The organism is Lipingzhangella rawalii (assembly GCF_031628175.1).
In the GTDB taxonomy this organism is placed as follows: Bacteria; Actinomycetota; Actinomycetes; order Streptosporangiales; family Streptosporangiaceae; genus Lipingzhangella_A; species Lipingzhangella_A rawalii.
Map to the genome: position 1 here is coordinate 352908 of NZ_JAVLVT010000003.1, position 56471 is coordinate 409378.

Below are 56471 nucleotides of genomic sequence, written 5' to 3' on the forward strand. Positions count from 1 at the left end.
TCAGCGCTAGCAGCGATGGGACGATCGGTTGTCGCGCTCGTGGCGCAGCAGCCACTCCTTGATCGAAATCCCCCCGCTGTACCCGGTCAGTGCGCCGTCGGCGCCGACAATCCGATGGCATGGCAGGACGATGGGTAGGGGATTCCTACCGTTGGCGAGCCCGACCGCCCGCGCCCCCGTGGGTGGGTCGACACGGCCCGCGAGAACTCCGTAACTCGTGGTCTGCCCGTACGGAACTGTGCTGAGCGCACGCCACACCCGACGCTGGAACGGGGTTCCTTCCGGGGCCAGGGGGAGGTCGAACCGAGTGAGTTTCCCCTCGAAGTAGGCCACCAGTTGCTCCGTGGTGCTCGAGAATCCGCATGGTGCGGGCAGCCACTCCGGAGCGACGTCCTGGGCTGTGGCGCCAAGCTGGATGCGGGTGAGTGCGGTTGCGTCCCCGACGAGCAGCAGCGCCCCAACCGGGGAATCTAGAAAGCGATAGTGCAGCGGGGTGCTCGGGGCCGGCGGAGTACGAAACTCTACCGGGACGCGTGTGCCCCCCGGCCCGGCGGATTGGGCCTCGGCACACAGGCCGGGAATCGAATCCTGCTGGTACACGATGGCTGGTCCTCGGGATGCGACGTGGATGTGGGGAACAATGGCGATACAGCGTACCGGCTCGGGTCCCCGCCGCGCGTGAGCATCCCGACCGCTCGGCGGTGCCGGCACCGGTCGCCGAGCCAGCGCCACCGAGGGTGTGCCGCCACCCACCTCCCGGATTATGCCGGTGGGGACGTCGCCGTACTACCGGGGGCGTTAGGGGTGACCGTACCCCCACCCCCGCGACGCCTCAGATAGTCGATATAGAAGGGGCGGAGTGCTTCCAGAAGTTCATCGTCCCCCTCTCGGGTGGCAAGGACCTCCGAGATCAGACCGGACAGGTAGGTCACCCCGGCCTTACTCGCGTCCATGTGACCGGCGGCGGCTTCCGCCGCTGGGAGTGTGCGCAGAAGTTGCCACAGGAAACCCAGATCCCACCGGCGACGCGCGAGTGCGACCGCACGGTCGTGCAGCTCACGAGTGGGGAGCTGGTCCAGGGCGTCGGCAGCGTCGCGTTCGTGCGTCATACTCGGTGTCCTACCCGGTCAACCCGCTGCCCTAGCACAATGGTGACGTGGGTTACGCTGCGATCGTCGCGATACCGATCGGGCACAACCTCCTGGGAGCGAAAGGGGACACAGCCATGGGGACCTCGTCGACGATCCGTGTGGTCATCGCCAAACCGGGCCTGGACGGCCACGACCGCGGGGTCAAGGTCGTGGCCCGGGCACTGCGGGACGCGGGGGTTGAGGTGATCTACACCGGCCTGCGCCAGACCCCGGAAATGGTTGTGGACGCCGCGCTTCAGGAAGATGCCGACGCGATCGGTTTGTCCGTGCTGTCCGGCGCCCACATGACCCTGTTCACCCGGGTGATGGAGCTGCTCCGGGAGAACGACGCGACCGACATCACGGTGTTCGGTGGCGGCATCATCCCGGAGGAAGACATTCCCGAGCTGGAGCGCCTGGGGGTGGCCAAGGTCTTCACTCCGGGGGCGTCCACCTCGGACATTGTGGACTGGGTGCAGGGGCACCTGGGTGGCGTCGCTGCGTAGCTCGGCCGGGTAGTCTGTCGGAATTGTGGGCAGATATCCGGATCCGTGGCGCGGGGTATGACCCGTGGTGGATCCCGAACTGCTTACCCTGTTGGTTCTGGCCGCGGTTGCGGCAGGCTGGATCGACGCCATCGTCGGCGGCGGTGGACTGCTGCTGTTGCCGGCATTGTTGGTCGCGTTTCCGAACACCCCGGTCGCGACGCTTCTGGGTACCAATAAGCTCGCGGCGATGTTCGGCACCTGCTCCGCGGCCGTGAACTACAGCCGGGGGCTGCGCCTCGACGCCGGGATTGTCTGGCCAACGGCCGGCCTCGCCCTCGCGGGCTCCGGTGCCGGGGCGGCTTTCGCTAGCATGGCGTCCTCGTCCTCGGACGCGCTACGCCCCATCATCATGGCTGTGCTGCTGCTCGTCGCTGTCATGGTTGTGGCGCGGCCGGCGCTGGGGGCCCACACGGACCCGCGGCTGCGCACCCCGGGACGTGTCATCGTGGCCGTGCTGGTCGCGGGACTCCTCGTGAGTTTCTATGACGGCATCATCGGCCCGGGAACCGGAACGTTCCTCATGATCGCCCTGACCACCATCGTCGGCATGGACTTCGTTCAGGCCTCGGCGTCCGCGAAGATCGTGAACACGGCCACGAACCTGGGTGCGCTGTGCGTGTTCACGCTCGCCGGGCACGTGATGTGGCTGCTCGGCCTGGTACTGGCCGGTGGAACGATCGGGGGCGCGCTGATCGGCAGTCGGATGGCGCTACGGCGGGGGACCGGTTTCGTGCGGGTGGTGCTGCTCGTCGTGGTTGTGGTGCTGCTGCTGCGGCTTGGTTACGAGCACTTCACCTGACGGTTACCGGTTCGGCGCGGATGTGAGTCCACGCACGTTCGATCCGTCCCGTAGGGGCGCGTATGCCCGAACGCCCCACTGATCTCCGGCGAGCGGCGGTGTGATCCGTGCGTCGATGTCGCGACATGGTGCCCCCGCTGTGCATCTCACATCGCGAACGGAGCTAAGCTGCGCGGTGACGCGGAAGGATTCCAGACAAGCACTTATTTCGCGGGCTAGCCGTCCAGGGCGCCGCTGAAGTAACCAACCTCCGCAGTAGACCGCAGCCAGCGAGTTACAAGGACGAATCCTCGTGGACCTGTTCGAATACCAGGCGAAGGAACTCTTCGCGCAGTACGGGGTACCGGTACCCCAGGGGAAGGTGGCGAGCACGGCCGAGGAGGCCCGTGCCATCGCTGAGGAGTTCGCGGCCGCCGGAAAGCCGCGTGTCGTCGTCAAGGCCCAGGTCAAGACGGGCGGCCGGGGAAAGGCCGGTGGTGTCAAGGTCGCGGATGACGCCGCAGACGCGGAGGAGAAGGCGGCACAAATCCTCGGTATGGACATCAAGGGGCACACCGTGCACCGTGTCCTGATCGAGGAGGCCAGTGACATCGCCGAGGAGTACTACTTCTCCTTCCTCCTCGACCGTGCCAACCGCACCTTCCTGTCCATCTGCTCCGCCGAGGGGGGCGTGGAGATCGAGGAGGTCGCCGCGACCAACCCGGACGCGGTGGCCAAGGTGGCGATCGACCCACTGACCGGAACCCCCGACAGCGTTGCCACCGACATCGTGGCCCAGGGCAAGCTGCCGGAGTCCGCCGCCGCCGGCGCCGCCACGGCCATCACCAAGTTGTGGGATGTCTTCGTGCAGCGGGACGCCACACTGGTCGAGGTCAACCCCATGATTCTGACCGGCGACGGCCGTGTGGTGGCCTTGGACGGAAAGGTCACCCTCGACGAGAACGCCGACTTCCGGCATGACCTGGAAAGCCTCGCCTCGGCCGCCGAGGGGGACCCGCTGGAGGTTCGGGCCAAGGAGAAGGGCCTGAACTACGTCAAGCTCGACGGGCAGGTCGGCATCATCGGGAACGGTGCCGGGCTGGTCATGTCCACCCTGGACGTGGTTGCCTACGCCGGCGAGGAGCGGGGCGGAGTGAAACCCGCGAACTTCCTCGACATCGGGGGCGGCGCCTCCGCTGAGGTCATGGCCAACGGGCTGGAGATCGTCCTGGGCGATCCCGACGTGCACAGCGTGTTCGTCAACGTCTTCGGCGGGATCACCGCCTGCGACGAGGTCGCCAACGGGATCGTGCAGGCCCTGGAGATGCTGGAGGGGCGCGGCGAGGACGTATCCAAGCCGCTCGTCGTCCGGCTGGACGGCAACAACGCCGAGCTGGGCCGCAGCATCCTCACCGACCGCAGTCACCCGGCCGTGCGCCAGGTGGACACGATGGACGGCGCCGCCGCGCGGGCCGCCGAGCTGGCCGCGCAGAAGTAGGGAAAGTACCAATGGCGATCTTTCTTACCAAGGACAGCAGGGTTCTCGTCCAGGGCATGACCGGGGCCGAGGGCACCAAGCACACCCGCCGGATGCTCGCGTCCGGCACCACGATCGTGGGCGGTGTGAACCCCCGCAAGGCCGGGCAGAACGTCGACTTCGACGGCACCCAGGTGCCCGTGTTCGGCTCGGTCGCCGACGGGATGGCCCAGGCGGGAGCGGACGTCACGGTGATCTTCGTGCCGCCGAAGTTCGCCAAGGACGCGATCATCGAGGCGGTTGATGCCGGAATTGGCTTGGCTGTGGTCATCACCGAAGGCATTCCGGTGCATGACACCGCCTACGCCTGGGCCTACGCCTCCCGCAAGGGCAACGCGACACGCATCGTTGGCCCGAACTGCCCGGGCGTCATCTCTCCGGGACAGTCCAATGCGGGGATCATCCCCTCCGACATCACCAAGCCGGGACGTATCGGACTGGTGTCCAAGTCGGGCACGTTGACCTACCAGATGATGTACGAGCTGCGGGACATCGGCTTCTCCACCTGTGTCGGTATCGGTGGGGACCCCGTGATCGGAACCACGCACATCGACGCCCTGGCCGCGTTCGAAGCGGATCCCGAGACCGATGCGATCGTGATGATCGGGGAGATCGGTGGGGACGCCGAGGAGCGCGCAGCCGAGTACATCCAGGCCAAGGTGTCCAAGCCGGTCGTCGGCTACGTGGCCGGATTCACCGCCCCCGAGGGCAAGACCATGGGCCATGCGGGTGCCATCGTTTCCGGATCCTCCGGAACAGCGTCCGCGAAGAAGGAAGCCCTGGAGGCAGCCGGGGTCCGCGTCGGCAAGACGCCGAGCGAGACCGCGGAACTGGCCCGCGCCCAGTTCTGACCCCGGTCCGAGCTGGACTCCTCCGGCCCGGGACGGCTGCCTGCCGTCCCGGGCCGGACGTGGTTATGGCCGGGACGATGCGGTGTCCACCGGTGTTCAGTTCCGGTCGAGCTGGGCTGTGACCTCGTCGGCCGCGCGGATGCCGCTGGCGATCGCTCCATCCAGCGTGCCGTTTTCGGGATAGGGGCCGGTCTCGGTCCCGGCCCAGTGCATTCGGTCCACCGGGCGACGCAGCAGGGGCCCGAGGTCGGTGAGTAGCCCGGGAGGCGTCGGCGCCTGGTAGGCACGGCTGTAGGGCCCCGGGTAGTCCCGGCTGTGTGCGATCTCGCGGGGTTCGGCGGCCAGGGGACCGAACACGCGTCGGAGGTTGTCCAGCAGGAGGCCCTCGTGCTGGGCGGGGTTGTCGAGCACGTCCAGGTCCACGCCCATCGGATCGCCCTCCCCGAAGGTGTGCGTGAAGGCCACCAGGCGTCCGAACGCGCCACTGTCCGGACTGTCATCCAAGGCCAGAGCCGGCAGTCCGTCCTCGCAGTAGACCGTCCCGGACCATCCGAAGTTGCGCCAGAACGGGCGCCAGTACGTCAGTTCCGAACGGATCAGCTCGGCGGCTGGCCACTGCCGATGGAGCCGGCCACGGCTGTGCGGGAGCCGCGGCCGGTAGTCGATCTGGCCGGCGTCACTGGGAGCCGTGGCGATGATCACGCGTTCGCAGCGCACCGTACCGCGGGGGCCGCTCACCTCCACTCCGTCGGCCGTGCGGGTGATGCGGGCGACGTGCCAGCTGGTGCGTACCCGCTCGGCCGGAAGGCTCGCCGCCATGCGCTGGCACAGCTCCGCCTGGTCGATGCGGACATAGCTTGGGTCGATCTCCGGCTCCGGCCCCAGGTGCGCGATCAGCCACAGCATGCTGATCTGGTCCGCCGGCATGGACGCCTCGATGGTCAGGCTCTCCTCCAACAGCCGCAACAGTTCCGGGTCCCGGCTGTGGTGCCGAAGCCAGCCGCGCACCGTGTGGGCGTCCAGCTCCCCAGCGTCGGGACTGCGCCAGGGGGAGTCCGGGTCCGCGTCGCGGGCCAGCCGAGCCAGGCGGGCGTACAGGTACTCGCTGCGCAGCCGGGTCCACCAGGATGTCGCCAGGGGCAGGTTGTGGTCGGTCGTGCTGACGTGTCCCTCCCGGTCCAGCCGCAGGTCCACACCGTTGTCGGTGGGATCGAACCGGCTGTGCGCAACGTCGAGCTCGTCAGCGAGGTGTAGGACGTCGGAGTCGTCGGCCCACACCAGCATGTGCCCGGGTGGCTGGCCGGCGGGGCTGCCCCGCAGGGGAAGGGCGCGCCCGCCGACCTGGACGTCTCCCTCCACCACGAGAAACGAGCCGATGCCGGAGGAGAGCAGCCGTCGCGCCGCACTCAGCCCCGAGAGACCGGCACCCACGACGACTGTGGTGACCTGCTCGGTTGCGCTGTTGGTGTCCTGCATCGCTGCCCCTGTCGCCCGTCCCGTGCTGCGCCGTTCGACGCCCCGCGGGGCGATCTACCGACCTACGCCATCTACCACACTGCCAGTGGCGGTCGCTGGGCGACACGCGTGCGGAACTAACCGGCAAAGCGGGCATTGGCTGGGAGTATGGACGTGTGAGCGCGCCCGCTGGTCCAACGAACCATCGCAGTCGCCGTAGGGCAGCGGCTCCCTCGCGGGGCGGCGACCCGCCGACGCAGCGCGGTGCTGTTCCGGATGCCCCGGACATCACTGCGACGTCGGCGGCGACTCCGTGCCCGGGCGATGGGGAGCCCGATGGAAGCCCGCCGCCGGGCGCCCAGTCCGGCGGCGACACCGAGTCCAGCGAGTTCGTGGAGGCCCCCCGTCCGCTCTACACCGCGGGCGGGATCGCTGCCGCCACCTCGGCCGCGATCGGCCTCGCGGTGCTTACCACCCTCACCCTGATCGGCTGGGTCGCGGCCCCGCACGCGAGCTTCGGGGTGGAGATCCCGGACGTTTTCCGCCTGGTTGTACAGGCCTGGCTCGTGGGGCATCTCGCCGGATTCGCGATCCCCGGCGGAGATGTCGCGATGCTGCCGTTGGGCCTGGTGGTTCTGCCCGGGCTGGTGCTGTACCGCTCCGGTCGGTGGCTCGCCCGCAGCTGTGAGCTCCCCCGGGTCCGGCACGTCTTCCAGGCGGCACTGGCGATCGCCGGACCCTATGCCGCGATCGCCGGAACTCTGGCCCTGACCGCGCACACGGAGCTGGTGCAGCCCAGCATGCCGCAGGCCCTGGCCGCGGGATTCGCCGTGGCCTACGTCGCCGGTGGGCTGGGCGTGCTCCGGCAGCTACTGATCGACAAGGACATCGCGCGCCGCAGGCTGCTGCGGCTGATGCCGCGACGCCCCCGCTCCCTCCTGCTGGGCTCGGTGAACGCGGCCGGGCTGCTGCTGGCGGCCGGACTCACGCTGTTTCTCGCCGGCCTCGTGGCCAATGCCGGAGAGGCGGCCGCCGTCACCTCGCAGCTGCGTCCCGGAATCGTGGGCGGCATCCTGCTGCTGATTCTCCAGCTGCTGTATCTGCCCAACGCCGTCATTTTCGGCATGTCCTACGCGGCCGGCCCGGGGTTCGCCGTCGGCGCGGAGACCATCGTCGCGCCGACCGGCGTCAGCTACGGGCAACTGCCACAGCTCCCAATGTTGGCTGCACTGCCGGAGGAGGGCCCCGCACCGCTGGTGTCCCTCATCGCGTTGGCCGCGCCGTTCCTCGCCGGAGCCGTCGGCGGCTGGCGCACCCTGCGCACCGCACCGACCCCCGTCAGTGAGGCCGCACCGCTGTGGGGACTGGCCTGCGGTGCGGTGACCGGTGTGGTGTGTGCGGCCCTGGCCCTGCTGGCCGGTGGGCCCCTGGGCGCTCAGCGGCTGGCGGTGGTCGGCCCGTCGGCGTGGCAGGTGGGCGCGGCCGTCGCGATCCAGGTGGGTGTGGTGGCCGCGATCGCCGGCTGGATCACCAACTGGGTGATCTACCGGCGCCAGCGTAGGGCCACCAGTGGGGCGGTCACCTCGGAGGCCGACCCGGAAATCGCGAGCGACGCGGAGGGCGACCTGCCGACACCCGTGGCGGAAGGGAAGGAGGACGCGGGAGAGGCCGGGGCGCAGACCCCACTGCCGCCACGACGCGGCTCCCGACTGCGCGAGCTGGCGCAGCGGATGTCGCTTCGGAGCGTGTGGCCACGTCTGCGACGCGGCGGCTCGACCGTGCAGGGGCAGGAGACGGCCCCCGATGCGGCCGAGGACGCCGAGTCCACCGAACTGTTCGGGATCAGCTACGAAGCCGATCCGCAACAGGAACCACCCACGGCCCCCGTGCCGGACGAGGGCACGGCCGGCGCCGCCTCGGTGACCTATCTGGCGGCGCGCCGTCAGGAGCGGGGAAACTGACGCTGTCGGCCCCCGGTGCGGGGAAGCCGACGCCCATGCTGGCCGCCGTAGACGGCCAGCTACTGCGGATTCGGCTGCTGCCCGAACACGTGGGCCCGTACCCAGGCGTGCATGGCGATCGCGGCGGCCGCGCCGGCGTTGATGGAACGTGTGGACCCGAACTGGGCGATGGACAGGACCGCGGTGCACACCGCGCGGGTCTCTGGGGACAGGCCGGGGCCCTCCTGGCCGAAGACGAGCATGCAGTTCTGGGGCAACGGATAGGTTTCCAACGGAACGGCGCCCGGCAGGTTGTCCACCCCCACGATGTCCAGTCCGTGTTCCAGTGCCCAGTCCACGAGGGCAGCAGCATCAGGGTGGTGGTGCACATGCTGGTAGCGGTCGGTCACCATCGCACCACGGCGGTTCCACCGACGCTGCCCCACGATGTGCACCCCCTCGGCCAGGAATGCGTTCGCGGTACGCACCACCGAGCCGATATTGAGGTCGTGCTCCCAGTTCTCCACGGCCACGTGGAAGGGGTGCCGTCGCGTGTCGAGGTCCGCCACGATCGCCTCCCGCCGCCAGTAGCGGTAGCGGTCCACGACGTTCCGGCGATCTCCCTGTTCCAACAATTCGGGGTCGTAGTGCTCGCCCGCGGGCCATGGTCCGCTCCAGGGCCCCACCCCCACCTGCTCACTCATCGCGTATCAGCGTACGTCAGCCGCACGGCGCCACTGTTCCTGACGCGTCTGCTCCGACAGCAGCGCGCAGTCCCCGCACTTGCCGTTGTTCGGCACCCGATAGTACAGACAGCAGGTACGCCGCACGAAGAACGCGGTCTGTGGCAGCTGCGGAAACGGACGCACAAACTCGCCACGCCCCCGCAGGGGCTCCAGCTCCAGCAGGGCCTGTCCCAGTTCCAGCGCCGGTTGGCTCATCCCGGGACGCAGGTCGGCGAGGCGGCGACACGCCCCCGACACCGAGGACGCCACGTTTCCCCACAGCAGCCCCGGCGCGAGCTTCACCTGCTCGCGTGCTGCCGCGGCGAGTGGCTGGAACACCTCGGTCAGAACGTGTTCACTGATGGCGTGCGCCGCCGCCGACGGATCCGTGCCACAGCGCACGGCTTCGGTATCGCCGACCCGTAGAGGAATGGGGCCCTCCTGGCTGGGTTGCCAGTACAGTGCCGACGGTGGACACAGCAGCCCATACGTGACGGTGGTTGCGATGCTCGGGGACAGCAGCCGCGAGGCGGTCCCCTGGAACATGATGGAGGCGGCAACCCGGGGCTCGATGTCGCCGACCCCGCGCCCGCAGCGGTGGGCGATCCGTTGGCGCACATCCGCGATGCGCTGGGCAAGGACCCCTGGATCCGACCACAACTGGTTCAGGGGACGCCACGGGGCATCCACCACCCTGACGGGTGGGTCGGGTACCTCGACGTCGAAGAATCCGCCGAGTTCGGCGGTGTCGGTGAGGGCAGTGCGAATGTCGCGGACCGTCAACTCGTACTCCTTTCCCGGGCGAGTCCCCTCGCCCATCGGGTGAATTCCCCCAGCGTTGCGTGCTCGTGCGGGCTGCCCGCGTGTGTGCTGTGGAATCTGTGCCGGCCCACGTGGACATCCAACGCGGGCCACGGCGGGGCGGGCTCGTCGGGTCCGGGAACGTGCCAGCCCACGCGACGCAGGGCCCGCGCCGTCATCGCGGCGGCCGGTTCGGTTCCGGACACCACGGCGCTGCGGCGTTGCTCCGGGCTCCCGTGCGGCCGGAACGTTCCCGAGTCAGTGTCGAACACAAGGTCGTCACCGTCGAACACCGCACCGATCTCTCCGGAGAGGCTCAGTTCCTCGGGGGTGCCGCTGCGCAGTTGCCCCCGGGACACCAGCCACACCATGTCGGCGACACGCAGCGCAAGCTCCAGGTCATGCGTGCAGACCACCACGGCCAGGTGTTGCCCTTCGGCGAGCTGCCGCAACAGGCTGGTCACGGCCACCCGGCCGGTGATGTCCAGGAATGCGGTGGGCTCATCCAGCAGCAGTGCCGAGGGCTCCTGAGCCAGAGCGCGGGCGGTGAACACGCGCTGGCGTTCCCCGTCGGAAAGTTCACCCACCCTGCGTTCGGCCAGGTCACTTGCGCCCACGGCCGCGAGCGCCCACGCGATACGGCGGTGGTCGTGCGCGTTCAGGCGGCCGGTGAGGCCGGTGTGGGGGTGGCGGCCAAGCGCCACCAGCTCGCGAGCCCGCACGAGCCCGGGCACCCCGCGTTCGGTCAACACCACAGCCAGCGACCGGGAACGCTCGGAATCGCTCATGCGCGCCAGGTCAACCCCGTCCAGGTAACAGTGCCCGGACAGCGGCGGAGCGAGCCCACACACGGTGCGTACCAGGGTGCTCTTGCCCGCCCCGTTCGGCCCCAGGAGCACCGTTAGTTCACCGCGCCGAGCCTCGGCTGTGACCTGGCGCAGCACCGGAACCCAGTTCCGGCCGGAGTCCCGGTACCCGACGGACAGCTGCTCCAGGACCAGTCCGCTGCCCGTGCCGGGGTGGCGGGGCCGTCCAGTGTCGCTCATAGTGCGCCCCCGTGCGTGTTGGCTCGGCCCCGCAGCAACACCGTGATCACGATGGGCGCCCCAACCAGGGCGGTGACACTGTTCAACGGCAGCACAGCGGCCGTCCCGGGCAGGCTGGCCACGGTGCCACACAGCAGGGCCACGGCGCCGCCCATCACCACACAGGCCGGCATGAGGATCCGATGGTCCGCGGTCGTGAGCGCGATGCGGGTGAGATGGGGGATGGCCAACCCCAGGAACGCGACGGGGCCACAGAACGCGGTGACGGTGCCGGCCAGCCCGGAGGCGACGAACAGGACCAGCCACCGCACCACGCGCACGTTCACGCCCATGGTGCGGGCGTAGGTGTCCCCGAGCAGCATCGCGTTCAGCGGTTTGACGAGTGCGAGGCTCGCGAGGCTCCCCACCCCGAGGATCGGCAGGAGCCAGGCCAGGTCGGGCCAGGTCGGGCCGGAGAAACTCCCCATCCCCCACATCACGAACTGCTGGACCTGACGCGGGTCGGCGGATGCCACCAGCACGCTCACCAGTGCGCTGACTCCCGAGCCGACCATCACCCCGATAATCAGCAGTGTCGCCACCGACTGGGTCCAGCGAGCCAGCAGCAGCATGAGCGCGAGGACGGACGCGGCACCCATGGCCGCCGCCAGCACCGTGCCCGCACGGCCACCGCCGGCAAGACCGGCGGTGAAGGCCGCGCTTCCGCTACCCGACGCCAGGACCACGATGGCCACGCCCAGGCTGGCACCGGAACTGACCCCCAGAATGTAGGGCTCGGCCAGGGGGTTGCGCAGCAGGGTCTGCATCTGGAGCCCGGCCAGGCCCAGCGCCGATCCGGCGGCCAGCGCGGTCACCGCGCGGGGGAGCCGGACCTCCCAGACGATGGTGTGCGTCTGTGCGCTGACGGGGCCGGTTCCGAACAGGGCGTGGCCCACCTCGACCAGTGGGATCGGAGTGGACCCCAGAACCAGCGCCAGAGCCAGCAGGCTGGCCGTGGCGGCGCTCAGCGCCCCGAGTCGTGCTGGAACGGGCATCCGAGCACGGGGGCGGGGGAGTGGGGGTGCTGCCTGGTGCATCCCCACCCCACCGTCGACCGTGTGGGTCATGCCTCGTCCAGCTGTCGGTAGTACACGAGCTCGTGCTCCTCCAGCAGGTCCGGATGCACGATCCGCACCAGGTCGGCCAACACCAGGTCGGGCCGGCTCACCCCCTCTTCCCAGTAGAGGTTGCCGCCGGTGGGACCGATCTTGTTGTTGTTGGTCCACACCTCCCCGGTCGTGACCGCCGTGAACTCCGCGTAACGGCCGTCGTCTGCGGTGACGTCGTCGAGGCTGCCCCAGTCGGCGCCGGCGATCCAGGGAGTGGTGTCCTGGGCCTGGGCCAGCACCTCCTCCACGTCCAGCTCGACACTCGCCCCGCCGGTGGTGTCCGACCAGGCGTAGTCGGCCCCGGCGTCCGCCAGGAGCCGGCCGGCGTAGGAGTCCCCGGCCGGTACAGTCCACACCCCGTCGCGCATCTGGCCCGTGAGTACCTGCACGGACTCGGCGTCGGCGACCTGCTCCGCGATATCCCGGTAGTCCGCCTCGATGTCGGCGAACTCCGCGCGCGCCTGGCGTTCGGTCCCGGTGAGCGCCGCGGCCAGCTTGATCCACTCGGCACGGCCCAGGGGGGTTGGCTCCAGCCATTCCGCGTTCGCGATGACGGGAATGCCCGCATCGCGTACTCCCTGATCGTCGGGGTCCTGCACTCCCGCGGTCATGACCAGATCCGGATCGTGGCTGATTACCAATTCCTGATCGAGGGTCTGGTCAACAGCGAACTCCACGATGTCTCCGTCGTCCAGGCGCTCGCGGTACTCCGTTGTGCTGACCGTGGACCCATCAGCGACTCCGGTGACGGTCTCGGTGCGGTCCAGCAGTTGGAACAGCGGCAGGTGCGTGGTGGAGCGGGAGAACACACTGTCCACCGGAACCTCCACCACGGGAGCCTCCGCGAGCTCGTCCGTCAGCTCGGGTTCGGGGAGGCCGCAGCGCAGCAGCACGTAGCGTTCCGGATCCGCATCCGGAGCCGGTTCCTCGACGGTCACCACCTGGTAGTGGTTCTCGTAGTCGATGGTGAGGTTCTCGGCGTGGTCCAGCTCGAGTTTCTCTGGGAAGTAGTCGGTGTCCGCGTCTGCCTGCGGGTCGTAGTCCTGCACACAGTCGGCGGAAGCTGCCGGGGGTGCAGACGCGGTGTCGTCGGTTGCGTTCTCAGTTCCGGTGGCGCCGCAGGCGGTCAGGGCGAGCGTGGGCGCGAGGATGGGAAGCAGGAATCGAGCAGAGTGCATGGTGTGTTCCAACGGGACTGGGGCCGGCGGCCAACATGTCGTTGTCCCGTGCGAGGACGGGACCGGATCCACACCGGGGGCACGAAAGAGTGGCCACCGGCTCCACGTCAGCGGTGGGGTCCGCGGCGTGCAGCGGCCAGTGGCGGTGGGTGCGCGTGGCCATAGCGAGCGCCGGCACCACAGGCACAGCCATGGTTGGGCCAGTCCTCTCTCGGGGAAATCCGCCCCGGTTGGTGAGGGACAACGGCGAGGAGTCTCCTGGCTCGCGGGTCACTGCCTGGGTCCCGGCCTTCCCATCCCGCAGGACAGTGGCCATCGATGGGACCGGCTCCCCGACTCACAGTGGCGGGACCGCGCCGGATTCGCACCGGCTTCCTCGGTTCGCCGTCGTCATGGTTCGTGCTTTGTCGTTCCTTTTAGGGTGACACATCTTCTAGGGTGAGGAACCTGACATTCACCACGCGCGCCGAGAGTGGGGACGTGGATGACCGTGCACACCGTCAGTGGTGACGAGGTTCGTCGCAGCGTGCCCATGTCCGCGGCCATCGCGGAGCTGCGCAGGGTCCTGATCGAGGTGGCCGAACACGGTGACGCGGCCTTCGACATGCCCGGCCGGCAGGCGCTGGCGGACGGTTCGGTGCTGGTGATGGTGGCCCGGCATGTACGCACCGGCACGGCGGTGGTGAAGGCGCTGAGTGTGCAGCTGAACCGGCAGCCCGCAGTGGTCGGCACTCTCTCCTGGCTGGACCCGAAGCGCGCCACCCCGCTGGTGATGGAGGCGGAGGCGGTCACCACCCTGCGAACCGGTGCCATTGCCGGCCTGGCCACCGATCTGCTGGCTGACGCGGACGCCGACCGGATGGCGCTGGTCGGATCCGGGGCACAGGCCCCGGACCAGGTTCGCGCCGTCCACGCGGTCCGCCCGCTGCGGGAGCTGCGGATCGTCAGTCGCAGTACGGACAACGCCCAGCGCTTGGCCGCGCTGCTACGGGCCGAACTTGTGGACACGCGGATCACGGCCACGGGCACGGATTCGTCCGGGCCGGATGCCATTCGCGTAGCCGTGTCCGGCATGCCCATTGTGAGTTGCGCCACCTCCGCCCGTGATCCCGTGCTTGCCGCCAGTGACCTGCATGATCAGGTGCACGTCAACGCCATCGGATCCTTCCGGCCCAGTATGCGTGAGCTGCCCGCAGAGCTGCTCGCGGAGGCGGAGGTGCTGGCGGTGGAGAAACGGAGCGCCGCTCTGGCCGAGTCGGGTGAGGTTATTCACGCCGTGGAGTCCGGTCACCGCTCCGAGGGCGACATTTGCGAATTGGGCGAGCTGTTGCGGCATCCGGTGCGGCGATCGGGACGCACCGTGTTCACGTCAGTGGGTACCGGAATCCAGGACTGGACGATCGCGCAAGCCGTCGCGGAACGCGTCGAGGCAGTGGGCGCGGGGTGAACACCCGGCGAGCGCTGGGCAAATAGGTCTAAGCCAAGGGTCTAGGCCAACTGTCTACGCCAAATGGCCAGCGTAGGTGTGGATCGGTCATCATGCGAGCGCAAGACCCCTACCTTTAGGAGCCGTTGTGACTGACCTGACCCATGCCGTCGACGCACCGCCGACCAGCCATCGTGAGCTGGCCGACTGGGTGCGTGAGGTCGCCGACCTCACCCGGCCGGATCGGATCGTCTGGTGTGACGGCTCCGCCGAGGAGTGGGACCGCCTGACCAGCGAGCTCGTTGAGGCGGGGACCTTCGTCCGGCTCAACGACGAGCTGCGTCCCAACAGCTTCTACTGCCGCTCCGACCCCAGCGATGTGGCACGGGTGGAGGACCGCACCTTCATCTGCTCGGAGCGCAAGGAGGACGCGGGCCCCACGAACAACTGGGTCGACCCGGCCGAGATGCGCGCGACGTTCGCGGACGTCTTCGCCGGCAGCATGCGCGGCCGCACCATGTATGTCGTGCCGTTCTGCATGGGCCCCCTCGGCGGCAACATTTCCCAGCTCGGCGTGGAGATCACCGACTCTCCGTACGTTGTGGTGTCCATGCGGATCATGGCCCGCATGGGTACCCCGGCGCTGCGGCTCATCGAGGAGCGCGGCACCTTCGTCAAGGCCGTGCACTCGGTCGGGGCCCCGCTGGAGCCGGGACAGCAGGACGTCCCCTGGCCCTGCAACTCCACCAAGTACATCTCCCACTTCCCCGAGACCCGCGAAATCTGGTCCTACGGATCGGGATACGGCGGCAACGCCCTGCTCGGCAAGAAGTGCTACGCCCTACGCATCGCCTCGGTCATGGCCCGGGATGAGGGCTGGCTGGCCGAGCACATGCTCATCCTGAAACTCACCCCACCGCAGGGGGAGCCCCGCTATGTCGCCGCCGCCTTCCCCAGCGCCTGCGGCAAGACCAACCTGGCGATGCTCCAGCCCACCATCCCCGGCTGGAAGGTCGAGACCGTGGGTGACGACATCGCCTGGATGCGTTTCGGCGACGACGGCCGCCTGTACGCCATCAACCCGGAGGCGGGCTTCTTCGGGGTCGCCCCGGGCACCGGCGAGGACACCAACGCCAATGCGGTGCGCACGCTGTGGGGCAACAGCATCTTCACGAATGTGGCCCTCACCGACGACGGGGACGTCTGGTGGGAGGGACTGACCGAGGAACCACCGGCACACCTGATCGACTGGAAGGGCCGCGACTGGACGCCCGACTCCGACGAACCGGCCGCCCACCCCAACGCCCGGTTCACCACCCCGGCCGGCCAGGCCCCCACGATCGCCCCGGAATGGGAAGACCCCAAGGGCGTTCCCATCTCGGCGATCCTGTTCGGTGGCCGCCGCGCCAGCGCCGTGCCGCTCGTCACCGAGTCCTTCGACTGGAACCACGGCGTCTACCTCGGGGCGAACGTCGCCTCGGAGAAGACCGCCGCCCAGGAGGGCACGGTTGGGGAACTCCGCCGGGATCCCTTCGCCATGCTTCCCTTCTGTGGCTACAACATGGGCGACTACTTCGCCCACTGGGTGCGCACCGGAGCGAAGGCCGACCCCGAGAAGCTCCCACACATCTACTACGTCAACTGGTTCCGCAAAGACGCCGACGGCCGGATCGTGTGGCCCGGATTCGGTGAGAACATCCGAGCTCTCAAGTGGATCGTGGAACGGCTGAACGGTACGGCCGAGGCCCAGGAGACCCCGATCGGTAACGTACCGACTCCGGAGTCCCTGGACACCGAGGGCCTGTCCATCAGCGAGGAGGACCTGCGCTACGTGCTCTCGGTAGACCCGGACACCTGGCGTAAGGAAGCCGAGCTGGTGCCGGAGTTCTTCCGCACCTTCGGCGACCACCTGCCCGCCGAGCTCTGGGAGCAGTACGAGGCCCTGCTCAAGCGACTGGGCTAAGGCGTGCCCCAGCCCGGGCTCGCGCACCGGTACCGACCACGGCCGCTGTGCGAGTCCGGCCCGGTCCTCGGGCGTGCGCCTGCATGCCCGAGAGCCGCGGTCGGGACGGTGCGCACCCCTGACCGAGCACCGTCATCGGGGCGCCCGCGGGTGCACCATGCGCCGCTCCCGCCCCACCTCGGGGGTCGTTGTGCAGCAGACCACGGCGCCCCCATGACCTCACCAGGGGGCACCCCCACGGCCACCGCCCCGCACGTCCCGTTGGCCGTCGTGCGGGGGAGCGTTGCCGGGCGTGGATGGGAGCCCGCGGGGAGGCTGGCGGGACGCGCCCGAACCCTACGTTCCCTGGGGAAAGTGCGGGTGGGGGTGGTTGGTTGCCCGTGCGGGCCGTGGTGGCCGCCGCCGGCATCGCGCCGTGGTGGTCACCGGTGGTGTCCTGTTTCCGGGGGCGCTCCCCCGCACGACGGCCAGCGGGGGCGTGGGGGAGTGTGCTGGGAGTGTTCTGCCGGGCCGGATGGCTCTGCGCGCGGCGGCCAGCGGTAGGTGGGGGTCGCTGTGCACACCCCCACGGTCACTCAGAAACACGCCCCACACCTCATGGCCCAGGGCCTGATCGACCGGAGCGCGGGGCCACCGCCGCACCCACCCTGCCCGTAGGTATGCGCCGACCAGCCGCACCGTCCTCCCCGTTCGTTGGCCGTCGTGCGGGGGAGCGCCCCCAGGGAGCGACGCCGCCGGCGGCCGACACGGCGGGTGCGGATCGACGATTGCCACGACCACAATCCCCGCCCCGGGGTGCGGTGGCCGTAGGCCGCATCCCGCTGCCTGGGGGAACGCGCTTTCCGGCGCAGCGGCCAGCGGGATCGGGGACGGGGCGAACATCGCCAGACCAGGCCCAACCCCGTTCACGCCCTGGTGTCCGCGGGGCGGCCGGGCCGAACACCGTGTGCAGGGTTCGTCCGGGCTGCTCTCAGGCCCCGGCCTGCGCCTGCGTGTACCTCCGGGCTCGGACACGCGGCCCCAGCCACCACACGAGCGCCGTACCCACCAGTGCCGCGGCCACGGCAGCGAGGAGCCACAGGTCCAGCCGGGCATCGCCCAACCGGAACAGCCAGTTCTGGATCCGGTGGTTGGCTTCGGGCGCGAGCGCCCCACCGACGAGGGAGGCCGTGCCGTCGGAGAGCAGGAAGACGGCGCCGACGGCCAGGAACAGCAGCCCCGAGACCGTACTGGTGCTGTGCAGCCGCATGCGCCCGACCCGGTAGGTGCGTCCCCGTAGCCAGGAGCGGTTGCCCAGATCCAGACGGTCCCAGAACAGGGCCAGCAGGAACAATGGCAGGGCCATCCCCAGGGCGTACACCGCCAGCAATGCGGCCCCGCGCAGGGCGGTTCCGGTCGCGGCCACGGTCAACACCGCCCCGAGAATCGGGCCGGAACAGAATCCCGCGAAGCCGTATACGGCTCCGAGCGCGAGAACCGACAGAACGCCACGGCGTCCGGACAGGCGTCCCTGTGCGGTGCGGGCCAGGGACGGAGCAAACCCCACACCGGCGATCTGCGCGAGGCCGAAGGCGATGATCAGCCAGCCTGCGAGAGCGATCAGCAGGTCCCGCTCGCCGTAGAACAGGTGGCTCGCCACAGACGAGCCCATCCCCAGCGGGACCAGGGTCAGGCACAGTCCGAGATAGAACACCACCGTTCGCCCCAGCAGGCGGGTGCGTTCCCGGAAGGCATAGGCGAAGAAGGAGGGCAGCAGGAGGGCACTACACGGGCTGAGCAGGGCCAGTACCCCGCCCAGGAGTGCCACCAGGTAGCCGATATCGGACATGGGGGTGGGCCTCCGTCCCGAAACGGTCGGCTGGGGGCCGGTGGCACCCGGTTCACGGTTCCCGGGTGTCCGGAAGCGGGGGCCGGTCGTCACCGAGTAGTGCGAGAATGCGATCCCGGTCGGCACTGCGGAGTCCGGAAACAGTGCGCACATAGGAGTGGTGCACCAGATCCAGCAGCTCGTCGTCCGGCACGGTACCGTCCAGGTCGATCGTGTTCCAGTGGCGCTTATTCATGTGGTAGCCGGGGCGCACCGCCGAATAGGTGGTGCGCAGCACCAGGGCGCGCTCCGGATCGCACTTCAGGGTGACCCGCGCCGGTGCGTCGGTGCCCGAGCCATCCAGGAGCGCGAACATCTTGCCAGCCACCTTGTACACCGGAATGCCGGGGACAAACGGTTCGGTCTCCACCACCTCCGGAAACCACAGGGCCACATCGATGAACTCGGTGGCGGTTAGGGCCATGACGCGTTCCACCCCCTGCTCGCGACGACTCCCGACCGTGCTGACCTGCTGAGTTCCCACTCCCATGCCGTACTCACGGCGTGTCCTCGGCCTCGTCCAGGGCGCGTTCGATGGCCTCCATGAATACCGGTGTGGGCTGGGCACCCATGATCATCTCCCCGTTGACGAGGAAGGCCGGAGTCGCGCTTACCCCGATGCCCTGGCCCTGCTGTGCGTCGTGTTCCACGTGGTCCTCGGCTGCGGTGGTGTCCATGTCCGTGCGCAGCTGTTCGACGTCGATTCCTGCCGTGTCGGCGACCTCGGCGATCTCCTCGTCGAGGTCATCGCCGGTGAGCTGCTGACGATCCTCCGCGAAGTAGGTCTCGTGGAACTCCCAGAACCGGTCCTGCTCGCCCGCGGCGTAGCCGGCCCGGGCGAGGACGGCCGAGCCGTCCCCCAGGGCGGGAAACTCGCGCCACTCGATGCGTAGATCGCCGGACCGAACGTAGTCCTCGACGAGCTCGGGCTGCGTCTCGCGGACCCACTGCCCGCAGTAGGGGCAGTGGTAGTCGGACCAGACGATCATCACCACGGGTGCGTCGACGTCCCCGAGCGCGAAGGGGTCGTCGCCGTCCCGCCGGGCCAGCGCGTCACCCACCTGACGCATCTCGTCGGTGACCTCGGACTCTCCGGGCGCCGTGGCGGCGTCACCCGGCTCCTCCATTGTCGGAGCCTCGTCCTGGGACGTCAGAACGGCCACGGCCAGGATCCCGACGAGCGCGAGCCCCACCAGAAGCAGGGGCCAGGGGCGGCGATCCGGGCCGGCCGGCGGTGGGCTCGGGTCCGGGGCGGGGTCGGGCTCCTGGGCTGGGGTACTGGAGCTCATGGGCTGCCCTCCTGGGCCGAAACGGTGCTGGGGGTGACGATCCGATTCGCGGAATCGCTGCTACGCAGGCGTGTTCGGGACCAGTCCAGCGCCGGGACCACCCTGCGGGCATCCCTCGGCATAGCCGCCATCGGCGCGCCGCGGGCGCGTCCTGCCGCCGCACCTCCAGCCTCCGAGTTTGGCTGTCCGCGGCCGACAGGTCGGGTGTCGCGTGCTGCCGTCCTGGCCCCATGCCTCGACTGTACGGGGTGGGGCCCGGCCCGGAGGGCGGGGCCGCGTGGACCTGCGGCAGCCTCGGCCCCGGCTTCCAGGGGCGGGGACGCCGGTGCGGTGAATCCACGGGCACGCCTCCGTGGCATCACCGCGGGCGGGACCGTGGAATCACCGAAGCCGGGTTGGCTGCGCGGGCAGGGTGTCGTCGTGGAAACGTCGACGCCACGGCCGGTTCACGGCCGGCTGGGATTCCTCGGCGGTGTCCATTCGGGGGCCTCCGGTGGGGTCGCGCCAGCACACCTCGGCGTAGGTGGCCTGGTATCCGGCCCGGCGTTGGGTGCCGGAGCTGCGTGCGAGTTGCTCCACCAGGGCCAGCCCGTGTCCGGATTCGGATCTGCTGGTGGTCACCCGCGGCACACTGTGGTCACTTCCGGCGTCCCGAACCTCGATGCGCGCGAAGGTGTTGGAAATAAACACCCAGATTTCGAACCGGCCACCGTCCTGCCCGCTGGCGGTGTGGCGCACACTGTTGGTGGCCAGCTCCGAGGTGACCACTGCCGCCTGCCAACAGGTCTCGTCGTCGGCCGTGGTTTCGCGTAGCAACCCGACCACCCAGTCCCGTGCTACCGATACGCTCTCCGGCTGGCCGGAAAAGCTTCGGTAGTGCTCTTTCGCGTTGATCCGTACCACCCAGCCTCCCCCGATGGTGAGTTTGTCCCGCAACGGACCGTTCCGGGACCGGCCGACTCCCGCGGACCTGGGGATTCCGCGGGGGACCCTGACGTGGCGCCACCGTGTGTCTGTGCCCATCCCGGGCCGGTGTCGCCATGCCGCGATCATCGCCGGGGCTCTATCGCCGTGCCATGAAGATTCACCACGGGGGAAGATTTGTGTTGATGGGGTTACCCAGGGTCTGACTCGGTGATAGCCAGTACTGACATGGCGATATCTCCGGAGTCGATGCGGTTGCGGTTCGGGGCCGAGGTACGGCGGTTCCGCCAGCGGGCCGGACTCTCGCAACAACAGGTGGCGCTTGCCGTGCCGATGGCCCAGTCCCACCTCAGTCAACTGGAGCGGGGCCGGAAGGGAACAAGCGAGGAGCAGGTGCCCCGGCTGGACAGTGTGCTGGGTGCGGGTGGGGCACTGATGCGCCGCTGGGAGGATCTCCACAAGCGCGAGGACGGCTATGCGGACTGGTTTCGTGGAACGGCGGAACTGGAACGCACGGCCACCCTGATCCGGATTCACAATCCCCTGGTGGTTCCCGGACTCGTCCAGACCGAGGACTACGCGCGTACGGTCATCCGGTTCGGTTCCCCGGCGGACACGCCAGCCGAGATCGAAGAGCAGGTCGCGGCGCGGATGCATCGCCAGGAGATCTTGGAGGCCGAGCGCGGCCCCAGAATTCAGTTGGTGCTTTGTGAGTCGATTCTCCGGCGCAACATCGGTGGGCGTGCCATCATGATCAAACAGCTGGACCGCCTGCTGGCGGAAGCACAGCGACCCCGACTGGCTGTGCAGGTACTGCCGCTGTCGTCTCCTGACCAGCCCGGATTGGACGGTGCGTTCGCCCTGTTCAGCGCACCGGATATCGGGCAGGTCCTGTACACCGAGACCCGGATTGACGGGTACCCGGTCGACGATCCGGTTGGGGTGGAGGAGTACGTGCAGGTCTTCAGCGAGCTGCGAGCGGCGGCCCTGCCCCTCGCCGCATCGCGGGAGCTGATCGAACGGGTGCGAGGAGAGCACGCCGATGGTTAACGAGAGCTGGCGCAAGAGCAGCTACAGCAAGGGCGGAATGGACAACTGCGTCGAGGCTCGCGCCGCGCACAGCACCCGGGTGGAGGTCCGGGACTCCCAACATCCGGGGGAGGCGTGGCTCGGGTTCCCGGCCGGCGAATGGGCCGCGTTCCTGTCCGGGGTCGAGCAGCTTTAGGCCCCGCTGGGGTGTTCGGGACCGCGGTGCCGGTGGGTACCGTGTCCGGACCAGGGCGAGGGCGCCATGAGGTGCGTGTGGCCACCCCGGCGTGCCGCGCGTCTCCGAACGAAACCGAATTTCTGGGTCAGGGCGGATGGGCCGGCGGTGCAGGGCCGTCGTGTGCCCATCCGCCCTGCTGTATGTTCTTTCGATGTCACCGAACGTGTCGAGCCAGGCCAGCTGGGCGGCGGGCTGGTGTCGCCACGCGTTCGTCCCCGGCGGGTCGCTGTAGTGTCCCCGGAGCGGTGCCGGGAACGGTCACGGGATGTGGTTCGCGCTGGCCGTCGTGTCCTCGAGTTCGAGGATGCGCCGGATTCCCTCCAGGTTGACGCCGTCCCGGGCCAGCTGGGCGATCCGCCGCGCTCGTGCGAGGTCCGCGTCGGTGTAGCGCCGGGTGCCTCCGTCGGATCGGGGCGGGTCCAGTAGTCCCCGTTCCTCGTACCGGCGCAGGGTGCGGATCGGTATTCCCGTCAGTTCGGCCATTACCGAGATCGTGTATCTCCCTGCGGCTGACTCTCCAGACACGCTCCCCTTCTCCCGTTGTGGTCGCCGGCGATATTACGTGTATCACAGCTACGAATCATGGTCTCAGGCTCTGTTTATCTCCCCAGAGATGTGGTATAAAACTTGCGTGAGATCGGATCAGGTTTCATGAGCCTATCGGAGGTGATCATGATGCTGGTGCGTACTGACCCATTCCGTGACTTCGACCGGATCACCAAGCGGCTGTTCGACGAGACGACCCGCGCGGCCACGATGCCGATGGACGCCTACCGCGAGGGCGACACTTTCGTCATTCACTTCGACCTGCCCGGAGTGTCCGCCGACACCATCGACCTGGAGGTCGAACGCAACGTCCTCACGGTGAGCGCTCAGCGTGCGGACTCGGCGCGGGATCGGGAAGTTGTGGTCTCCGAGCGGCCGAGTGGCACCTTCTCTCGCCAGCTGTTCTTGGGGGAGACCCTGGACACCGACCGGATCAACGCCGACTACCGCGACGGTGTTCTGACGCTGACCATTCCGGTCGCGGAGGAAGCCAAGCCGCGCAAGATCTCGGTGCAGGAGGGAGCCTCCCAGGCGCGGCAGATCACGACGTGAGCTGCCGCCGTGGTGGGGCCGGAGCCGACCGGCCCCACCAGGGGCGATGTCGCGTGCCCACCGACCTGGCAAGTAAGGAGTGATGGGGATGAACCTGGTGCCCGTGCGTCGTGACCGGTTTCAGCCGCAGGTGACGGAGCCGCAGGCGCCGACCCTGGATTTCGGTGACCTGCACCAGCGGATGGACCGGCTCTTCCGGTCGATCTTCGGGGAGCTGGCGCCAGAGCCTCTGGCCGAGGTGCCCCGGTGGCAACCGGCCGTGGACATCAGCGAGAACGAGGACGCCTACGTTGTCGAGATCGAGGTCCCGGGGGTACGACGGCGCGACCTCACCGTGGATGTCTCCGAGCAGGAGCTCCGCGTGCGGGGCGAACTGCGGGCCAGTGACCCCAACCGTCGCGTCTGGCGTCGTACGCGCCGTGTCGGCGAGTTTGACCAGCGGATCCGGCTGCCCGGCGATGTGGACCGGGATGCGGTGAGCGCGTCTCTGTCCCGGGGGCTGCTGCGGGTGACCGTTCCCAAGCTCGCTGCTGCGCAGCCCCGACGTGTCGAGATCGCGGCAACTGACGAGGATTAACGGGGGAGGCGCTGTGCCCATTCGGGAGGTACCAATGGCGCGAGCCATGACCCCGTTCCGCAAGACGCGGGTCGCCGCCGACTACGTACTCAGAAACAGTTCCGAGGAGGCGACACACCTACGGGCGCTGGAGGTGTTCCACGCGCTGGTCGCCTGCGAGGAAGCGATGGCCGAGGACCCGGTGTTGGCGCAGGAGCGCTTCGACGAACTGCGTTCGGCCCTGCGCGTCCTGCTGGGGGACGCCTGGATTGCGCGCCATGCCGAGGATGCGCAGGTGCGTGCCTTTCTCGGCCTGGACCAGGACACGCTGCCCGCCGACCAGGACGAGACCATCGCCGCCCTGTTGTGGGAGCGGTTCGGCCCCGCGGGCACGGCATAGCCGCGCGGGGCCCGCGGCGGGGGTACGGCAGGAAGCGCCCGTGCCCCCGCCACGGCGTGTTCAGGCGGGTGGATCCTGCTCCGGGTGTTCCGGGTGGCGCCATATCCACAGGACTGTGGCTACCAGCCCGCCCCACACCACGGCGATGGCAACGGCCATCATCACGATCGCGCTGGTCGACACTCAGCGGCTCCCCTCGTCTACGTTGGTCTCGTCCGGATCGGGTAGTGCGGGGACCTCGCGGTTGCGGAGTACCAGGGTGAGCACCACCGCGACGACAATGACCCCCACGGCAACGCCGCCACCGAGCCCGACCAGGAGTTGGAGGGGATAGTCCCCGTAGCGTTCCGCGAACTCCTCGCGCAGGGTGTCCACCAGCATCCAGCCCAGAACCAGGGGTGTGATGACTCCCAGGCAGGCGATCCACCATCCGGTCAGCGGAATCGAGGAGTAGCGTTCCGCGTGCCGCTTCAGGTCCGGCAGGCGGCGCAGCACCCAGGCCACCACGATGAGCAGAACCAGCGAGGCCGCGGCGATGCCGTAGGAGTTGATGAACCGGTCGACCACGTCCAGGACCACCAGGCCCTGGTCGGTGGGGAACAGGGCCACGGAGACCACGGCGGTCCCACCGCCGACTCCGGCCACGGCCGCGGTGCGGCTGATCCCGAACCGGTCCTGAACGGCGGCGACGACGACCTGCACGATGCTGATGAGCGAGGACAGTCCCGCCACCACCAGCGAGACGAAGAACAGAATGCCGAACAGGGCCCCGAGCGGCATGGTGGATATGATCTCCGGGAATGCCATGAAGGCCAGTCCGATCCCGCTTTCGACGACCTCGTCCACGGCGACCCCGTCACTGAACGCCATGAAGCCCAGCGCGGCGAATACCCCGATTCCCGCCAGCACCTCGAAGGAGCTGTTGGCGAAGCCCGCAACCAGCGCTGAGCCGGTGAGATCGGCGCGCCGACGCAGGTAGGACGCGTAGGTGATCATGATGCCGAAGCCAATGGACAGGGAGAAGAAGATCTGCCCGTAGGCGCTGACCCACACCGCACCGTCGGTGATGGCTCCCCAGTCCGGGGTGAACAGCGCGTCCAGGCCCTGCGCGGCCCCGTCCAGGGTGACGGCCTGTGCCACCAGGAGGCAGAACAGGATCGCCAGCAGCGGGATGAAGATCTTGTTCGCGCGTTCGATTCCGCGCCGAACGCCGAAGGCCAGCACGCCCAGGGTCACGATCCACACCAGGAGTAGTGGCCAGACCACCCCGGGAACGTAGGCGCTGATCATACCGGGCTCGGCGGCGCTACCGATGAACCCGTCGAAGAAGGCCGCGGTGTCCTCACCCCACTGTTCGGTGACGGCGAAGCCCACATAGCGGATCGCCCAGGCGATGATAACCGCGTAGTAGATCGCGATGATGAAGGAGATCCCCACCTGCCACCAGCCGATCGCCTCGGCGGGGCGCGAGATTCGCCGCAGCGCCACCGGGGGTGATCCGCGGTAGCGGTGGCCGATGGCGTACACGAGGATTAACAGCGGGAGCCCCGCGGTTACCAGCGCGACCAGGTACGGGACCAGGAACGCGCCTCCGCCGCCCTCGTAGGCGACGTACGGAAACCGCCAGATATTGCCGAGCCCGACGGCCGAGCCGATCGCCGCCAGCAGGAACCCCGCTCGGGTTCCCCACTGCTCCCGTTCGGACATGCTCCCCCGATTCCCTGTTCCGGCTATGGTGCGCGGCGACCGTAGCAGGAAGATCATCGGGCCGGCGATCCCATACGCCGGATTCGCGTGGTTCCGTCGGGGAAAACCTTAGCAATGCCGCGGCCACGCGCGGGTCATCAACGCGTGGGTAGGCGGGTGGGGAGCCGCAGGGTCCGGCGACATGGCGTCTGGCACTGGAGGGGTGGCATGACGACCGGTAACGCCGGACCCGCGGCTGCGCTGGTTTCGAACTCCGTCGGCGCGCTCGCACGCGAGCGCCGTTCCGGCAGGAGAGCCAGCGTCCCTGCCCTCAAGTATGTCTGCTTCGCCCGGAATTTTCGCCCGGACCGCGGGGGCTGCATGGGGGATGCAACCATGGACGTTATGGGGATATCCAGGGACAATGACCGCGTGAGCGAGCGTGAGGTCGCCCGGATGCGGGAGGAGGCCCTCTCCGGTGGGGCCGCTGGAGAGGTTCGGACACCGGTGCGGGCGTCCTGGCTCCGGGCGCGCCGACGCGGGCTTGCCGCCGACGGGTACGTTCCTCCGGTCCCGCTGGGGGCCACCGAGGTGGCCGCACGCCAGCGGGATCATCCCCTGGCCACCGTGTGGCCGGAGATCCAGGCGGGAATGTCGGGAGCGAACCGGGAAACCGGCGGCCTCCTGTTCGTCAGCGACGCCAACGGTCACCTGTTGTGGGTTGCGGGGGCGACACCCGCGATGCAGGTGGCCGAGCGGGTGCACCTCGTTCCGGGGGCGCTGTGGAGCGACCACGCCGCCGGGACCAGTGGGGTGGGCATGGCCCTGGCCCTGGGGCGTCCGTTCCAGGTGGTCGGGGCGGAGCACTATCTCTCGGCGGCGACGGGATACACGTGTACGGCCGCCCCCATCCACGACCCGGTCACGGGAGAGGTGCTGGGCTCGGTGGACCACACCTGCCCCTCGGGTACCGCGGGGCCGATGTCGATGTCCTTGGTGCGTTCCGTGGCGCGGCTGGCCGAGTCCCACCTGCACACGGAGTATCTGGCGCGGGTCGCCGAGACCCGTGAGCGCTATGCACACCGGCTGTCCACCCGGCTGGGGGGACACGCGGCGCTGGTGGACGCCACCGGTGTGGTTGCCCATGCCAGCCCGCTAGGGTGGCTGCCACCCCGGATCGCGCCGGTGACCGAGCACACCCAGGTCCTGGAGGACGGCCGGCCCGTCACGGTGGAGCCACTCGCTGTCGGCGGGCCGTACCTGGTGATCGCGGACGGGGCTGCGGAGGATTACGGCAGGTTGGAGGTCCTGGGGCGCCATCGTGGCCGGTTGACCCTCTCCGGGGCCACCCACGAGCTCAGTCCGCGACACAGCGAGATTGTGACCCTGCTCCTGGGCCACCACGACGGCTTCAGCGCGGCGGAACTGTGCCGGGCGGTCTACGGGAACCACGGCAAGCTCACCACGATCCGAGGGGAGCTGGCGCGGCTCCGCGCTCTACTCGGCCCGCGTCTGCGGGCGGAGCCCTACCGGATCACCGGCGAGTTCACGGTGGACTTCCGGGAGCTGGAACAGGAGCTGCGGAATCCGGATACGAGCGTGGGCCGGCTGCTGGACGACTACCCCGGCCCCCTGCTGCCGCGGTCCACCGCCCCCGGTGTGCACAGGATTCGGTCCCGGCTGCACGAGCGCCTGGGAAACCGGGTGTTGTCCTCGGGGGACCCGGACGCCGTGGCCCGCTGGCGGAGCCTGTCAGCCACACTCGCCCCCTGGATCGACCTGGATTCTGCGCTCCGCGACGACGAGGTGTGAGCTCCCGGCAGGTACTCCCATGCAGCGGACGGCCGGCACTCGGACTGGGGACGCACGTCCGGACCGACCGAGATTGCCAGGCGCCGGTGTAGACACCGGGTTCCGCTATTGTCCAGCCCGATGTCCACATTCGGCCAGACGTAATGGTGGGATCATCGCTGGAGTTTTCGCGATGGGGTCGCGTGTGCGCTGGTCACCGTGATCCGCAGCGGCCCGGCCCAGCAGCGGTGTCCCCAGCGAGGCCTGACCAGCACCGTTGACCCCGAGTTGGGCCACGGGCTACCTGTGGATCGGACCAGCCCGGGATTCGGGGCCGGTCCCGGGCACGTGCCCCACGTCCGGCACGGGCCCCGTCCCCCGACCGCGAGGAGTCCCAATGCCCCCACCACACCCGCGGCGATCGCGCCGCGCCTCCCTCCTGGCTGCCCTGTGCTCCGGTGCCCTCCTGGCCGGGGCCACCATCACCCACGCCGCTCCCGCCGCCGCACAGCCGTCCGACGCCGAGTGTTCCCCCAACACGGGTGGAACCGGAGGCCCGTCCTGGACCGATCACGCCGAACTGGAGCGGGAACTCGACCGGCTAGCCCGACAGCGCTCCGACGTCCTCGACGTGGCGGAGATCGGAACATCCAACCAGGGGCGGGAACTCTGGTCCGTGACCGTGGGCAGCGGCCCCCGGACGATGCTCGTGGTCAGTGAGATCCACGGCAACGAGAAGTCCGGGACCGAGGCCATCCTCAGCCTGCTGCGCAGCATGTCCGGTAATTCCCCGCAGGCACGTGAACTCCGTGATCAGGTGACTCTGGTAGCGGTGCCCAAGATGAACCCGGACGGCAGCGAGCTGGACCGGCGCGGCAACGATCGGACCTGGGACGACGTGGTAGCGGACTTTCCACACCTGGAGGGGGCCGAACCGGCCTGGAACTACTACGATGACGAGCTTCAGGGACACGACTACGCCCAGGCCCCCGGATTCGACGTCAACCGGGACTTCCACCCCGACCTGGACTACACGCCCCAGGCAGCGGACTTTCCCGGAGAGTCCGCCGAGCCGGGGTGGTACATCCAACCCGAGGCGCAGGCCGTCCGGGACCTGTATCAGTCTCTGGACGCGGAGCAGGGCGGCGTCGACGCCTTCGTCGACCTGCACCACCAAGGGCCGTGCTATCTCGACGAAGACGGCGAGAACTGGGTGAACATGTCGTTGTCGGCCGACTTCGTGCCCGACCCGAGTACCCCGGAGGGGGCCGACTACGCCGAGTACGCCGACGACTTCAACTTCGACCTGTCCCGGCAGCTGAACGTGGCGGCCTACGACGCGCTGGATACTTACGGGAATTCACCGTTCGGCTCCACCACACTGTATCCGCAGGGGCTCGATCTTCCCGGAACCGCGCTGGGGGCCTTCTCCCTCAACGGCAGTGGTGTTGTGCTGTTCGAGATCCGGGGCCAGACCCAGAGTTGGGGCGCGCGCCAGCGGGGACAGCTGGTGACCACGGTCGAACGAGGGCTCCAGGGCATGATCAACCAGCTCGCGGACGGGTCGGTGACGGACATCGACCCGGAGCGTTACCACGACATTCCCGAGACCATGCGCTGAGATCGACCCCGGTTCCGGCTCCGGCATCGGTGTCCGTGCCGGAGCCGGAACCGGGGCGCTGGCGTGGGTGCGGCTGGGGTGGTAATGGCATCTGGGGGTGCTCCCCCAGGCCACAGGGGCCAGGAAAGGCCGATGGGAGCCCGAAAAGGTCGATGGGGGTGGCTTGTGGGTGGCAGCGGGCCGGGCCGCGACCGGTCCGACGAGTCGTCGGGGTGGGTCGCGGCATCCGGTTCCGTGGGTACCCCGGTGTCAGCCCTGCCAGGGTCGTCCCGTGATGCGTTCGTAGGCGTCCAGGTACCGCTCCCGGGTGGCGGTGACCACGTCCGCGGGAATCTCCGGTCCCGGCGGGGTGCGGTCCCAGTCGGTGAGGGTGGCCGACCAGTCCCGCAGAAACTGCTTGTCCAGGGACTCCTGGGCACGTCCCGGCTGGTACTGCACGGCCGGCCAGAACCGGGAGGAGTCCGGGGTTAGGACCTCGTCGGCGAGCACCAGGGAGCCGTCGGCGGCCCGCCCGAACTCCAGCTTGGTGTCGGCGATAATGATGCCGCGCTGTGCGGCGAGTTCGGATCCGCGGCGGTAGATCTCCAGGGTAGTCTCACGCAGGTATGTAGCGGTGTCCCATCCGATTTCGGCGGCGACGTCGTCGAAGCTGATGAAGGCGTCATGGCCTTCGGTAGCCTTGGTGGTCGGGGTGAAGATGGGTTCCGGTAGCTGGTCGGCCTCCACCAGTCCGTCCGGGAGTTTCACCCCGGAGACCGTGCCCTGTTTCTGGTACTCGGCCAGCCCGAGCCCGGTGAGGTAGCCGCGCGCGATGAACTCCACGGGGAGCATCTCCAGACGGCGGCAGCGGATGGCGCGCCCTGCCCACTGTTCGGGAACGTCGGTGGAGATAACGTGGTTGGGGATCACGTCGGCGAGCTGCTCGAACCACCACAGGGAGAGCTGGGTCAGCACCGCGCCCTTGTCCGGGATCGGGGTGGGGAGCACCACGTCGTAGACGCTGACGCGGTCGGAGGTGACGAGGATCAGGTCCGCCCCGTCGGCGTAGACGTCACGGACCTTGCCGGAGTGAACGAGTTGCACGGTTAACCCTGGTTCCTTGTTGTCTCGGGCAGCGTTGGTGGCGGGCGGAACACACCGGCGGCGACGGCCTGCGTCCGCCCGCAGGATGCCATGACCAGTCTCGATGATGGCAGAACCGTTCGAGTCCCCGGATCCCTGGATTCGCTCCTCCGGGGGTAAGCAGGGGAAGGCCGGAGGCCAGTCCGGGGGCACGACGGGCGTTCAGGCGGGTGGCCACCCCGTCCCCGGTCCCGCCCCGGTCCCGAGGGCCGCCGTGCCGGGAAGTGTGTTTCCCCCGGGTAGCGGGATGCGTTCCCCGGCCACCGCGCCCTGCACCCTTGCGCTGGCCGTCGTGGGGGGAGCGCCACAGCATGCTGCCGCAGCGCGCCCTGCAACCCTCCGTTGGCCGTCGTGCGGGGGAGCGCCCCCAGGGCGCGACGCCGCCGGCGGCCGACACGGCGCGCACCCCTAACCACCCACCGGAACCACGACATCCGCGGGCACCCCACGGCCCCCGCACCCTGCACCCTTGCGCTGGCCGTCGTGCGGGGGAGCGCCCCCAGGGCGCGACGCCGCCGGCGGCCGACACGGCGCGCACCCCTAACCAACCACCGCCACCACACCACCCCGGGGGGCCAAAGTTCACGACACCAAGCCCTGGCCCAACCCACCATCAGCAGACCCCCACCACCACGGCCCCCACACCGCCTGCGGGCACACCACCACCCATGCCCCACTGCCCCGGAGCGTGGGAAAGAACACCGCACCCCCGGCGCGGACCTGGCCCGACGGCACACGGACCACCCCGGCCCCACCACCCCCGGAGGGAAGAGGCCGGGACTGTGGCCCCGGCAAGCACCACCCCGCACCCGCCGACCCGACCGCCGGCAGCGTCGGACGCCCTCCGCCGCACCACGGCCAACGGAGACGGGGCGGCCTCGGGGATGGTGCCACCGGGGGAGCGCTGCCCCATGGCCCACAGGGTGGGTGCGGGTGGTGCCCTCGGGCCTCGCCTGGGCGGATCGGCGCGCATCGGCGCAGCCAGCAGCCCCCTTCGACATCGGGGGTTCCTGTCCTGCTGCCATGCCCACCGAGGCTGTCCGACCAGCACCCCGACCCGGAGCCCTTCCACATGACACGTCTAGGACGGGGTGTCGGTCTCGGTGGCCGGTCGGGTGCCACTGTTCCGGAGTGCCTGGGCCAGCCGGTCTCCCTCCACATCCACGTTTGGCAGGATGCGGTCCAGCCACCGCGGTAGCCACCAGGCGGCGCCGCCGAACATCGCCATCACGGCGGGGACCAGCGTCATACGGACGAGGATCGCGTCCAGGAACACGCCCGCGGCCAGGGCGAAGGCGATCGGTTGGATCATCGTGCTGTCGCCCCACACGAAGAACCCGAAAACCGCGATCATGATGAACGCGGCCACGGCCACCACCCGTGCGGCCTGCCGGTAACCGGTGACGATGGCTCCCTGCGCGTCGCCGGTACGGATGTAGTCCTCGCGCATCCGGGAGACGAGGAACATCTCGTAGTCCATCGCGAGCCCGAACATCAGGGCGATCACCAGGATTGGCATGAACGAGATCAGGCTGTCCGTCGTGATCAGCCCCAGCGCGTCGGCACCGTAGCCCCACTGGAAGACCACCACGGTCGCCCCGAGCGCCGCCATGGAGCTCAGGGCGAAGCTCAGCGCCGTCTTGATCGGCACCAGGATCGAGCGGAACACCAACACCAGCAGGATCAGTGCGAGCCCGACCACCACCGAAAGGAACACGGGCATTGCATCTCCCAGACGTTCGGAGATGTCGATACTCATGGCGGTGGGGCCGGTCACCGACAGGGTCACCGGTTCGGCAGTGATCTCCGTGGGGTCGAGCGCGCGAATGTCGTGCAGCAGGGCCTCGGTGTCCGGGGCGGTGGGGCCCGACTCCGGGATCACGGTGAGGACCGCGGTGTCTGCGTTGCCGTCGCCGCCGTTGTCGTCGTCGTTGAGCGTGGCGGGTAGGACCTCGTGGACCTGGGGTAGGTCCGCGACGTGCTCGGCCACGTCGTCGGTGGCCTCGTCCGGGGACGTGGCCTGTGCCAGGTCCACGGCCACCGAGAGGGGAGCGTTGTAGCCCTCCCCGAGGCCGTCGGTGATGGCCTCGTAGGCGGCGCGCTGGGTGTTGTCGGGAGGATTGGCCTCACCGGTGGGAAGCGCCAGGTGCAGGTCACGCATCGGGATGAGCAGGGTCACCAGGATGCTCAGGACCGCAACGACGGGAAGTACCGGTCGCTTCACCATCAGGCGAACCCAGCGGGCCCCCAGCGTGTTCTCGCTGGTGACGGCGCGTTCCGCGCGGCGCCCCAGGACCGGCAGACGCCCGGCCATGGTCGAGCCGCGGGTGATGGCGAACAGGGCCGGAAGCAGGGTGAGGACGACGAGGACCACCACAGTCACCGTGAACGCGGCCGCGATGCCCATGATGGTGAGGAACGGAATCTGGATCACGGCCAGGCCCAGGAGCGCCACCACGTTGGTGACTCCGGCGAAGACGACGGCGCTTCCGGCCGTTCCCACAGCCCAGGCCGTCGCCTCCTGGGGTTCGGTTCCCGCGGCGCGTAGCTGTCGGTAGCGGGCGAGCAGGAACAGCGAATAGTCGATGCCCAGGGCGAGGCCCAGCATGAGGGCCAAGATCGGGGCGGTACTGGACAGGTCTATGAAGCCGGTGGCGATGTACACACCGGCGATTCCAGCACCAACCCCGGCTGTGGCCGCGACAATCGGCAGCCCGGCCGCGACCAGCGCTCCGAAGTTGACCGCGAGCAGGACGAGGGCCACGACCACCCCGGCGGCCTCGGCCCCGTCGATCTGGTCCACCTCGGCGGCGTCGATGGGGGCGCCGGTGAAGTTGACGTCCAGGCCCTCGTCGGTCGCCGGACCAACGGTACGCATGAGTTCGGTGACCTGGTCGGGTCCGATCTCGCCGTCGGGCTCATCGAAGCGGACCTGGGCCACGGCCGTCTCTCGGTCTTCGGCGGCGTAGGGGAGCTCCTCCAGGATCTCGTCCACGTCGAGGTCGGGGACCTCGGCGCGGGCTTCCTCCTGGGCTTCCTCGACCAGCAGCTCACGTTCCCACTCGGGAACGAGTGTCTCGGGGACCCCGGCGAGCTCGTTCTCGACCTGGGTTCTGGCCTGCTCTTCGGCTTCGGTGATCCCCTCGGCGCGTTCCTCCTGGGCGTCGCGCAGTCCCTGGAACGGGTCGGTGGTGGACTCCACGCCGGTGACCTGCTCGTACTCGTCGAGGGTTCCGGAGATGGCGTCCAGATAGCGCTCCGAGGTGAGGTCCTGCCCGTCCGGCGCCTGGAAGGTGACCTGGACGACTCCGCCGCTCTCGTCCGGGAACCGCTCCTCCAGCAGGTCGATGGTGTCCTGTGACTCTGTTCCCGGGATCGCGAACGAGTCGTCCGTGGGCTCCTGGAACACGAGCGCACCCAGACCGAGGGTGGCCAGGACGAGCAGCCACACCGAGAGCACAGTCCAGCGTCGTCGGAACGAGATGCGCCCGAGCCGGTAGAGGAGCTTGGCCACGGGAGGGACCCCCTTGGGTGGATAGCGGTGTGCGGCGCAGTCGTCCGGGGCGCGGTGCGCGGACCGCGGACGTCAGCTCACCCCACGAGAGTGAACGGTGTAAACCATCGTATCCACGACGAACTGGGACAGACGGGTGCAGGTCTGGAATCGTGGCGAAGGCCACTCACCACGGGGTTTTCGTCGAAGCTGGTCCCCGGTCCTCGGGCTGCGGGGAGGATTCCCCTGCCCGCTGGGGCGCGTCGTCCCCGGGAACGGGGGTGAGGTCGCTATGCGCGGCCGTGCCCTCGCGCCGTGGTCCTGGCGCGAGGGCAGCTGTCTCGGGTGTTCAGGCGGGTGTTGGGTGCTGGACTGCGCTGGGTGCCGGTGCGGCGGGGTATTCGGTTGCGTCACCGTGTTCGTCGTCGGGAACCGTGTTGGTCTCCTCCTGGGAGGTGTCGTCCTGGGAGGCACCGTTGTGGGTGCGGTCGTCCAGGGCGATGTGGCGCAGCCGCACGGCCACCAGCACCGCCACCGCAAGCAGGAGTAGCGCGGCGAAGGCGTATCCGGCCTGGACCCCGGTCGTGAACGCGTCCCGTGCCGCGTTCACCAGTGCCGGGCCGGCGGGAGCGGGAAGCTGGTCGGCGACGCTGACCGCACCACCGATGCTTTCGCCCGCCCGGTCCACCGTGCTGTCGGTGACGCCCTGCGGGGCGGAACGGTCCAGACCCCAGCGGTAGATGGCGGCTGCCATGCTGCCCATGAATGCCAAGCTCAACGCGTTGCCCAGGCCTCCACCCACATCCGCCATTCCGGCGGCCGAACCCGCGTGGCGTTCGGGGACAGCGCCCACGATCATGTTGTAGCCGAGTGTGAACAGGGGGCCCGCGGCCAGTGCGATCACCGTGGCCCCGGCGATCAGGGCTCCGGTCCCGGCACGGTCGGCCAGCAGTGCCACGGCCAGGGCCCCGGCCGCGGCGACAGCCATACCGGCACTCATCACGTAGGCGGGACGCATCCAGCGGGTCAGCACCGGGCCGAGCATGCCGCCGACCACCGAGGCCAGCGCCGGGATCAGCAGTAGGAGGCCCGCCTGGCCGGGCGAGATTCCCCGCACCGATTGCAGGAACTGCGCGAGCAGCATGTCCGTGCCACCGATTCCCAGAAGCAACAGCAACAACGCCAGCAGAGCCGCACCGAAGCCGGGCGTACGGAACAGCCGCAGGTCCAGCAGCGGGTCGTCCAGACGCAGCTGACGGCGGACGAACATCGTGCCCAGGATCAGGCCGGAGGCGACGCTGAGGAGGTAGGGCCAGATGGGGGTGTCGCCGCCGCTCGCCTGGATGTCGGCGATCTCCTGGAGTCCGAAGATCACCGCGACGATGGCGGACAGCGACAACAGTACGCTGCGTGCGTCGACCCGGCCCGTGGCCTCGGCGGGCGGTGCGGGCAGCAGCGGCAAGGCGAGCAGAACCAGTGCGGCGACCGGCACGTTGACCAGAAACACCGAGCCCCACCAGAAGTACTCCAGCAGCACACCACCCAGTGGGGGGCCCAGCGCCATACCCGCGGAGAAGGAGCTCATGATGACCGCGACCGCGACGGCGAACTGCCGCGCGTTGGGAAACATCGGCCGCAGCAGCATCATGGTTGCGGGCATCACGGTTGCCTCCGCCGAGCCGAGCAGGGCGCGCATCGCGATCAGGGCCTCGGGGGAGGGGGCGAAGGCCGCGGCCAGGGAGGCGGATCCGTAGACCGACAAGCCCACTGCCAGCAGTCGCCGCGCTCCGAGTCGGCTGGCGACCCGTCCCATGGTGAGGGCGAACCCAACGGCGAGGAACATGCCCACGTGCAGAATCCACAGCAGCTGCGTGCTGCCCGGGGACAGGTCACCGGCGATGCTGGGCAGGGCCAGGAACAACACCGTCATGTCGGTGGCGACCATCACCAGGGGGAGCGTCAGCACGGCCAGGCCCAGCCAGGCCCGGCCCGTCGCGTGGTCAGTGACTGACATTGCACATCCTTCGCGTTGGTGGTCGGGGCGCACGGCGCGACACCGCACCGATCTCGTGCGGACCGTCGCTGCACCGGTCATCACCGGCACCACGAAACTAGAAGTTAAATCAAGCTTTAAGTCAATCCCGTGGTCGGCGCCGGTCTCGCTGCCGTGTGCGCCGGAATTCGAACGCGGCGGACATCCCCTCCGGCACCTACCGCGGCCCAGCCGCGGTCGGTGCGTAGCAGCGACTCGGCGTGCTCCGCGGGAAAGAACACGCCGCCGCCGTAGACGCGGGCAACCGGGAACAGGTCGATCACCATCGCGGTGACGACGCCGAAGGTACCCTTGCTGCTGTAGAACACCAGCGGATCGCCGTCGCGGTGGTCCAGGTGCCATACACGGCCGAAGAAGAGCACGTGGTCTCCGGCGAGGACACTGATGCCGTAGTGGCCGGTGCGGTGCAGCAGGGTGGTCATACGCGGTATGCGTTCCCAGCGACATCACGACCAGGGCGGTTTCCGGGATACGGACAGGAACCCGCTAACGGTCATGGCGTGAACGCCTTCGTCGGTGCGTGTGGTGACCAGAGGACGCCGGTGGCGAATCGGCCCATCGTGCGGCGGAACTCCTGTGGGTCGGGCCTCACCGCGGCCGCGGGGTGGGAGGCGGCGAGGTACTCGACGCAGCCCAGCAGGGAGGGTGACCTCCTCACCCGCGAGGATGCGCCGCACGACCCGGTCCAGGGTCGCCGACAGCAAGGCGCCGTCCCCACAACCCGAACCGCCGTAGACCCCGGCAAAGCGCAGCGCGGTCACCGTAAGGCCGTTGCCGGCGGTGAAGGTGCGGGCGAGTGTTTCGCCCGCGAGCTTGCTGGCTCCGTACAACGATCCGGGGTTTCCCGCCCGCTCCTCGGGAACGGGCAGGCGCGGACCAGTTGTAGACGGCCAGGCTGCTGGCGAGGACGACGCGGGGCACCGCGCACCGGCGGGCACACTCCAGCACCGAGATCGTGCCCGTAACGTTCACACCCACCGCCAGTGGCGACGCGCCGCGCCGTGGAGCTCAGGAACCGCTGTCCACGGACCAGCATTCCACGGCGGTGACGAGGGTTTCGAGCGTGTCCTCGATCCGCTGTAGGTCGACACCTGCGACATCACGCTGGTAGGTGACGAGTGTCGCGGTCAGCGGCGCCAGCAACGCGTCGGCCATCACATGGGCGTCGATGTCACGACTAGCCTGCCTCAGCAGGCTACTGACGTGGGCGTGGTGGAGGCGGTAGGCGCCCGCCGTGAACCGGGCGTGTGGCTTGTTGGTCTCGGCGGTGAGAAGCAGCTGCCCCTGACGCGCCACCCGGCGCAGTAGCTCGCGTAGGAACGCGCGCAGCCGCTCGAAGGGGGCGACGCCGGGTCCCAGCGGGGGTGGTCCGCTGATCACCGCGGACTGTAGGGAACGTTCCTCCTTGTCGAGGAGCGCGAGCGCCAGCCCGCCCTGGCTGCCGAACCGGCGGTACAGCGTGCCGATACCGACGCCTGCCGCCGCGGCCACGTTCTCCATCGCCAACCCGTCGGGGCCGTCCGTGTCAAGGATCCGCGCCGCCGCGTCGAGTATGCGCCGCCGGTTGCGCGCCGCGTCGGCACGCTCGGTCGGGGGACGGTCGAACAACGGCAGCTCGGTGCGGAGCTGTTGGTGCAACGCTGCCTGGTCATCCTCCTGCATGCGCTCACCCTCCTCGCCTTCGGACACCACCGGGCGCGCGGCGACGGATACAGCGTAGTGGAACCCCTTCCAGTTGGCTTGCCCGAACGCCCCGGCCGACGCTAGCGTAAAATCGGAACCAATTCCGATTACACGTTCCGAGATTGTGCAACGACAGTACGGAGTAGAGAAGCCATGCCGGACATCGGAATCGTCGGAAGCGGTGTCGCCGGACTGCACCTCGGGTTGTACCTGCGACAGCACGACGTCCCCGTCACGATCTACAGCGACCGCTCGCCCCAACAGATCGCGCAGTCCTGGCTGCCCAACAGCGTCGCCCACCATCACGTAGCCCTGGAGCGGGAGCGCGCTCTGAAGGTCGAGCAGCGGCTACTGGACCACGACGCTGTCGTGCCGCTCTACTCCTGGTCGGGGATGCGGTTGCAGCGGCCCGGACTTTCCGGGGTGGTGCACCGGGCGGCGGGCGCATCTCCCGACCTGCGTTGGGCGGTGCATACATGACCACCGCACGCGAAATCGTGGTCATTGGCGGCACCGGCATGCTTCGGCCCGCCGTGCATGAGCTGCTGCACACCGGCGCGCGTGTCGTCTGCGTCGCACGACGACCCGAACGGGCCGCGGTCGGGGCCCCCGACACCGGCGAGCTGGTTACGGTGCCCGCGGACTGGGCGGCCCCTCGACACCTGGGCGAGGCGATCAGTCACGCGATCGCGGGCCGGCGGGTCGACGAGGCGCTGCTTTGGGTCCACACCCCCTACGACGAGGGCGTCCACGAGGTGCTGGATCCGCTGCTGGGCGAGGGTGCGACCGTGGTGCAGCTGTGGGGAAGCTCCGGCGTCGACCCGCGCCGCAGCCGTCCCCACCCCACACAGTACGCACCGCCGCGCAGCTACCGCAGCGTCGTACTGGGGTTCGCCGACACCGGACGGGGGACCCGTTGGCTGACGAATCACGAGATCTCTGCGGCTGCGCTGCGCGGGCTGCGCGACAACGAACCGCAGCAGATCGCGGGAAGGGTAGAACCGTGGTCGGATCGACCGTAAGAGCTGATGTCCTGTGTATCCAAGGAAGCCTGGGACATCCCTCAAGGACGGTGGTACTGACTGAGCTCATCCGAAGCAGCCTGGAACAGTTGAGCGCCCGTACCGACGTACTCGACCTCCGGGCGCACCACCTTCCCTAGATCGTTGATGGGATATGTGTGTCCTGGTCAGTGGTCCTTACCTTGGTGATCGGTTCGGTTCAGCCGTTCGTAGGGCTGGACCGTCCGAGGGGTGCGGCTTTCAGCAATCTGCCGCCCGTGGCTTCCTATGACTGACCGCCTCGCACCCTGCGACGACTCGGCCGCTGATTGGGATTTGCGAACAGATCGCTGAGTAAGGACCTGCCGGCGAGATCGTCTGCGGACACGACGGAAACGAGCGCCGAAGGAGCGATGGATCGCATGTGGGCCGGGGTGGACATCGGCAAGACGCACCCCCACTGCGTGGTGATCGACGCACAGGGCAGACACCTGCTGTCTCGCCGTGTGGCCAACGACCAACCCGAACTTTTCGCCCTGATCGCCGATGTCCTGGGCCTCGGCCACGAGACGACCTGGGCTGTGGACGTCACACACGGCGGAGCGGTCCTGCTGCTGGAACTCCTGGCCAACCACGACCAGCCCGTGTTCTTCCTGCCCGGACTGGCCGTCAACCGGGCCACGGGTGACAACGATGGTGCTGCGACTGCGGATGCCGAGCCGTCCGAGTGCGACATAGACCCGACCTGCGACACGATCACCCAGCCGGGAACGAACGAGGACGACGCGCCGGAGGTCGATCCGGTCGAGGTGGCCCGCGCGGCGCGCGCCTCCCTGGTCCATCCCCACTCGCGTGGGGCGCACCCCGGCTCCAGCGAGGCGGGGTACTGCGTGGGCGGTCCATCCCCACTTGCGTGGGGCGCACGGGGGCCATCGTCGTCGACCGGCCAGCAACTCGGTCCATCCCCACTTGCGTGGGGCGCACCCGAAAACCAGCTCGCCGAGGTCATGAACGACCGGTCCATCCCCACTTGCGTGGGGCGCACGACGGGGGAGGGCTCCGCGGCCGGCAGGGAGGAGGTCCATCCCCACTTGCGTGGGGCGCACAGCGTGGGGTCCACCTCGACTGTCGTCACCTGCGGTCCATCCCCACTTGCGTGGGGCGCACGGCGAAGTCCTGGACGCGGAGATCGTCGATGACGGTCCATCCCCACTTGCGTGGGGCGCACGAGCTGGAACTGCCAGCTGCGCCACTCGGGCAGCGGTCCATCCCCACTTGCGTGGGGCGCACGAAAGTCCACCGAAAGTCGAACGGTTCTGCTGAGGTCCATCCCCACTTGCGTGGGGCGCACACCAGATGACCTGCACCGTTCAGGGTGCGTTATGGTTTTGTGACTGGGTGTTGGGGGTTCGGAGGAAGGTCTGTATCTGGATTGCTACTCTTCGTGGTTTTCGGTGTGGGTGGGAACACGCAGGGATGTCTTACCGTGACGCGTGCCGCGCTGTCCAGCCGGGGTGCGGATCCAGGACCTGGGGCACACTCGCCACCCACCATGACCCCAACGCGCCCCAGAGGCCCAACCCCACAGGGGGCATGCACCAGGAACATGGCCCCGTACTCCGTGACCATCGCCCGCACCTCCGCCCGGGTGGCGGCCGACGGCGCGATCGGCGCACCCATCGCCACACCCTCGGACCTGTGCAAACGCCGGATCTCCGCCCCCTCCTCCCCAGTGATCACCCCTTCGATGATCAGCCGACGGGGCCAGCCTTCCTCCAACGCCAGCGGGCCAGGATTCCCGTGTCGCCCCCACCCTGGCCCCCTATACCTCGGATCCGGGTGGGTCCGTGATACACCACGCACCACGCCGTGCCCAGGAGGACGGCGCCGAGGTCACCGGGGAGCGCGTTGGGAACGTCGGGCGTGGATCGGGATGGCGCTCACCGGGCTGACAGTGGGTGGCTCGCTGGCACGGGACTCACCGGCAGCCGGAATCCCATCCGCAGGGGTGATGCTGTGCGCAGCACAGTAGATGGTGCCGTGGCGCGGCGAGCAGACGATGCGCCACAACGAGCTACCGAAAGACCAGCGCCGAGGGTCATCCACTGGCCGACGGGCTGCATGCCCTGTACTCGGCTGCGCGGAGCGCTGGGCCGACGTCGCGGCCAGGTCACCGGACCCACCATCTGGCCGAACGAGGACAGTGCGGCGTTCGCGCGCCCGATGAACGAGGGCAACGCGACCCCGCCGACCGCGGCAATCCACGGTGCGGCGGTAACCACCCCCACCCCGGCCATGGTGCTCCGGCACCTACGCGACGATGGACACCGGGAGAAGCAAGCCGAGAGCCCCGGGTCGTGCCCCCGCAACGCAGACGGCCACCAGGGCCGGCCCCCACAAGAACGCTGCGTGGGTGGAGCCGGTGTCGTTCTGGCAGCTCGGGGGCGCCCCCAGCCGATGGGAGCGAAGAAAAGCCGATGGGAGCGAAGAAAAGCCGATGGGGGTAGATATGGGTGGCCCCGAGAGGATTCGAACCTCTGACACCCGCTTTAGGAGAGCGGTGCTCTGTCCCCTGAGCTACGAGGCCGGTGCGGCTCCAAGGGTAACTGACCTGGGGGCCGGTGCGGGCCGTGTGGCGCCCTGGGAGGGCCGCCGGGCTGCGCTGATCGGGGATCGGGAGTACCCTGGCCCTCGATATGGTTCACACGCACTGTAAGTGAAATGTGTCACATGTTCGGCGGCGTGCTGTCCGACGACGCGAATCCTGGGGGATACTCCGTGGATCTTCCCAGGTGGCAGGCAATGTAGGGCCATCCCTGGCCGGTCGCACGGCCCGTGTGCGCATACGCATGGCCGGATTCGGACATGTAGTACCTTGCGTTCCGGCCGCGCGAACATGGACAAGGCAGTCGGAGGAGTCACGTGCCGTTCCCCCTCGAGCCAGCTCGGCGCCGCCGAGAACCACGAGCCTGGCCTCCGAGGGCGCGGAGCGCCGTCACCTCGCGGCCCGCGCGCTTCCTCCTGGGGGCCTCAGTGCTGACTCTGGCCCTGGGCCCGGTCACCCAGGGCGCGTTCGCCCCGGTCTTTCATCCGGCCGTCGCTGACGACCTCGAAGAGCTGCGCGAGCGCGCCGACGAGGCGCGCGAGGAGCTCGAAGAGGCCACGGAGGAGTACACCGAGCGGGAAGAGGAGCTGGAAGCGGCCCAGGACGATCTGGTGGACACCCTGCACGAGCTCCAGCAGGTCGAGCTGGAGCTGTCCGAGATGCGGGAGCCGCTGGTGGAGATGGCCAACACCATGTACCAGCAGGCGGATCTCGGCCCGCTGGGGGTGCTGGTCTCCGAGGAGATCGCCTCCGACCTCGAGATGGAAACACACGTCCTCAAGCTCGCCGATGACCGGGAGGCGCTGCTGGAGGAAGCCAACGAGCTCCGGGACACCCAGGGAGAACTCACCACCGACGCTCAGGAACTCCAGTCCTTTACCCAGCTGGAACGGGTCGAGCTGGAGACCGAGTTGGAGGAGCTTCGCGAACGCTCCGAAGAGTCCACGGAAGAGCTCACCAACGAACTGGAGGAGCGGGGCCTGTCCGTGGACGCCTACATGGCCGGCGTCGAATGTGACCCCTCGGCCGCGGAGCTCGCCGAGGGAGCCCCGAACGGCCTCCTGCCGGAGGAGGCACTGTGCACCCTCTACGACGAGGACTACGCGCTGCGCGCCGACGCCGCCGTGGACTTCCTCGAACTCAACGAGCGTTACCGCGAGGAGTTCGGCGAGGACATGTGCATCACCAGTGCCTATCGGGACCTGCCCAACCAGCAGCGCGTGTTCGCCGAGCAGCCTCCGGGCTACGCCGCGGTTCCCGGAACCAGTAACCACGGGCTTGGCGAAGCCATCGACCTGTGCGGCGGGATTCAGAACTACCGGTCCGAGCGGTGGCTGTGGATGGAGGAGAACGGAGCCGACTTCGGCTGGTTCCATCCCGACTGGGCCAAGTCCAGCCCGTTCGAACCCTGGCACTGGGAGTACGAACGCTGAGCCCAGCCGGGTTGGCTCCACGCGGATCCATGATCAGCACGGCCCGCCGGGCACCGGCTCCTCGGGGGGAACCGAGGCCGTGCAGTAGGCGCATCTGGTGGCGGCGCGGGGGATCGCGCTGACACACTCCGGGCACTCTCGGGTGGTCGCCTCCTGCTCCCGGGACATCCGCTCCATCAGCTTGGTCACGGGCAGCACCACCAGGAAGTACAAGATCGCGGCCGTGATCAGGAATGACAGGAGTGCGTCGATGAACTGGCCGTACAGGAAACGGCTGCCGCGAACCTCAACGTACAGCTCGGCGAAGGACGGAACCCCACCGAAGATCCCGAACAGTGGGGTGATGAAGCCGGTGGTGAAGGCGTCGATCAGTGCCGCGAACACGGTGCCAATCACCACCGCCACCGCGAGCTGGACCAGATTGCCCTGAAGGAGGAACTGTCGGAATCCCGCCATGGATCATCCTCACGTCCGTAGCCAACAAACGACTACATGGGGATACCCATCAACTTCGGATCGTGATCGACAGTTGGCCCGGATCCGGATATCCGGCCAGGCGTTGCGCTTCGTCGGCGGAGACGGCAACCAGAATCAGGGCCCCCGCCGGGCCGAAGGTGTCGCCCTGGTTCGGCAACGCGAGCACGGGCCGATCCGCGACAACAACCTGGGCCTCGGCTGCGCCACCGAATCCCATGGCGAGTTCCTCGGACGCCGCGCGCCCAAGGACGTCCACGCGGCTTCCCGGAGTGAGGATGTCCAGCACCCCGGAGTCGGCGATCCGTACCGGGGCGGCCACCAGGTCATCCCCGTACTCCGCGGCCGCGTCTTCGGCGATCCGCGCCGAGGTCAACACTTCGCCCCGACGCACCGGCCCGGTCAGGTGCGCCCCGGTGATCGCGGCCACCTCATCGACGGCACCATCGGGCCGGTGGGCGCTCGGCAGTTCCCGTGTGCTGAGGTCATCCCCGGTCAGTGGGGTGCTGGCGGTGAGATCCGTCGCTGCCACCACCACCTCAACTGTGGGCTCGTCCGGTGGGCGCACCGCGAGAACAGCGCCGGTCACGGCCAGTGCGACACACGCACCACTGAGTAGCCGACGCCAGCGCGCCAGCCAGCGGGCGAGGCGAAATCCCCGGGGCGTGCGGGGCACGATGGACTCGGGCATGTGCACACGCTAGACCGAACCCGTCGCGCCCCGCCGCCGTCGTCCACAGGCGGGCGGTGGGGCCTCAGCTTGCGGTGGAGGCGGGGGCGGAGTTCGTGCTCGCGGAGCCGTTGCTGGAGCTGGACGCCGAGGAAGACGAGCCCGTATCCGTGGACCCGGCCGAGGACGTGGAACTGTCCGATCCAGTGCCTGCCGTCTCGGTGGAGGCGCCCTCGGAGCTGCCATTCGTGCCGTTGGAGCTGGCGGCGCTGTCCGAGCCGTTGCGTTGGGTGGTCGAGCCGGAGGAGCCCCCCGAGCCGGACCGGCTGTCGTTCCGGTAGAACCCGGAGCCCTTGAACACCACACCCACGGCCGAGTAGACCTTGCGCAGCCGCCCCTCGCAGGCGCTGCACGTTGTCAGGGGGTCGTCGCTGAAACTCTGTACGACTTCCAGCTGCGTTCCGCACTCAGTGCACGCGTACTGGTATGTAGGCACGGATCCTCCTCGCTGGCACTCTATGCCGTCGACTGCTAAATACTATGCGCCCGAACCGGTGCCTGCGACGGCGGGGAGTGGGGTTGGGCACGGGGACACGGACCGTCCCCTACGTACAACACTGCGCGCTCGGCGTTCCTTCCCGCTCCACTCGGCCCGTTCCCCACCCGTCCCGGACTCAGCTCCCGGACTCAGCTCCCGGCCTCAGCGGGTGCCGTCCGGGTCTGTTCCGGATCCACCACCGTCCCTAGCATGTGGGAACCAACGCAGACCGGCCTGCGGGGTCACCACCCCCTGCACTGGGATGTCATGCGGCTCGGCGGGCACCGTAGCCACAACCTCCGTGTCGTAGACCACAGCCAGGGTGCGGGTGTTGGGGCCCACCCGCGCCAGGGCACGGTCATAGCAGCCAGCGCCCCGGCCCAGCCGCCGCCCGGCGGTATCCACGGCCAAAGCGGGGCAGATCACCGCCGCGGCGCGGTAGGGAGCGTCCAAACCGTACCGCGGCCCCGTCGGCTCCAGGAGCCCCAAGCGACTCGGCTCGACACTGTCCGGGCCCTCGTAGGCGGCCCAGTCGAGATTCCGGTCCTTCTGGAACACGGGCAGCAGCACATACACCCCGTGCCGCCACAGTGCCGTGACCAGCTTACGGGTATCCGGCTCCTCGCCCACCGAGTAGTACACCGCGACCGTCCCACCCATGGTGAGCTCCGGAAGCGCCACCAGGGTGTCCCGTAGGGCAGAGCCGGCTGCACGGATCTCGGCCGCCGAACGGTGGCGCCGTTGCTCCAACACCTGCCGACGGAGTTCCTGCTTGTCCATGTCCGCAGTGTGACAGCACCGTCGCAGCTGCGCGAGCACGGGTGCGGCCACCGCCCGCGCGGCGTGCAGAACCATCGCCACCGCGGTGGCCTACAGTGCCGACATGACGCATTCCCCAACAGGCGCAGCCCCCGAGGTACGTAAGGCGGTCGTTCCGGCGGCGGGTCTCGGTACCAGGTTCCTGCCCGCGACCAAGGCGACCCCCAAGGAGATGCTGCCGATTGTTGACAAACCGGCGATCCAGTACGTGGTGGAGGAAGCCGTCGCCGCGGGCCTCCACGACGTACTGATGGTCACCGGACGGTCGAAACGCTCCATCGAGGATCACTTCGATCGCGCCTACGAGCTGGAGGAGGCGTTGCGCGCGAAAAACGACACGCAGCGCCTACACGCGGTCCGGGAATCCAGCACTCTCGCCCAGATCCACTACGTTCGCCAGGGGGAGCCCCGCGGTCTCGGTCACGCTGTGCTGTGCGCGGCGGCCCACGTGGGCGACGAGCCCTTCGCGGTCCTGCTCGGCGATGACCTCATCGAGGGACAGGAGACGCTGCTGAACCGCATGATCGACGTCCGGAACCGTTTCGGCGGCAGCGTGGTGGCCCTGATGGAGGTGCCCCCCGAGCAGGTGTCCCAGTACGGCTGCGCCGCGATCCAACCGGTGGCGGACAGCGACGCGGGACCGGGCGTGACCGGGAGCGTGTCCGCGGACACCGTGCTGGTTACCGACCTTGTCGAGAAGCCTCCGATCGAGCAGGCGCCCAGCCGCTATGTCATCATCGGCCGCTACCTGTGCGACCCCCGGGTATTCGACGTTCTGGCCGAGACCCCACCGGGGCGCGGTGGGGAGATCCAACTGACCGACGCACTCCGTGTGCTGGCCCAGCGCGACACGGCAGCCGGTGGCCCCGTCCACGGTGTGGTGTTCCGGGGACGCCGCTACGACACCGGGAACAAGGTGGACTACCTGCGCACCGTGGTGGAATACGCCTGTGCCCGCCCCGACCTCGCGGCCGAGCTGGTTCCGTGGCTGCGGGAGTTCGTCGACAAGGAGAAGCTAGATGCGCACGGTTGAGCAGCACCTGGCCGAGGTTCTGGATCTGGTTCGGCCGCTGGAGCCGATCGAGCTGGATCTGCTGCGCGCCCAGGGTGGGGTTTTGGCCGAGCCCGTGGTGTCGCAGGTGTCCCTACCCCAGGTCGACAACTCGGCGATGGACGGTTACGCGGTTCGGGTTGCCGACGTTGCCGCCGCCACCGAGGATGATCCCGTGCACCTGCCCGTGATCGCCGACATCGCGGCCGGCGACACCGCGACGCACGCCCTGCGGGACGGTCTCTGCGCCCGGATCATGACCGGGGCGCCGCTGCCCGCACACGCCCAGGCCGTCGTTCCCGTCGAGTGGACCGACGGCGGCCAGGCGCGGGTCGCGATCCGCCGCCCCGCGCCCACGGGCAACGCGATCCGTCGCTCCGGGGAAGACATCGAGGCCGGAACCACGGTCCTGCGGCGCGGGATGCGAGTCGGGGCCGCCGAGATTGGGGTGCTGGCCGCGGTCGGCCGGGATACCGCCCTGGTCCACCCCCGGCCCCGGGTCGTCGTCCTGGGCACCGGCGCCGAGCTGGTCGATCCCCCGAACCCCCTGCGCCCGGGGCAGATCTGGGATTCCAACAGCTACGCGCTCACCGCCGCGGTGACCGAAGCCGGATGTGTCGGCTACCGGTACGGCTTCGTGGGCGACGATCCACGCTCGTTTATGGACACCCTTGAGGACGTGCTCCTCCAGGCCGACCTTGTCGTGACCACCGGTGGGGTCAGCATGGGGGCCTACGACATTGTCAAGGAGGTGTTGTCCCAGTACGGCACGGTCACCTTCGACCGGGTGGCGATGCAGCCGGGAATGCCCCAGGGGCTCGGCACGATCTCCGAGTCCAAGGTGCCCATCCTGACTCTGCCCGGCAACCCGGTCAGTGCCTACGTCTCGTTCTACCTGTTCGTGCTGCCGGCCCTGCGTCGGATGCAGGGGCTGTCCCCAGAGCCCCCGACCACGGTGCGGGCGCACCTGGCCAGCCCGGTGACCTCCCCACAGGGTCGCCGCTCGTATCTGCGAGCGGTGCTGGAGTACCGTGGGGACACGGCGCAGAAGTCCGCCTACACGGTGGAGGCCGTATCGCGCCAGGGCTCCCACCAGCTCTCGGCACTGGCCGAAACGAATGCGCTCGTCGTGGTGCCCGAACAGATCACCGAGCTGCCCGCGGGGAGCCTCGTCGAGACCATCGCCCTGCCCGGGCGCGAGTGAGGACTGTTGACGAACCGATCGAGGAACTGATGACCGCTGCCCAGGAACCGCGGCAGAACCCCCCGCGATCCGACGGTCGGGACACCGGCCACGAACGTCTGCCGCATCTGGACGCCACGGGGGCGGCCCGCATGGTCGACGTTACGGCGAAGGGGAGCAGCGCGCGGACCGCCACCGCGACCGGGTGCGTTCTCCTCTCCACCGCGGCCGTGTCCGCGTTGCGGGCCGATGAGGTCCCCAAAGGGGACGCCCTGGCGGTCGCCCGCATCGCCGGAATCCAGGGCGCCAAGCGCACCCCCGATCTGGTTCCCCTGTGTCATCCCATCGCCGTGCACGGGGTCGACGTGCACCTGGAGGTCACGGACCGTGGGGTGGAGATCGCCGCCACCGTGCGTACCGCCGACCGCACCGGGGTGGAGATGGAAGCGCTCACCTGTGTGATGACGGCGGCGCTGGGGCTGATCGACATGATCAAGGCTCTGGATCCGGAGGCGTGCGTGGTCGATGTGCGCCTGGAGGAGAAGACGGGTGGCACATCCGGTGACTGGCGGCGGTCGGGAGAGCGCGATGTCCCCGGAACCTGACTGGTCGGCGGTCGTGATCACCGCCTCCAACCGTGCGGCCACCGGCGTCTACGCCGATTCCTCCGGGCCGGTGCTGGCGGAGGAGCTGCGGGGCGCTGGATATTCGGTCACCGGGCCGTGGGTGGTTCCCGACGGTCCCCCGGTGACATCCGCTCTGGAGCGGGCGCTGGCAGCCAGCACCGAGCTGGTACTGACCACCGGCGGAACCGGGTTGAGCCCGACCGACGCCACCCCTGAGGCCACCCGTGCCGTGCTCACCTACGAGATTCCCGGGATTCCCGAGGCGTTGCGGGCGGCAGGAAGTGCCGGTGGCGTGCCCTCGGCCGTGTTGTCACGCGGCGTCGCCGGGGTTGCCGAACGGGACGGTCACCGTATGTTGATCGTCAATCTTCCCGGCTCCCGCGGAGGTGTTACCGACGGGATGGCCGTCCTGACGCCGATCCTCACGCACGCCCTGGCCCAGCTGCGCGGAGTGGACCACCCCCGTTCGGCGTCGTGAGTTCACCGTGAGCCCGGTCTACGGGTGCCCAGGCCGGGTGGCTGCTGAAACATTCCCGAGCGTCAGGTGGGCCGGGCCGCGGCATCTGCGGCCGGATCCCTGGGCCGGTCAGAGTGGTCCCCTGGTCGCGGCGTGGTCAGTGTGTCCTGTCCGCTCGAGGGCCGCCGGTGGGGCGCGGGTGCGATACTGGGGGTAGCGGGAAGGAGGGCCGGTGACCCGGATTCCAGGATGGCCGGCACAGCTGGCCGACGGTCCGGTCGGACTGCGACCGTTGCGATTGCGGGACGCGGGCCGGCTGCGGACGGTCCGCACGCGCAACGCCGAGTGGCTGCGCCCGTGGGAACCAACGCATCCTGACCCGCCGCCGCAACTTAACCATGTGGCGCCCTACCTCGCGATGGCCCGTTCCATCCGCCGCGAAGCGCGGCGGGGGGTTGCGATGCCGTGGGCCATCACCTACGAAGGCGAGTTCGCCGGCCAGCTGACGGTAGGGGCGCTCATGTGGGGATCGGCCAGATCTGGCCAGGTGGGGTATTGGATCGACCAGAGGCTTGCTGGCCGGGGGTGCACTCCGAGAGCGGTCGCACTGGCTGTGGACCACTGCTTCTTCACGGTAGGGCTGCACCGGATCGAGGCCAATATTCGCCCGGAGAACCGGGCCAGCAGGCGCGTCGCCGAGAAGCTGGGCTTCATTGAGGAGGGTGTGCGCCGCGGATTCCTGCACATCGACGGCGCCTGGCGAGACCATGTCTGCTATGCGATCACTGTCGAGGACGTGCCGCAGGGGGTGCTGGCCCGGCTACGGCACGGAGCCCGCGACGACGGCCCGCACGACCAGCAGGAACTGTACTCCGACTGAACCGGGTGCGGCCGGGGCTGGCCCCGGGGCTCCCGGTGGGGTCGGCGTGCTGGTAGCTCCGAAGTGCGGAACCACTACCGTGCGGTTGCAGGGCGCGCAATAATCTCCCTACGCGTGTGGTGCCCCCTCCCACGAGGCCAGACGCTACTTTCCGTTATGTATGACTACGTCACGTAATTGCCGGGTGTGGCGTAATTCTACTGATCTAACCCAGATCGGAGGAAGGGGACAGGCGGCAATCTCGCGACACTCCGGGCCGAATACTGCGCATTCTCGGACACTTGGTCGTACGGTGCGGAACGTAGATGGATTGACGATGGGGGCAACGCGCACAAATGGAACACGGGCAGTCAACCCTGGCAACGAGAGTCCACGGATGGCAACACCGGGACTAGCCGTTTCCACAGTGGCTGCGGACGTGACAACCCGGGAGGCAAGGGGGGCCGACCGGAACTCGGCGCGACGCACCAGCCGGTGGAGCGAGGAGGGGCGATGAGCAACTCTCCGCTGTATCTGGCCATCGTGCTGGTATGGATCATCGTACTCGTCCCCATGCTGCTGCGCAGGGACGTCGCCGACACCGCCCCCCGCGGCACCCGCCGCCCCGCCGACCACGACACCACAGCGGACCAGGCCGCCATCGACCCAGACGACCTCCCACACGACACCGACGAGCCCCAAGACCAACCCCACCCCGGCGAGCCCCCGTCACCACGGCACGCCCCCCACACCGACGACACACCCCGGGCCGACCGCACCACACCCGCGCAGCACCGCCCGCGGCCCGCCAGCGGCAACCACCGTCCCCGCCTCACCCGCGCCCGCGTCATCGCCCGACGCCGCCGCCGCACCAGCGGGCTCACCCTGCTGCTCCTCGCCACAATCGTGGCCGTCACCGCCGGACTCGGCCCCTGGTGGGTCCTCGTGCCCCCCACAGTGCTCCTCATCGGGCACCTCGCCCTGCTGCGCACCGCAGCCAAACTCGACGCCGAACGCCGCCGCGCCCGTATCGAACAGCGCCGGCGCCGCGCCCGAGAACGCGCACGCCAACAGGAAGAAGCCGCCCAAGCCGAACGCGAAGCCGAAATCATCGAACTCGCCGAACGGCGCAACCAGGTCTACGACCAGTACGCCGACGCCTACCTCCGCGCCGTCGGCGACTGAATCCCCACCCCACCCTGGCTCGAGCACCCCACACACGCTGCTAGCCTTGAGGGCGGTACACGGGGCCGTAGCGCAGTCCGGTAGCGCGCCTCAGTCGCATTGAGGAGGTCAGGGGTTCGAATCCCCTCGGCTCCACGAGCTGGCCCACGGTGGTCGATGACATCCCGTCGTCGTCCCTGTGGGCCGCAGTCTTTTTCGCGGGGGGACGCCCCCCGCACCCCCGGATCCTGGCCCACGGTGGTCGATGACATCCCGTCGTCGTCCCTGTGGGCCGCAGTCTTTTTCGCGGGGTGATGTTGCTGGTGGTTTTCGCGTGTGCGTGGGTCGGCTCATGTTTCGATGTTGGAGTCACCTGGGGGGTGGTGGCGGTGGTTGGCTCCGCGCACGCGCCGTGTTGGCCGCCGGCGGCGTCGCGCCCTGGGGGCGCTTCCCCGCACGACGGCCAGCGGAGGGGTGCGGTGGCCGTGGTGTGCCCGCGGATGTCGTGGTTCCGGTGGGTGGTTAGGGGTGCGCGCCGTGTTGGCCGCCGGCGGCGTCGCGCCCTGGGGGCGCTTCCCCGCACGACGGCCAGCGGAGGGGTGCGGTGGCCGTGGTGTGCCCGCGGGTGTCGTGTACTCCTGCGCGGTGGCCAGCAGGGTAGTGGCGTCGCGGTGTGGGGTTTCTGGTCCGGCTGGGATGCTCCCTGCGCTCCCGTTGGTTGCTGTGCGCGGGGATGTTTGGCCGGGCCGAAACATGTCCATTTTGCCCCGGACATCGCTGTTGGTCGTCGTGCTGGGGATGATTTCTCAGGGTGGGGGTGCGTTCACCTGGCCCCTGATAGGCACGTTGGCCGTCGTGCGGGGGAGCGCCCCCAGGGCGCGACGCCGCCGGCGGCCAAAACGGCGCGTGCGGATCGGTGATGACCAGCTACCACAATCCCTGCCCTCCCCGGGGAGGGTTTGGTCTGGGTGTTCGTCGTGCCGTCGAGGGAATGTTCGCGCCGAGGGCCGTGGGCTCCCCTACGCCACGGGCCACCGGGCACGGGGGGTGCGGGGGTGGTTCACCCGCAGGCCCTGTGGTGGCCCTGGTAGCGGGGGTCCGCCGCTGGTGGGTCAGGCCAGGGCTCGGTGTCGAGAGTTCCGGCACCCGGGGGATTGCGGTGGGGGTGGTTGTCCGTGCGGGCCGTGTCGGCCGCCGGCGGCATCGCGCCGTGGTGGTGATCGGTGATCTCGGGCTTCGGGGAGCTCCCCCGAATGACGGCCAACGGAGGGTGGCGCAGACGGTTCACCGTGCACGCTGTAGTGGTCGCCCCACGTGCTCATCGGTCTTCAGCGGACCCCACGGCTTGGAGGCGCCCCGGAGCTGCCAGAGCCGCCTCGTCTCTGGGGCCAGCCACCCCGGTCGGGGACACCGCCCGCTTCTCCACTCGACGCAGAGGCACACGGACCGCAGGCCGCCCCAGCCGCCAGCGCGGTGGGCTCACACAGTTCGCAGCGCGACTCGGGTGGTGTCGACCTCGTCGCGGACCCGGTCCGCGGCAACAGGGTCGGGGATGTGTCGCCCGATAGTCCAGGACACCCTGTCGATTAGCTGCTGCACAGCCTCGTGACGCCGCTGGTCGGGCACGGTGTGTGCGGCGAGATCGCGAGAGACGGAAAGGATCGCCGACAGCACCGCTGGCTCCGCGCCGCCGTATCGCAGGATCTGGTCGGTCGAGAGCAGCAGCAGTTCGTCCAGGTCGTAGCCGCGCAGGTACAGTTCGGAACCATCCCCGTGCACCAGTCGCTGGTGCCCGTCTGGGTAGCGGGCCCGTTGGCTGAGCAAGTCACCCAGAAAGTCGAGCGCGTGGGTGGCCGTGGTGGGGTCGTTGACGCCCGGCGACAGGGCCTTGACGGCCACGTCCGCAAGTTGGCGGACGGCGAACGAAACGTCCTGATCCATGGTGCGCTCGTCTCCGATGACGAACATGTCGGTGAGACGATCGCTCACATCTCCCGGCCCGTCCTCGTGTTCGCACACGACGCGCCCGAGCGGGTGGCCCGGCCGGATCCGGTCGCCCGGCCGTACATCGACCACGACGGTGTATCCGGTGCTCCGCAGGCTCCGGAACAGCTCATCCAGGTCGATGAACTGGACGTAACCGGCCTTCTGCGCCCGCATGGGGACTCCTCCCGCCGTGGGCGGTGCGTCCCCGCGTGGGAACGGGGATTCCACAGGTCCGTAGACAGCCCGCAGCACGCGTGACCCTTCGTTGCGGACCTCGGACATGACGAGGTCGATGCGCAGCAGTTGGACCAAGTAGGCGATGAACGCGATGAGTCCCCCAACCACGAGCAACGCCAGCAGCGGAGCGATGCCCACGGCCAGGGCGGGAACGTGCCCGGGCGGATCCGGCGGGAGGTTGCGCAGCACGACCAGGCAGTAACCGAAGAGGCCGAAGAAGCCACCGAGGAGTAGCTGGGTCGAGAAATCGCTGGTGAACTCGCGCAGCAGGCGGGGAGAGTTGGCCGACGCGAGCTGGAGAACCACCAGGGTCATCGACATCGTCAGGCTGATCACCGTGAGCGAAGAGCCGGCCAGCAGGCTGAGCATGGACTCGGCGGCAGAGCTCTCGCCCGGCCACAGCCACCGTTCGGTCGCGCTTCCCGCGGGTACGTGCACCTGCGACAGCAGCTCGGCCGCAATGACCAGAACAGTAGCCAGGACAACCGGGACCGGCCAGAGACGGCTCCGTATATAGCTGATCACGGCCTCGCCGCCGCGCAGAATCCAACCGCCCAGCGTTCCGAACATGGCAGTTGAGCATAGTGATCCACCCGGCTTCAACGTGGAACCGACAGGCGGACCTCGCCGATCGTGCCGCGAACGAGCTCCCGGAAGTGGACACCCCGGGTTGCACACCTCGGCGCACCCGAGCGTGCCTCGTCCCCAGCATTGGTCCCGGGCCGATCGCGTTCGGAGACTTGGTGGCGTGCACCCGCAGCCCGCCGCCGGGGGCTGGCTCCGGCCGTGTAGCCGTTGGCCCCAGGTGTCCGCGCGGGTGGCACGCCAGGCACCACCCGCGGGGACAGCTCCCATACCCCTCGGACGTCAGGCGCTCAACCAGCGCCACCGAGCCAACCGAGAAACCATGTGCGGCGGGATCACGGGTGCCCCGCCGCTGTGGTCCTGGTGGCCACAGTCCCCACTGCGGGGCGGCCCTCCCGCGCCCCGTCTCGTGGTCCGGGAGGACCCCCGCAGCGGCCCGCGGCGGTGAGCTCGCCACCGGGGTCGAGCACCGGGCGTGCCCCCCGGGGGCGCACACACCGCGATACGCACGCCAGGCCGGCGAGAACCCGGACCGCTGGGGCTGCGCCGCGGTGGACCGAAACATGTGCCCGCCGCCGCGTCGCGGCCCGTGCCCGAAACCGCAGGTTCCCGGGGAGTGCGGTGCCGCAGCCGTGGTCAGGAATTGCTCAGGAAGGCGTGCACCCGCGGGAGCGAGCGGGCGTCGATCGTGTGTCCCCCCGCGTGACCGAACACGCTGACCTCGGCGCCGGCCGTGCGCAGCTGCTCGCTCAGCACCTCGGTGTGCCGCGGCGTGGCCATCGGATCCGCCTGCCCGTTGACCACGGCCACCCGCCGGCCCGTCAGGTCCGCCTGCGGCGGCGCGCGGAACGGAACCATGGCCGCGAACAGCACCGCCTCCGTGAGTGTCTCCGGGCGCTGGAGCAACAGAGCTGAGGCGATGTTCGCGCCGTTGGAGAATCCGACCGCGCACCAGGACCCCGGGCTCACCCCGTACTCCTGTTCGGCCGCGCTCAGGAACTGGGCCAGCTCGTCCACACGGTGGCGCAGATCCTCCTCGTCGAAGACTCCTTCCCGCAGCCGTCGGAAGAAGCGCGGCATACCGTTCTCCAGAACCGCACCCCGCACCGACAGGACGGGCGCCGAGGGCGCGAGGTGTTCCCGCAGGGGCAGCAGATCGTTCTCGTCCCCGCCGGTGCCGTGCAGGAGTAGCAGCGGCCGCTGTGCCCCGCGCTGCCCGGCGGTAGGGCCGGGCAGCCAGACGTGCGGGCGGTCCAGGACCCCGCTCACACCGGCCTCCCCTCAGCCAGCTCCGGGTTGTTTTCCCGGGGGAGGGACAGCTTCGGGAGAGCGCCCGCGATCTGTTCGCGGCTGGGCTCCAGCCACGGCGGAAGCTTCAGGGCCCGCCCCAGCTCCAGGAGCGGCTCGTCGGTGTCGAACCCCGGCGTGTCCGTGGCGATCTCCAACAGGGTGCCCCCCGGCTCACGGAAGTAGATCGAGCGGAAGTACTGCCGGTCCAGGATCGCGGTGACCCGGGCCCCACGGTCCGCGAGTTCGGCTCGCCACCGTTCCTGGGTGGCCTCGTCCGGTACCCGCCAGGCCACGTGGTGCACCGTGCCGCCCGCGACCAGACCGCGCGGCCCCCGCGGATCCACATGGACATCGACGAGTGCTCCGGGGCCGCCGTCCCCGGCCGCGAGCCGGATCCGGTTCTCGTGCTGCTCGACGGGGCGCAGCCCCAGATCCTGCAACATCCCCACGGTCCCGGACTCCGCGGCGGTCGACAGGGTCACCGAGTGCAGCCCCCGGATGCCGTGCTCCGGCGGCACCACACCGTTGTCCCACGGCGCCCGCGGATCCCCCTGGGGATGGGCGACCAGGGCGAGCTGGAGCCCGTCCGGGTCGTGGAACGTCACCGCTTCCTCGCCGTTTCGCTCCGTGACCTCACTGACGTCGATCCCGAGCCCACGCAGGTGGCGTTGCCACCACCCGATGGATTCCCCGGGGACCGAGAACGCCGTGGTCGTGGCCTGCCCGGTGCCCCGCTGCCCCGGAGGGGCCGTGCCGAAGGGAAAGAACGTCAGCAGGCTGCCGGGCCGCCCCGACTCGTCTCCGTAGTAGAGGTGGTAGACATCCGGTGCGTCGAAGTTCACCGTGGACTTGACCAGCCGCAGCCCCAGTGTGCGCAGGTAGAAGTCCACGCTGCGCTGTGGATCACCCGCGATGGCCGTGACATGGTGCAGACCACTCGTTGCCAGTGTCATGGCGACCTTTCTGCCCGTGAGTGCTTACGTTGTGCTCGACGCCGTCAACGCGGCGGCCACGTTCACCACACGCCTGGCCTGTACGGCCGCGGCGGTCCGGGTGGCCTCGTCCACCGGGCGTTGTCCCTGCGCGTCCACGTGGCTGGTGCCGTAGGGATTGCCGTCCACGAACTTCGAGGCGTCGGTGTATCCGGGGCTGACGATGATTCCACCGAAGTGGTGGATGGTGTGGTACAGCGCCAGCAGCGTCGACTCCTGGCCGCCGTGTTGGGTGGCGCTGGACACGAACCCGCTGTAGACCTTGTCCGCGAGCAACCCCTGCTGCCACTGCGGCCCCAGCGTGTCCACGAACTGCTTGAGCTGTGCGGCGATGTTGCCGTAGCGCGTGGGGCTGCCCAGGAGGACCGCGTCGGCCCACACGACGTCCTCAGCCGTGGCCTCGGGGATATGGCGGGTGGTCTCCAGGTTGTCGCGCCAGGCAGGGTTGGCGTCGATCGCTTCCTGGGGGGCGAGCTCCGCCGCCCGACGCACCCGGACTTCGGCCCCCGCGGCCTCCGCGGTCTTGGCGAGCACCGACGCGATCTCGGCGATCGTTCCGGTGGCCGAGTAGTAGATCACGCTCAGCTTCACGGGCTGGCTCATGGGGTTCTCCCTGTCGTTGCTGCGTTCGGTCATGTGCGGTCCCCGGAGAGATATCGGAGCGTCAGGCCCGCCGCGCCGCCAGAGATCCGCAGCCGCCGTCCGGTTCCGCTCCCGAATCCCCCCGGTTAGTTGATGCATCAATTAATATACGGAGAAATATATGATGTGTCAACTAGTGGGTAGACTGGGGGTGTGACTGACACGCGATGGCTCACCGACCACGAACAGCGGGCATGGCGCGCCTACCTCGACATGCACGCCCGACTCACCGTGCGGATGCACCGACAGCTCCAGGCCGACTCTGGCCTGTCCCTGTCCGACTTCGACGTCCTGGTCCAGTTGACCGACCGGCCGGACGGGCGAGCCCGGGTCGGCGAACTCGCCGAGACCCTCCAGTGGGAGAAGAGTCGCCTGTCCCACCACCTCGGCCGGATGCAGCGCCGTGGCCTCGTGGAACGACAGGAGTGCAGTGAGGACGCCCGTGGTGCCTTCATTGTGCTGACGGAGCACGGAAGAGGCACC

At 69.2% G+C, this 56471-nt stretch carries 53 protein-coding genes, 2 tRNA genes, 2 pseudogenes, 1 CRISPR repeat array and 1 riboswitch (1 of these 59 only partly in view); of the genes and pseudogenes, 27 read left to right on the top strand and 30 right to left on the bottom strand.

What is annotated here, in order from left to right:
- Window positions 1–6: 6 nt before the first annotated feature.
- Together RIF23_RS08340 and RIF23_RS08345 are read right to left on the bottom strand one after the other, a co-directional pair.
- Entirely contained in the window at window positions 7–600 is a 594-nt protein-coding gene (locus tag RIF23_RS08340) for a methylated-DNA--[protein]-cysteine S-methyltransferase (protein WP_310911830.1), read from the bottom strand.
- A gap of 161 nt (window positions 601–761) precedes the next feature.
- Complete coding sequence (locus tag RIF23_RS08345) at window positions 762–1109, bottom strand: hypothetical protein (protein ID WP_310911831.1); 348 nt, start codon at window positions 1107–1109, stop codon at window positions 762–764.
- Window positions 1110–1225: 116 nt separating this feature from the next.
- On the opposite strand from RIF23_RS08345, the gene RIF23_RS08350 reads away from it, so the two are divergent.
- The 4 genes from RIF23_RS08350 (at window position 1226) to sucD (ending at window position 4844) form a co-directional block, all read left to right on the top strand.
- The gene (locus RIF23_RS08350) at window positions 1226–1636 is read left to right on the top strand and encodes a cobalamin B12-binding domain-containing protein (RefSeq protein ID WP_310912103.1); all 411 of its coding nucleotides are present in this window, start codon (window positions 1226–1228) and stop codon (window positions 1634–1636) included.
- A gap of 67 nt (window positions 1637–1703) precedes the next feature.
- Window positions 1704–2477: a TSUP family transporter gene (locus tag RIF23_RS08355; protein ID WP_310912104.1), complete on the top strand. Its 774-nt coding sequence runs from the start codon at window positions 1704–1706 to the stop codon at window positions 2475–2477.
- 292 nt (window positions 2478–2769) lie between these two features.
- Window positions 2770–3954, top strand: a complete 1185-nt coding sequence (gene sucC / locus RIF23_RS08360; RefSeq protein WP_310911832.1) for an ADP-forming succinate--CoA ligase subunit beta — start codon at window positions 2770–2772, stop codon at window positions 3952–3954.
- 11 nt (window positions 3955–3965) lie between these two features.
- The gene (gene sucD / locus RIF23_RS08365; protein ID WP_310911833.1) at window positions 3966–4844 is read left to right on the top strand and encodes a succinate--CoA ligase subunit alpha; all 879 of its coding nucleotides are present in this window, start codon (window positions 3966–3968) and stop codon (window positions 4842–4844) included.
- A 96-nt stretch (window positions 4845–4940) separates the two neighbouring features.
- Here the strand turns inward: sucD and RIF23_RS08370 are convergent, their stop codons facing one another.
- A complete protein-coding gene (locus RIF23_RS08370; RefSeq protein ID WP_310911834.1) occupies window positions 4941–6320 on the bottom strand; it encodes a flavin monoamine oxidase family protein in 1380 nt (459 codons plus the stop codon).
- A 155-nt stretch (window positions 6321–6475) separates the two neighbouring features.
- On the opposite strand from RIF23_RS08370, the gene RIF23_RS08375 reads away from it, so the two are divergent.
- Window positions 6476–8260, top strand: a complete 1785-nt coding sequence (locus RIF23_RS08375; RefSeq protein ID WP_407659426.1) for a cell division protein PerM — start codon at window positions 6476–6478, stop codon at window positions 8258–8260.
- 59 nt (window positions 8261–8319) lie between these two features.
- Here the strand turns inward: RIF23_RS08375 and RIF23_RS08380 are convergent, their stop codons facing one another.
- Genes RIF23_RS08380 through RIF23_RS08400 form a run of 5 tightly spaced genes read right to left on the bottom strand, consistent with a single transcriptional unit; the run spans window position 8320 to window position 13137 of the window.
- On the bottom strand, window positions 8320–8943 hold the full coding sequence (locus tag RIF23_RS08380) for a TrmH family RNA methyltransferase (RefSeq protein ID WP_310911835.1): 624 nt from the start codon (window positions 8941–8943) through the stop codon (window positions 8320–8322).
- A gap of 6 nt (window positions 8944–8949) precedes the next feature.
- Window positions 8950–9747, bottom strand: coding sequence for a (2Fe-2S)-binding protein (locus RIF23_RS08385; RefSeq protein WP_310911836.1), 798 nt, complete (start codon window positions 9745–9747; stop codon window positions 8950–8952).
- On the bottom strand, window positions 9744–10811 hold the full coding sequence (locus tag RIF23_RS08390; RefSeq protein ID WP_310911837.1) for an ABC transporter ATP-binding protein: 1068 nt from the start codon (window positions 10809–10811) through the stop codon (window positions 9744–9746). Before RIF23_RS08390 ends, RIF23_RS08385 begins: the two co-directional genes overlap by 4 nt.
- Entirely contained in the window at window positions 10808–11917 is a 1110-nt protein-coding gene (locus RIF23_RS08395) for a FecCD family ABC transporter permease (protein WP_310911838.1), read from the bottom strand. The genes RIF23_RS08390 and RIF23_RS08395 overlap by 4 nt, the downstream gene beginning before the upstream one ends.
- Window positions 11914–13137, bottom strand: a complete 1224-nt coding sequence (locus RIF23_RS08400; protein ID WP_310911839.1) for an ABC transporter substrate-binding protein — start codon at window positions 13135–13137, stop codon at window positions 11914–11916. Before RIF23_RS08400 ends, RIF23_RS08395 begins: the two co-directional genes overlap by 4 nt.
- A 231-nt stretch (window positions 13138–13368) precedes the next feature.
- A riboswitch (cobalamin riboswitch) is annotated at window positions 13369–13538 on the bottom strand.
- An 83-nt stretch (window positions 13539–13621) separates the two neighbouring features.
- Here RIF23_RS08400 and RIF23_RS08405 point away from each other — a divergent pair.
- Together RIF23_RS08405 and RIF23_RS08410 are read left to right on the top strand one after the other, a co-directional pair.
- Window positions 13622–14584, top strand: a complete 963-nt coding sequence (locus RIF23_RS08405; RefSeq protein ID WP_310911840.1) for an ornithine cyclodeaminase family protein — start codon at window positions 13622–13624, stop codon at window positions 14582–14584.
- Between the two features lie 136 nt (window positions 14585–14720).
- Window positions 14721–16526 (top strand): phosphoenolpyruvate carboxykinase (GTP), encoded by a 1806-nt coding sequence (locus RIF23_RS08410; RefSeq protein ID WP_310912106.1) that lies wholly within the window; start codon window positions 14721–14723, stop codon window positions 16524–16526.
- A 970-nt stretch (window positions 16527–17496) separates the two neighbouring features.
- Here RIF23_RS08410 and RIF23_RS08415 read toward each other — a convergent pair.
- The 4 genes from RIF23_RS08415 to RIF23_RS08430 all read right to left on the bottom strand — a co-directional run bounded on the left by RIF23_RS08415 (window position 17497) and on the right by RIF23_RS08430 (window position 20585).
- Window positions 17497–18354 carry a cytochrome c biogenesis CcdA family protein gene (locus RIF23_RS08415; protein WP_310911841.1) on the bottom strand — a complete coding sequence of 286 codons (858 nt, stop codon included), beginning with the start codon at window positions 18352–18354 and terminating at the stop codon, window positions 17497–17499.
- A 52-nt stretch (window positions 18355–18406) separates the two neighbouring features.
- Window positions 18407–18817: an MmcQ/YjbR family DNA-binding protein gene (locus tag RIF23_RS08420; protein ID WP_310912107.1), complete on the bottom strand. Its 411-nt coding sequence runs from the start codon at window positions 18815–18817 to the stop codon at window positions 18407–18409.
- Window positions 18818–18890: 73 nt separating this feature from the next.
- Window positions 18891–19682, bottom strand: a complete 792-nt coding sequence (locus RIF23_RS08425; RefSeq protein WP_310911842.1) for a DsbA family protein — start codon at window positions 19680–19682, stop codon at window positions 18891–18893.
- Between the two features lie 381 nt (window positions 19683–20063).
- A complete protein-coding gene (locus RIF23_RS08430) occupies window positions 20064–20585 on the bottom strand; it encodes an ATP-binding protein (RefSeq protein WP_310911843.1) in 522 nt (173 codons plus the stop codon).
- Between the two features lie 231 nt (window positions 20586–20816).
- On the opposite strand from RIF23_RS08430, the gene RIF23_RS08435 reads away from it, so the two are divergent.
- Both RIF23_RS08435 and RIF23_RS08440 read left to right on the top strand, forming a co-directional pair.
- Complete coding sequence (locus RIF23_RS08435) at window positions 20817–21656, top strand: helix-turn-helix domain-containing protein (RefSeq protein ID WP_310911844.1); 840 nt, start codon at window positions 20817–20819, stop codon at window positions 21654–21656.
- Window positions 21649–21831: a DUF397 domain-containing protein gene (locus RIF23_RS08440; RefSeq protein WP_310911845.1), complete on the top strand. Its 183-nt coding sequence runs from the start codon at window positions 21649–21651 to the stop codon at window positions 21829–21831. Before RIF23_RS08435 ends, RIF23_RS08440 begins: the two co-directional genes overlap by 8 nt.
- 300 nt (window positions 21832–22131) lie before the next feature.
- Here RIF23_RS08440 and RIF23_RS08445 read toward each other — a convergent pair whose 3' ends face one another.
- Window positions 22132–22398 carry a MerR family transcriptional regulator gene (locus tag RIF23_RS08445; RefSeq protein WP_310911846.1) on the bottom strand — a complete coding sequence of 89 codons (267 nt, stop codon included), beginning with the start codon at window positions 22396–22398 and terminating at the stop codon, window positions 22132–22134.
- A 147-nt stretch (window positions 22399–22545) separates the two neighbouring features.
- Between RIF23_RS08445 and RIF23_RS08450 the strand changes: the two genes are divergently transcribed.
- The 3 genes from RIF23_RS08450 to RIF23_RS08460 all read left to right on the top strand — a co-directional run bounded on the left by RIF23_RS08450 (window position 22546) and on the right by RIF23_RS08460 (window position 23927).
- A complete protein-coding gene (locus tag RIF23_RS08450) occupies window positions 22546–22971 on the top strand; it encodes an Hsp20/alpha crystallin family protein (protein ID WP_310912108.1) in 426 nt (141 codons plus the stop codon).
- Between the two features lie 88 nt (window positions 22972–23059).
- Window positions 23060–23548: an Hsp20/alpha crystallin family protein gene (locus tag RIF23_RS08455; RefSeq protein WP_310911847.1), complete on the top strand. Its 489-nt coding sequence runs from the start codon at window positions 23060–23062 to the stop codon at window positions 23546–23548.
- Between the two features lie 34 nt (window positions 23549–23582).
- The gene (locus tag RIF23_RS08460) at window positions 23583–23927 is read left to right on the top strand and encodes a hypothetical protein (protein ID WP_310911848.1); all 345 of its coding nucleotides are present in this window, start codon (window positions 23583–23585) and stop codon (window positions 23925–23927) included.
- Window positions 23928–23987: 60 nt separating this feature from the next.
- On the opposite strand, the gene RIF23_RS08465 is transcribed toward RIF23_RS08460, so the two are convergent.
- Together RIF23_RS08465 and RIF23_RS08470 are read right to left on the bottom strand one after the other, a co-directional pair.
- Window positions 23988–24110: a methionine/alanine import family NSS transporter small subunit gene (locus RIF23_RS08465; RefSeq protein ID WP_310911849.1), complete on the bottom strand. Its 123-nt coding sequence runs from the start codon at window positions 24108–24110 to the stop codon at window positions 23988–23990.
- Window positions 24111–25634, bottom strand: a complete 1524-nt coding sequence (locus RIF23_RS08470) for a sodium-dependent transporter (RefSeq protein WP_310911850.1) — start codon at window positions 25632–25634, stop codon at window positions 24111–24113. It lies immediately after the preceding gene.
- A 411-nt stretch (window positions 25635–26045) separates the two neighbouring features.
- On the opposite strand from RIF23_RS08470, the gene RIF23_RS08475 reads away from it, so the two are divergent.
- Both RIF23_RS08475 and RIF23_RS08480 read left to right on the top strand, forming a co-directional pair.
- A complete protein-coding gene (locus RIF23_RS08475) occupies window positions 26046–27425 on the top strand; it encodes a GAF domain-containing protein (RefSeq protein ID WP_310911851.1) in 1380 nt (459 codons plus the stop codon).
- A 376-nt stretch (window positions 27426–27801) separates the two neighbouring features.
- Complete coding sequence (locus RIF23_RS08480; protein WP_310911852.1) at window positions 27802–29025, top strand: M14 family metallopeptidase; 1224 nt, start codon at window positions 27802–27804, stop codon at window positions 29023–29025.
- A gap of 249 nt (window positions 29026–29274) precedes the next feature.
- Here RIF23_RS08480 and RIF23_RS08485 read toward each other — a convergent pair whose 3' ends face one another.
- The 6 genes from RIF23_RS08485 to RIF23_RS08510 all read right to left on the bottom strand — a co-directional run bounded on the left by RIF23_RS08485 (window position 29275) and on the right by RIF23_RS08510 (window position 37355).
- Window positions 29275–30108 carry a phosphoribosylaminoimidazolesuccinocarboxamide synthase gene (locus RIF23_RS08485; protein WP_310911853.1) on the bottom strand — a complete coding sequence of 278 codons (834 nt, stop codon included), beginning with the start codon at window positions 30106–30108 and terminating at the stop codon, window positions 29275–29277.
- 1120 nt (window positions 30109–31228) lie between these two features.
- Complete coding sequence (locus RIF23_RS08490) at window positions 31229–33661, bottom strand: MMPL family transporter (protein ID WP_310911854.1); 2433 nt, start codon at window positions 33659–33661, stop codon at window positions 31229–31231.
- Window positions 33662–33989: 328 nt separating this feature from the next.
- Window positions 33990–35654: an MFS transporter gene (locus RIF23_RS08495; protein ID WP_310911855.1), complete on the bottom strand. Its 1665-nt coding sequence runs from the start codon at window positions 35652–35654 to the stop codon at window positions 33990–33992.
- 116 nt (window positions 35655–35770) lie between these two features.
- The gene (locus tag RIF23_RS08500; RefSeq protein WP_310911856.1) at window positions 35771–36115 is read right to left on the bottom strand and encodes a hypothetical protein; all 345 of its coding nucleotides are present in this window, start codon (window positions 36113–36115) and stop codon (window positions 35771–35773) included.
- A gap of 24 nt (window positions 36116–36139) precedes the next feature.
- Complete coding sequence (locus RIF23_RS08505) at window positions 36140–36631, bottom strand: NAD-dependent epimerase/dehydratase family protein (protein WP_310911857.1); 492 nt, start codon at window positions 36629–36631, stop codon at window positions 36140–36142.
- Window positions 36632–36701: 70 nt separating this feature from the next.
- Window positions 36702–37355, bottom strand: a complete 654-nt coding sequence (locus tag RIF23_RS08510; protein ID WP_310911858.1) for a TetR/AcrR family transcriptional regulator — start codon at window positions 37353–37355, stop codon at window positions 36702–36704.
- 174 nt (window positions 37356–37529) lie between these two features.
- Here RIF23_RS08510 and RIF23_RS08515 point away from each other — a divergent pair, with 174 nt between their 5' ends.
- From RIF23_RS08515 to RIF23_RS20795, 3 genes and pseudogenes are all read left to right on the top strand, one after another.
- On the top strand, window positions 37530–37856 hold the full coding sequence (locus RIF23_RS08515; RefSeq protein ID WP_310911859.1) for a hypothetical protein: 327 nt from the start codon (window positions 37530–37532) through the stop codon (window positions 37854–37856).
- Window positions 37853–38398, top strand: a complete 546-nt coding sequence (locus RIF23_RS08520) for a Rossmann-fold NAD(P)-binding domain-containing protein (RefSeq protein ID WP_310911860.1) — start codon at window positions 37853–37855, stop codon at window positions 38396–38398. The genes RIF23_RS08515 and RIF23_RS08520 overlap by 4 nt, the downstream gene beginning before the upstream one ends.
- A 401-nt stretch (window positions 38399–38799) precedes the next feature.
- A pseudogene (locus RIF23_RS20795) lies at window positions 38800–39057 on the top strand (IS110 family transposase); the annotation flags it as partial.
- Between the two features lie 155 nt (window positions 39058–39212).
- A CRISPR array of direct repeats spans window positions 39213–39728; the repeat unit is 28 nt; unit sequence GGTCCATCCCCACTTGCGTGGGGCGCAC.
- Between the two features lie 1163 nt (window positions 39729–40891).
- Here RIF23_RS20795 and RIF23_RS08525 read toward each other — a convergent pair.
- Window positions 40892–40964: transfer RNA gene (locus tag RIF23_RS08525), tRNA-Arg, on the bottom strand.
- Window positions 40965–41299: 335 nt separating this feature from the next.
- On the opposite strand from RIF23_RS08525, the gene RIF23_RS08530 reads away from it, so the two are divergent.
- Window positions 41300–42415, top strand: a complete 1116-nt coding sequence (locus tag RIF23_RS08530) for a M15 family metallopeptidase (RefSeq protein ID WP_310911861.1) — start codon at window positions 41300–41302, stop codon at window positions 42413–42415.
- Window positions 42416–42448: 33 nt separating this feature from the next.
- On the opposite strand, the gene RIF23_RS08535 is transcribed toward RIF23_RS08530, so the two are convergent.
- Both RIF23_RS08535 and cpaB read right to left on the bottom strand, forming a co-directional pair.
- A complete protein-coding gene (locus tag RIF23_RS08535) occupies window positions 42449–42871 on the bottom strand; it encodes an MscL family protein (RefSeq protein ID WP_310911862.1) in 423 nt (140 codons plus the stop codon).
- A 49-nt stretch (window positions 42872–42920) separates the two neighbouring features.
- Window positions 42921–43580, bottom strand: coding sequence for a Flp pilus assembly protein CpaB (cpaB, locus tag RIF23_RS08540; RefSeq protein WP_310911863.1), 660 nt, complete (start codon window positions 43578–43580; stop codon window positions 42921–42923).
- A gap of 56 nt (window positions 43581–43636) precedes the next feature.
- Here cpaB and RIF23_RS20800 point away from each other — a divergent pair, with 56 nt between their 5' ends.
- Window positions 43637–43900, top strand: a complete 264-nt coding sequence (locus RIF23_RS20800; RefSeq protein ID WP_407659447.1) for a hypothetical protein — start codon at window positions 43637–43639, stop codon at window positions 43898–43900.
- A 14-nt stretch (window positions 43901–43914) separates the two neighbouring features.
- Here the strand turns inward: RIF23_RS20800 and RIF23_RS20805 are convergent.
- A pseudogene (locus tag RIF23_RS20805) lies at window positions 43915–44055 on the bottom strand (FmdB family zinc ribbon protein); the annotation flags it as partial.
- Window positions 44056–44259: 204 nt separating this feature from the next.
- Complete coding sequence (locus RIF23_RS08550) at window positions 44260–44877, bottom strand: 5-formyltetrahydrofolate cyclo-ligase (RefSeq protein WP_310912109.1); 618 nt, start codon at window positions 44875–44877, stop codon at window positions 44260–44262.
- A 103-nt stretch (window positions 44878–44980) separates the two neighbouring features.
- On the opposite strand from RIF23_RS08550, the gene galU reads away from it, so the two are divergent.
- The 7 genes from galU (at window position 44981) to RIF23_RS08585 (ending at window position 50412) form a co-directional block, all read left to right on the top strand.
- Entirely contained in the window at window positions 44981–45949 is a 969-nt protein-coding gene (gene galU, locus RIF23_RS08555; RefSeq protein ID WP_310911865.1) for a UTP--glucose-1-phosphate uridylyltransferase GalU, read from the top strand.
- Window positions 45936–47171, top strand: coding sequence for a molybdotransferase-like divisome protein Glp (gene glp, locus RIF23_RS08560; protein ID WP_310911866.1), 1236 nt, complete (start codon window positions 45936–45938; stop codon window positions 47169–47171). Before galU ends, glp begins: the two co-directional genes overlap by 14 nt.
- A 29-nt stretch (window positions 47172–47200) precedes the next feature.
- Window positions 47201–47755 (top strand): cyclic pyranopterin monophosphate synthase MoaC, encoded by a 555-nt coding sequence (gene moaC / locus RIF23_RS08565; RefSeq protein WP_310911867.1) that lies wholly within the window; start codon window positions 47201–47203, stop codon window positions 47753–47755.
- Entirely contained in the window at window positions 47739–48254 is a 516-nt protein-coding gene (locus tag RIF23_RS08570; protein WP_310911868.1) for a MogA/MoaB family molybdenum cofactor biosynthesis protein, read from the top strand. The genes moaC and RIF23_RS08570 overlap by 17 nt, the downstream gene beginning before the upstream one ends.
- 211 nt (window positions 48255–48465) lie before the next feature.
- Complete coding sequence (locus RIF23_RS08575) at window positions 48466–49113, top strand: GNAT family N-acetyltransferase (RefSeq protein ID WP_407659428.1); 648 nt, start codon at window positions 48466–48468, stop codon at window positions 49111–49113.
- A 492-nt stretch (window positions 49114–49605) separates the two neighbouring features.
- A complete protein-coding gene (sepX, locus tag RIF23_RS08580) occupies window positions 49606–50277 on the top strand; it encodes a divisome protein SepX/GlpR (RefSeq protein WP_310911869.1) in 672 nt (223 codons plus the stop codon).
- Window positions 50278–50338: 61 nt separating this feature from the next.
- A tRNA-Ala gene (locus tag RIF23_RS08585) sits at window positions 50339–50412 on the top strand.
- A gap of 1323 nt (window positions 50413–51735) precedes the next feature.
- On the opposite strand, the gene RIF23_RS08590 is transcribed toward RIF23_RS08585, so the two are convergent.
- From RIF23_RS08590 to wrbA, 4 genes are all read right to left on the bottom strand, one after another.
- Window positions 51736–53049: a DUF2254 domain-containing protein gene (locus tag RIF23_RS08590; protein ID WP_310911870.1), complete on the bottom strand. Its 1314-nt coding sequence runs from the start codon at window positions 53047–53049 to the stop codon at window positions 51736–51738.
- A 651-nt stretch (window positions 53050–53700) separates the two neighbouring features.
- Window positions 53701–54333, bottom strand: a complete 633-nt coding sequence (locus tag RIF23_RS08595) for an alpha/beta hydrolase (protein ID WP_310911871.1) — start codon at window positions 54331–54333, stop codon at window positions 53701–53703.
- Window positions 54330–55307, bottom strand: coding sequence for a ring-cleaving dioxygenase (locus RIF23_RS08600; RefSeq protein WP_310911872.1), 978 nt, complete (start codon window positions 55305–55307; stop codon window positions 54330–54332). The genes RIF23_RS08595 and RIF23_RS08600 overlap by 4 nt, the downstream gene beginning before the upstream one ends.
- A gap of 24 nt (window positions 55308–55331) precedes the next feature.
- Window positions 55332–55949: an NAD(P)H:quinone oxidoreductase gene (gene wrbA, locus RIF23_RS08605; protein ID WP_310911873.1), complete on the bottom strand. Its 618-nt coding sequence runs from the start codon at window positions 55947–55949 to the stop codon at window positions 55332–55334.
- A 192-nt stretch (window positions 55950–56141) separates the two neighbouring features.
- Here wrbA and RIF23_RS08610 point away from each other — a divergent pair, with 192 nt between their 5' ends.
- Window positions 56142–56471: the 5' portion of a MarR family winged helix-turn-helix transcriptional regulator gene (locus RIF23_RS08610; protein ID WP_310911874.1), read on the top strand. The gene runs 132 nt beyond the window's last position; only the first 330 of its 462 coding nucleotides appear in the window; it begins with the start codon at window positions 56142–56144; the stop codon falls past the right edge of the window.

Bases quoted from the DNA above. Each gene is read 5' to 3' on its own strand.
- RIF23_RS08345 (WP_310911831.1), bottom strand. From the start codon at position 1,109: ATGACGCACGAACGCGACGCTGCCGACGCCCTGGACCAGCTCCCCACT.
- RIF23_RS08350 (WP_310912103.1), top strand. From the start codon at position 1,226: ATGGGGACCTCGTCGACGATCCGTGTGGTCATCGCCAAACCGGGCCTG.
- sucD (WP_310911833.1), top strand. From the start codon at position 3,966: ATGGCGATCTTTCTTACCAAGGACAGCAGGGTTCTCGTCCAGGGCATG.
- RIF23_RS08370 (WP_310911834.1), bottom strand. From the start codon at position 6,320: ATGCAGGACACCAACAGCGCAACCGAGCAGGTCACCACAGTCGTCGTG.
- RIF23_RS08380 (WP_310911835.1), bottom strand. From the start codon at position 8,943: ATGAGTGAGCAGGTGGGGGTGGGGCCCTGGAGCGGACCATGGCCCGCG.
- RIF23_RS08390 (WP_310911837.1), bottom strand. From the start codon at position 10,811: ATGAGCGACACTGGACGGCCCCGCCACCCCGGCACGGGCAGCGGACTG.
- RIF23_RS08395 (WP_310911838.1), bottom strand. From the start codon at position 11,917: ATGACCCACACGGTCGACGGTGGGGTGGGGATGCACCAGGCAGCACCC.
- RIF23_RS08400 (WP_310911839.1), bottom strand. From the start codon at position 13,137: ATGCACTCTGCTCGATTCCTGCTTCCCATCCTCGCGCCCACGCTCGCC.
- RIF23_RS08405 (WP_310911840.1), top strand. From the start codon at position 13,622: ATGACCGTGCACACCGTCAGTGGTGACGAGGTTCGTCGCAGCGTGCCC.
- RIF23_RS08415 (WP_310911841.1), bottom strand. From the start codon at position 18,354: ATGTCCGATATCGGCTACCTGGTGGCACTCCTGGGCGGGGTACTGGCC.
- RIF23_RS08420 (WP_310912107.1), bottom strand. From the start codon at position 18,817: ATGGCCCTAACCGCCACCGAGTTCATCGATGTGGCCCTGTGGTTTCCG.
- RIF23_RS08425 (WP_310911842.1), bottom strand. From the start codon at position 19,682: ATGAGCTCCAGTACCCCAGCCCAGGAGCCCGACCCCGCCCCGGACCCG.
- RIF23_RS08440 (WP_310911845.1), top strand. From the start codon at position 21,649: ATGGTTAACGAGAGCTGGCGCAAGAGCAGCTACAGCAAGGGCGGAATG.
- RIF23_RS08450 (WP_310912108.1), top strand. From the start codon at position 22,546: ATGATGCTGGTGCGTACTGACCCATTCCGTGACTTCGACCGGATCACC.
- RIF23_RS08455 (WP_310911847.1), top strand. From the start codon at position 23,060: ATGAACCTGGTGCCCGTGCGTCGTGACCGGTTTCAGCCGCAGGTGACG.
- RIF23_RS08460 (WP_310911848.1), top strand. From the start codon at position 23,583: ATGGCGCGAGCCATGACCCCGTTCCGCAAGACGCGGGTCGCCGCCGAC.
- RIF23_RS08470 (WP_310911850.1), bottom strand. From the start codon at position 25,634: ATGTCCGAACGGGAGCAGTGGGGAACCCGAGCGGGGTTCCTGCTGGCG.
- RIF23_RS08480 (WP_310911852.1), top strand. From the start codon at position 27,802: ATGCCCCCACCACACCCGCGGCGATCGCGCCGCGCCTCCCTCCTGGCT.
- RIF23_RS08495 (WP_310911855.1), bottom strand. From the start codon at position 35,654: ATGTCAGTCACTGACCACGCGACGGGCCGGGCCTGGCTGGGCCTGGCC.
- RIF23_RS08500 (WP_310911856.1), bottom strand. From the start codon at position 36,115: ATGACCACCCTGCTGCACCGCACCGGCCACTACGGCATCAGTGTCCTC.
- RIF23_RS08510 (WP_310911858.1), bottom strand. From the start codon at position 37,355: ATGCAGGAGGATGACCAGGCAGCGTTGCACCAACAGCTCCGCACCGAG.
- RIF23_RS08515 (WP_310911859.1), top strand. From the start codon at position 37,530: ATGCCGGACATCGGAATCGTCGGAAGCGGTGTCGCCGGACTGCACCTC.
- RIF23_RS08520 (WP_310911860.1), top strand. From the start codon at position 37,853: ATGACCACCGCACGCGAAATCGTGGTCATTGGCGGCACCGGCATGCTT.
- RIF23_RS08535 (WP_310911862.1), bottom strand. From the start codon at position 42,871: ATGGCGGGATTCCGACAGTTCCTCCTTCAGGGCAATCTGGTCCAGCTC.
- cpaB (WP_310911863.1), bottom strand. From the start codon at position 43,580: ATGCCCGAGTCCATCGTGCCCCGCACGCCCCGGGGATTTCGCCTCGCC.
- RIF23_RS08550 (WP_310912109.1), bottom strand. From the start codon at position 44,877: ATGGACAAGCAGGAACTCCGTCGGCAGGTGTTGGAGCAACGGCGCCAC.
- galU (WP_310911865.1), top strand. From the start codon at position 44,981: ATGACGCATTCCCCAACAGGCGCAGCCCCCGAGGTACGTAAGGCGGTC.
- glp (WP_310911866.1), top strand. From the start codon at position 45,936: ATGCGCACGGTTGAGCAGCACCTGGCCGAGGTTCTGGATCTGGTTCGG.
- moaC (WP_310911867.1), top strand. From the start codon at position 47,201: ATGACCGCTGCCCAGGAACCGCGGCAGAACCCCCCGCGATCCGACGGT.
- RIF23_RS08570 (WP_310911868.1), top strand. From the start codon at position 47,739: ATGTCCCCGGAACCTGACTGGTCGGCGGTCGTGATCACCGCCTCCAAC.
- sepX (WP_310911869.1), top strand. From the start codon at position 49,606: ATGAGCAACTCTCCGCTGTATCTGGCCATCGTGCTGGTATGGATCATC.
- RIF23_RS08590 (WP_310911870.1), bottom strand. From the start codon at position 53,049: ATGTTCGGAACGCTGGGCGGTTGGATTCTGCGCGGCGGCGAGGCCGTG.
- RIF23_RS08600 (WP_310911872.1), bottom strand. From the start codon at position 55,307: ATGACACTGGCAACGAGTGGTCTGCACCATGTCACGGCCATCGCGGGT.
- wrbA (WP_310911873.1), bottom strand. From the start codon at position 55,949: ATGAGCCAGCCCGTGAAGCTGAGCGTGATCTACTACTCGGCCACCGGA.